The sequence below is a fragment of the Bacillus cereus group sp. N24 genome (assembly GCF_016483345.1).
Taxonomy (GTDB): domain Bacteria; phylum Bacillota; class Bacilli; order Bacillales; family Bacillaceae_G; genus Bacillus_A; species Bacillus_A toyonensis.
In genome coordinates this window covers 1-57,671 of sequence record NZ_JAEHCA010000017.1, presented here as the reverse complement: position 1 = coordinate 57,671, position 57,671 = coordinate 1, and the positions used below count along the sequence as shown (strand labels likewise).

The following is a 57,671-nucleotide window of genomic DNA, read 5'->3' as shown; positions in this document are numbered from 1 at the left end:
AGCGACCATTTGTAAGTTCTATCATAAGTCGATATAATGTACGTCGCAAATTGCGAAACCTCCTAACCAGTCTATAACTTTAGTTTTCCCTTATTTTCTTTCTATATCATATGTAAAACTGGTTCTTATTCCCACATATCATATAGAACTTTTCATTATGCAAATCGAAAACTAAGTTAAGTATGGTATTATTCTTAAATTGTTTAGCACCCTCTAATATTACAGATAGAATCCGCCATTTTCAACAGTGAACATGTATTTCTTCTTAATACAACTCGTTTTCTTTCCTTATTTACAAAAAGAAAAGCAGCCCATTTTAAAATTTGGCTGCTTGCAATGTATATTATTCTTTCGCTTTTTTCTCTTTCTCTGCTCTTACAAATTCATGGAACATTTTCATTAACGCACGCTTTTCAATTCTTGATACGTAGCTCCTTGAAATACCAAGTGCCTTCGCAATCTCCCGCTGCGTTTTCTCCTTATCAAGCCCAAGTCCAAAACGCTTTACGATAACTTCTTTCTCTCGTTCGTCTAAAATATCGATATACTCTTTAATCTTTTCTAACTCCATACTAAGCTGAATCATATCAATTACATCTTCAGACTCAGATTTTAATATATCAATAAGCGATATTTCATTCCCCTCTTTATCTTGCCCGATCGGATCATGAAGTGAAACGTCTTTTTTCGTTTTCTTTAGTACACGTAAATGCATCAAAATTTCGTTTTCAATACAGCGTGCTGCATACGTCGCAAGCTTTGTTCCTTTCCCTGCTGAATAACTCTCAATTGCTTTAATGAGCCCAATTGTACCAATTGAAATTAAATCTTCTGCATCTTCTCCTGTGTTTTCAAATTTTTTAACGATATGAGCTACAAGCCGTAAATTATGTTCAATTAAAAGATTTCTCGCTTGAGCATCACCTTGCTCCATTAACTCTAAGTACTTTCTCTCATCATCTGATGATAACGGCTGCGGGAACGCATTGTTCTTCACATAAGAAACAAAGACAAACACTTCTCGAACCATATATCCAATTGCGGCGAATAGACTCAAACCTTTCACCTCCGCCAAAATAGTGGTCTTTATTATGTGTATGTGGGCGTGAGGTTGTTTGTGTCTGTACGATATCATTCCAATATGTTTTTACGCATAATATTTGTCTCAAAAAGCTTTGCTACGTATACTTAAACAAAAGATTGGAGAGTGGAATATGAAACATTTCATTACCCTCTTGTTCATAAGTAGCTTGTAAGAGATGAACTCCTTGTACGCTCTTGCAAGCTACTTGTACTACAAGGAGAGATTATACAAATATGAAATTTGAAAGAACACGTGCTTATACAAGGCACCAACGTCAGCCTACGATGCGCCGAAAGATGATTATCGTAAAACATGCATGGGGACATACACCTAAAACAGCTGGTATTTTTGCAAAAGGAAAAATTCACTGTTCCTGTGGAATGTGCACAACAAAGTGGAGAACAGAAGGACCACCTGCTAGTGTACAAAAGTGGTTATACAAAATCGATATATACGAAGAATAAATCGTTATTTCTAAAAAAAGGTCTTCTCTCGAAGACCTTTTCCTTATTCACTCCAAATTTTCTCCCCAGTATGCGCATCAATATAACGAATTTCTCGACTACAATCGAAGGATTCTTTATGATTTTCATCCGTTGTTTGTTTATACAGTAGTACGTAGTTCGTTTCCTCTACATCATTTTCTAAAAACCATTCTAAATTAACTCGCATGGCCCCTCTGTATATTTCTAGCGCTTTTTCTTTTGTTATTTTTATTGTTGTTTCATATGTAAGTAATTCTTTTATAAAGTTGCTAGACTCTCCGGAGTAGTGCATCACAGCACCATTTTCTGCATTGATATTGACCCTAAATTGGTTATACTCTGCTGGAATACCATTCACATATACGGAAAAGGTAAACCTTTCAATCCCATCTTCTGCTTCTTCACGTTCTTCCCAAAGACGTAGATATTGTGTGACATCTGGAATAACTTGTTCCAAAAATTGAAGTGCTTTTTGTATGCATTCCTCTCTAGACAGTATTTGTTTTGCTACTTTATCATCTGTCAGTTTTATAAAACCAGTTAATTCATTGGTAGATTTATCAATCATAATGCCAACAAAATTATTATATTTTAACATCGGTAAATGCTTTTTAAAAAATTCGTTCATTAAATATGGATTCTTTTCTTCTTTCTGTTTCTGTAATTCCTCTTTCGGAACAAATTTCATCCTTATTTCATAATCATTTTCCTTCTCAGCTACTTTTGTAAAATTTTCTTTATCCCAATCAAACAAATCGAATATATCATCTTGTCGAATACCTTTTTTCGGGTTTTCAACAGCTACAGTTAGAGGCAATTTATAATGATCTGGTCCAAACAAATCTTTACCTGTACTTGCATCAATAAACGCATGACTAGGTTCTGGTTCATATACGAGATGATACCCTTTTACTTCCTCACCATTTTCATATTTACATGAAGAATGTGTTAAATCTACAAATACAAGTCTCATATCTTGTCTAGCTTTCAGATTTTCTAAAACGACGTTCTCCTCAACAATTTCACTTGGCCATAACGGTTTTTTCTCAATAGCTTTTTGTCCATTATAACGAAAATGTACAACATTGCCTGAAGGATGAACTCGCACAACACACCCTGCATTCGGTAATGGGTAACCATTCACTTCTTGCATATAATTTACTTCTTTCCACCCACGCCTGTCATCCTTAACCGTTATATATGTATAAAACTCATATCCTTCTTTTGTATATTTTTTTAAGAATGCATTTGCAATCTCTCTTGCTTTATTCTCATCTATCGCTTCCTTACCATTCAAAAAATAAATTTCATCATTTATACTAAATTCAATTAAATTACCAGTATGTCTATTCAACGTAATTTGTATCGTTCTCTCCTCATCCTCTTTATGCTCCCACCATACTAGATGATATGGGTCATCCACACCTTCTTGATCATCTACAACAAGCCTATATTCATCTGGAATGTCAATCATATGAGCCACTTGCTCTTTTCTTTCTTTATCTTTTTGATTCATCATACCTCTCCTCACATTACAATTTAAGGTAATTATAACAAACAAAGCCAAAACTTATTAATAAAAAAAGACTAGAGAAATCTCTAGTCTTCTACTTCGTTTCACGATGTAACGTTACTCGCTTTAATCGTGGACAATATTTTTTTAGTTCGATGCGCTCGGGATTGTTTCGTTTATTTTTTTTAGAAATGTAATTACGATCACCGCACTCGGTACAAGCTAATGTAATATTTACACGCATATGTAATTCTCCTCTCTTTCAAAGATTGCAAATAAAACGTAATGATTACGATTTATATGTTATATAACTTTATTCTATTTGTCAATTGCACAACAAAAGGATTCTAAATAGAACCCTTTTGTTTTTAGTAATCTATCATTTTGATTAAAACGATTCGTATGTAACAAACTCGCTAATTGGCTTTCGATATCCTCTAGGACGAATTTTAGTAGTATCACTTTTCCCTATCGTAACCATTAAAACAGGTACTATATGCACTGGCATATTCAACTCATTTTGTACTGCTTTTTCATCAAAACCAATCATTGGACACGTATCATAGCCGTAATATTTAGCAGCGTACATAAAAGTCATTGCGCTTAACGAAGCATTTCTAATCGCTTCCTCTTCCATGAAGCGCGCTCCTTTTCCTTCATATAACCCTTTCGTTTGCCTAATTGTATCTTCATATTCACATTCATCAATCATTTTTAAAACCTTCATACCAAAATAAATATTTTCAACATTTTGATACGCTCTCTTATCACCACAAACAAGCACTACAGCAGATGCACTCGCTACTTTATATTGTCCGAAAGCTAAATCTTTTAATTTTTCTTTTCGCTCTTGATCACGAATTACGACATAATGTGCATGTTGCAAATTATAACAAGAGGGGGAAAGCTTTGTTAACTCAAATATTTTTTTAAAATCCTCATCAGGGATTTCTATGCCTTGTATAAATTTCATTGCGGAACGCCTAGCAATTGCCAATTCTTCAAAGTTCACCATATATCCTCCTTAATAACCGTAAATTTAAATATACATTAATTTATACAAATGAATAAATCAAATTAAAACACTTTAAATTACAAATAATAATTATGATTTACAAAAAAAAGACAAAAAGCTGAAACAATTAGTTCATACGAAATTCACATGAATCTATTACTATAGAAGTTGTACATAGTGAATTTATTAACAATCACGTTTACTCATATAGAATCTCACTCGAAAGGAGTTGAAAGTATGAAAACTAAATATCGTTTTATGATCTCATCATTTGCTGCTTGCGCTTATATGATTTGGTATTTAGTATAAATAACAACCTCACTTGTAAATAGGAAAAGGTGTGTATATAAATGGAATATAATCAATCAACAGTTAACTACTGGAAAGCTTTTGTATTACCGTATACATTTGCTTTAGAAGAGTTAAAAACAAAATTTGAAATTATGAACCGGGAAGCTCAATTTTTAGAGGATTACAACCCGTTTGAACATATAAAAACTAGACTAAAACAACCTGAAAGTATTATAAAAAAGCTAGAGCGAAAAAACTTATTGCCAACAATTGAAAATGCTCAAACAAATTTGCAAGATATCATTGGTATTCGTATTACATGTTGCTTCGTAGAAGACATCTATCATTTAAAAGAAGTAATTCAAAAGCGTGAGGATATGGAAGTCATAGAAGTAAAAGATTATATCGCTAACCCAAAAGGAAACGGATATAAAAGTTTACACATGATTATTAAGTATCCCTTATCACTAAATTCTGGTACAAAAGATGTATTTGCAGAAATTCAGTTACGTACACTTGCAATGGACTTTTGGGCAAGTTTAGAACATAAACTTTATTATAAATATGAAGGAAATATACCTGAATATTTAAAAGATGAACTACATGATGCAGCAATGAAAGCTGAAGATCTTGATAATAAAATGGCAACCATTCGCCAAGATATTGATGACATTGAAGCATGCTCAAATCAAATTCTGTTACCACTATAAAAAGGTTCTCTTCAAGGAGAACCTTTTTATTTTTTCTCTATCGTGCGGACCTCTTCGATCTTCCAGGTCTCATCTTCTTTTCCAAGCGCATACTGTACTTTTTTTTGAATAGCAATTTCCCCATCTAATTCTTTTTCCTTTGTTTCAACAATGATATACCCTGCTTTACTAGCTTTCATATCTATATGTTCCAATTCAATTTTCTTATTTCCCTTTTGAAAAGCTGCTTCTTTTTGTGTTTTTAAGTCTTCGGCACTAGGCAGCTTCTTGGAAAATAACTCCATATGTTCAGCAAGTTTTTGTTCATTCGTCGTCCGTACAAATGCCTCAATAACATCTTGAATAGACTGTTCTTCCTCTTTCGTTATCTGTACTTTTTCTTCAGTTTTTTTCGTAGTAGGTTTTTGTTCTATATTATTCTCTTGAGGTTGACATCCAACTAGCAATAATACAAAGAATAGAAGAAAACTTAAATTCCGTAAAAAAAATCTCATCTGTCCATCTCCTAAAAAGAAAAGTGAGGCATTTTGCCTCACTTTCGTTCATAATTAGCGTCTTCCTTTATTCGGATCGCCACCGCCAACAATATCAAAGACACGTTTCGCTATATTTGTATTCTCTTGAACACCGGAGAATAAGTATTTACCTGGTCCAAATGCATATACGTTTACATCTTCACCTGTATGTCCACCTGTTGTCCACCCTGTAACCGATCGCTTATTGAAGATATCTTCAATCGCATTATCAATCTTCGTTACATCTTTTGATGGAGCTATATCATTTACAGCTTTAATTTCTTCTGGTGTTAATTGTAAATCGATATATTTTTTCAATGTTTCTTCTACATTTGCACCTTTTGCAATCTCATTTGCCATAAAGTCTGGTGTACGTTTTGCAGCTTTAATTGGATCTACTTTAAAGTTGTACTCACCATTCGCACCTAGAGATAATCCACCTGTAGCGTGGTCTGCGGTTGCAACGACTAACGTATTTTTATCTTTTTTCGCAAACTCAATCGCTGCTTTAAATGCTTTTTCAAAGTCTTCCATTTCACTCATTGCACCGACAATATCATTATCATGCCCAGCCCAGTCGATTTGACTTCCTTCAACCATTAAGAAGAAACCATCTTTGTTTTTGTTTAAACGTTCAATTGCTGCATTCGTCATTTCTTCTAGTGAAGGTGTTTTCTCATTGCGATCAATCATTTTATCTAAACCGCCTGGTGCAAATAAACCAAGGATTTGATCATTTTTATCATTTAACAATCGATCTCGATCTGTTACGTAGCTATAACCAGATTTCTTAAACTCTTCTGTAAGATTACGATCTTTTCTAACAAAGTTCTTTACACCGCCGCCAAGCATAACATCAACTTTATGCTTCCCTTTAATTTTTTCATCAAAATAATCATTTGCAATTGCGTCCATATTTTTACGGCTAATATCATGAGCACCGAAAGCAGCTGGTGTTGCATGTGTAATTTCAGAAGTCGCAACAAGTCCCGTTGATTTCCCTTTTTCTTTCGCTTGTTCAAGAACAGTTTTCACTTCTGCTTTATCATTATCAACCGCAATTGCCGCATTATATGTTTTAATCCCTGCTGACATAGCTGTTGCCGCTGATGCAGAGTCTGTAATATTTTCATGTTCATCTTCCGGATATGTTTTTTGTGTTCCTACAAGATGCTTATCAAATTCTGTAGATTCCATCTCGAATGTTTTTGGATTATCCTTCATATAACGATGAGCCGTCATATATGAAGGACCCATGCCATCTCCAATTAACACAATAACATTTTTAATCTTTGCATTGTTTCCGCTCTCATCTGCATTAACCTCACTAGAACGTGTAAAATTCCATGTTGCTACCGAAGTAACTGCTAACGACGCCACAACTGCAAATGGCCATGCTTTTTTCACAAACTTTTTCACTGTCTTGTCCCCCTAATTAGGTTATTCATTTCCCACTATCAAATTTAACAGAAGACTGTTAAGGGAAAATTAGTTATATGTAAATTTTTTGTTAACTTATGTAAATATCAGTTATAATTTGTATAAGTTTGTCTTTTCATATCAAGCATCGTTCCCTTTACAATCTAAATATAAACAAGTTGGATTTCCTTTAACGTAAACCTCTTATTTTACATTTCGAATCTATTTTTATGAAAACAAATAGAAATGTGGTGTACTTTTATGAAAATAGTAAAGCTAGATGAATCTTTCATTTTTGAATTACTCAATCTTTGCAAATCTGTTGGATGGTTACAAGATGAAATCTTTATGAAAAAACAATTCAAAATGTATCTCTCTATTGGCACACTTGTAGGTTATATTCATGAAAATAAACTCATTGCAACTGGAGGTGTATTTCCCTTTACAAGTAGCTTTTCTTCCATTGGCATGTTAATCGTTCATCCTCATTTTCAAGGACGAGGGATTGGACGTATGTTACTAGATAGCTGTTTGAAACACGCTCACTCAAAACAACCAATTGCACTTATTGCAACAAAAGCTGGCGAGCCCTTATACACATCATGCGGATTTCAAACAGTAACGACGATACATCGTTTTGAAAAACAAACTACTAAGACGAATACCGTTCAAACACAACAAGTGAAAGAAAAAGACCTTATCTCTATTACCTCTCTCGATGAAATTGTAACTGGTGCCAATCGCTCTCTACTCTACTCATTATTATTATCAAGAGCTATACACTCTTTTAAAATTGAGAGAAATAACCGTATAGAAGCTTTTTCCTTCTGTATACAGAAAGGGAATATTTTATGTATCAATCCACTTATCGCAAAACAAGAGGAAGATGCTATTCGATTATTAAAAAAGATTTGTGAGTGTTGGCATGGTATCGTACGAATTGATGTCCCGCATTCACAATTTACATTTCGTAAATTTCTTCAAACAGACAATTTCCAAGAAACGCTCCTTTCACCTCTTATGACAAAAAATGGTAGCCAACTTCCTGGAAATCGTAATATGCTATTTGCTGTGATAGATACAGCATTATGCTAGAAAGGAGACAACTAATTGAAGCAGTTTAGCTATTTTATGGTAGGTTGTCTTACTCTTACACTATTAGTAGGATGTAGTGCAGCAGAAAAGCCAGTAGAACAAGTAAAACAAGTTAAAAATACAATTACAGCAAAACTAGCTACCGAGGAAAAAATGGTAGAAATAGACGGTCAAACGATTTACTTTAAAAAAATCGGTAATGAAAAACCACCTTTACTTATGATCCATGGATTTGGAGGATCATCAGATGGTTTCCAAAAGATTTATTCCGATTTAGCAAAAGATCATACGATTATTTCTGTAGATGCTTTAGGATTCGGGCGTTCATCTAAGCCGATGGATTTTTATTATTCTTTCCCAACTCATGCAAATTTGTATTATAAGTTAATGAAAAAACTAGGGTATGATTCATTCGCAATATTAGGGCATTCGATGGGTGGAGAAATTTCTCTTAATTTAACATATTTATACCCTGAAGCGGTTACCCACCTTATTTTAACTGACGCTACAGGTGGCCCTCATACATTCGTTCATAAACAAGGATCACCAAAGCCACAGTTGTCGACTGATTTAAGTACCGTTTCTTCAATTGCAGATTATGATGAGAGCAAAGTGAAATTCAAGCGTAATGATGAAGAGCATTATAATAAAATGAAGTTATGGCCTAGACGACTTAAAATCAATGCAAATGAAATAAAACAACCAACTTTAATTATATGGGGGAAAAATGATAGTAGCGTTTCTTGGAAAGAAGGAGAAACGTATCACCAATTCTTAACAAACAGCACTTTACATATTATTGAAAAAGGTTATCACGCACCATTTCGTCAAGAGCCACAAGAATTTGTAGGGTATGTAAAAGACTTCTTTAAGAACAATCCGATCAAAGTTGAGAAATAACATAAACGGGTATCTCATTTTGAGATACCCGTTTTCATATATTAAGCAGCTTGCTTTTGACGTTTTTGAGTTTTTGATCCTAATACTTTCGGGATAATGAAACCATCCATTCCAAATTTCCCAGCGTTCATACCGGAAACAAGAACAAACATAGATAAGATAACCATCTCAGGGTTCACACCGATTGACCCACTAAACATATAGGAAAAGTTCATTACAAGGCCAAAAAAGACCGCTGTTTTTGTTAAACAGCCTACAATTAAACCAATTCCGACTAAAATTTCTCCCCATGTTACAAGTGTATTAAACAAATCTACATTTGGAATTGCAAATTCTTGTAAAAATGATGCCCACCAAGATTGAACAGCCGGTTGTGCTCCTTTAGATTTTTCAATTGCACCTTGTAAATAACCCGTTGCATCGAATCCTTTTCCTTGTAGTTTACCGATTCCAGCCATTAACCATGTGTAACCAAGATATACTCGAATTACTGCTAATACAAAAGAAACTGCTTTGTTTTCTCTTAAAAATTGAATAACCATATCTTCCTCCTAAAGGTGTAATTAAGTCAGTTACAGATAATATAATAACATTAGTTACTTATTTTTCAAACGTTAATTATGAATAATTTGTGACATACATATTAAACATTAAAAACTAACGTTTATATAGTAACTTTTATTACCTATAAAAACTTGAACATATCATACCACAGGTGATAATCATTTTCATTGAAAAAATTGTAAAAAAAATGTGTGCTAAATGTGAAACGTGTTTATTCTATATTTAAATAAATACGTCTCGCACTACTTATATAATCGAAAAGTATCGGTCTCTTCATCAATTAATCTCGCTTCTTGAAAGGCTTCTTCTAACGTTTTGTCATGGTTAATAACACTGTAAAATAAGCGTATTGTAAACATAAGCGCTGCATTCCCATTTACGTAATCTATCGACCCAATATACGATTTCGCGCCACTATATAAAAATGATTCTGCTAATTTCCCCTCCCCTAACGTGCACCCGCTATTTACAATATGTGTATTATGCAATTTTGCATATTTATAAATTTCTTTCGCTCCAAAGTTCCCTCTCGGTTCATCTTGTTCGTAAATATCTTCACCTAACTCTTCCATGACAAACTTTCCTTCCTCACCATGAAAGCAAAAAATAACATAATTGATATCGTTATATAAGTTCTTTCCAGAAAGAATTTCCACGAAATCATTCGGCCTACCAATCCAATATGTCACAACTCTTGCCCCAAAATATTCAAGCGATGCTCGGATTGATTGTGCCTCTAAATCAGAATTAAAGCCAACTACTAGTGCAACATTCAACATACACCCTCCATCCTATAATTAGATCTACTCAATCAAACTTTTAAGGGATACATCCATTTTATATATACCCGTTTCTTTCAAAAAATCAGATCTAGTTAAAACGACTTTCTGTAAATATTGCCGATACGCTGTAATTGTCCCGTCGTGAGATACAATGCAAATTCTTTCCGCCCCCAGCTCATAACACCAAAGAAGAAATTCATCTACTATTTGCTGAAAACGATTCTCTGAAATAGTATTTATACCTTCCGTCCATAACTGCTTATTTGTACTTTTCGCAATCGAAAAATGTGGAAATAAATTTGTTATTATTCCTTGATCTACTATGTGATCACATGGTAATGTTTTCGCTCCTTCTCGATAAGGAAAAATACGTGGGGATGCATATGGATGAACGATTTTTTGACAAGCTACTTTCTCACTCCATATCGCCGCCGTTTGTAAAGTTCTAAGTGTAGGGCTAGCGATTAATATATCTGTTTTCTGTAATGGTACATTGAATTGAATGAATCCAGCCTGATTCCTTCCCTCATCCGTTAATGATGGATTCAATATTTGTAAACTTGCCGGCAAATCCTTTGTATGTTCTCCTTCACCGTGCCGAACAAAGACGAGTTTCATACCCATCCTCCTCTCTCCATGAAATCCTTCAACATAATTTCTTCCCTATCTCATTCATTATTCCTGCTATAAAAAAACAATATGTAAAAAATATTCGACATAAATAACAGGAAAATATTACAATTTTATGTGTAAAATACTTTTTACAAGGGAGAGGGGAATTATAAATATGAAATGGATAACCATCTTAATTGGAATGATTATATGGGGATATATAAACGGATTTTTTAGTAGTGATAAAACTGCTAATCCTTGGATTACAGATGATGAACGAGAAACAAAAATTAAACAGAAAGCAATTATTGCAAGCTGGTCCGGTGTTTTTATGTTTTGTACCATTAACCTCTTAAACAAATGGTTAGGTGTAGAAACAAACAATACATCACCTTACTTACCATCTTCTATCGCAACTATTTTAAAAGAAAATATAGAGTTACAAATTTTATTTATGCTATTTATTACGTATGGCATCTTTTACATATACTACCGAAGAAAATTAAGCGCTTAACTTTTTATCTCATGATTATCCTCCTAAATGGTTATAGTAATTAGGACGAAATGAAAGGAGCGATAGAAAAATGAGTAACTCGAATGATTTTTTAGATACACTGCATGAAAAACAAGCAAAAGATGAACAAAATAGAAAACGTCAGGGGAACGGAAACCCAGCGAAAAAGAAGCCAAATAAAACACATAAATAACAATAAAAAACCTGCCTAAAATTATCTTTTAGGCAGGTTTTTTATTCTTCTTTCACCGAGATAACATTTTCCCAATTCCATTTCTCGTAATACCACTCTGGTACATCTATATTTTCAATCCACTTCATTTCATGCTTTCCATCTTTATGAGCAAGCCATACATCCGCTTTCTTACGGTCTGAACGTATCCATATTAATTGATTACTTTTATTCATGAAGAGCGGATGATAATCTCCTTGCCTATGAGGTGGCTTTGTGATTCGATGTTGTTCGTCGCTTGTACTATCGATTTCATATAAAGATGGTAGTGGTCTTTTTTCTGGTGGAGTTTCTATCCCCGCCTCTTTTGCTCGTGAAACGATAATTACGTTATCATTCTTCCATATAAAATCCCAATCGACATATCCTTTCGGTGTAAATGTGTTCTGTTGAAGTGCTGGCAATTCTTTTACTTTTAAATGTTTATTCTCTAACGCAACTCTCCCGCTTCCTTCAATATAGGCCAATATATTGTTGGCTGGCGCCCATTTGAACCATTGTGTGTTTAATAACATTTGATCTACCTTTTCAAAACGACTACCATCTGCACGAACTAAGCAAAGCGTATTGCTATCAGCTGACCATGAAGCTGTCGGTACTGCTAAAAATGAAATCCACTTTTGATCTGGCGACCACTGAAAGCCACTTGCAACTAATGCTAGGAAATCATCATGTTCATTTGGTAATGCATACAAATGCTTCATTTTGTGAGGATTCATATGTGCATCTTTTTGTACTTCATATAGCTGGGCTCCTGTCCACCCTGTTGGAAGTAAATGTGCTTCAGAGGATACAAAAAACTTCTTTCCATCAGGATACCATGCATAATCTCCTACACCTGCCGATACATTTTCAAAATCTGTATTCTTTTTTTCTACATCAAATGTATTTAATGTACCTGTAAATATAAATGCAATTATATTTTCTGTTGGTGACCATTGATAATTCGATGCTTCTGAGTGAAACGGCGTAACTTTCTTTCCATCTTTCAGCCGATATAACTCAAGACTACCTTCTTTCTTTCCTTTTACATATGCCAGCCACTCTCCATCATGAGACCACTTTGGCCCTGTTATATACTCTCCTTTTGTAAGTTGTTTCTCTTTCCCCTCAACTTTAATCCAGAGGTCATGATGACGAATAAAAGCAATTTTCGCTTCATTATTTTCTGCGCTACTATTAATGATTGAACATAAAAATAAGACTAACATTGTACCAACGCTTACTATGAACCGTTTCATAATACCCCTCCATTTCCCTCATAGCATTCCTCAATGTCCACCTACAATATGTAAAAAATACCTATTCGACATAATCAGAAAAAATTTCCCAAGAAATTTTAAATTCATAGAGGATTGGTATGAATTATGTCGAAAATATAGTTTATCTAACATCCGATTATGTAATTCGAGATAAATTCGTAAGATTAATTTTCGGAATATTGACACTTTTTATCAAGGGGAGTTTCTACGAAAAAAACTACATCTACACTACTGAGTATGGCGCTCGTCTTTTCCAGTTTTGGAGCTTTAAGCGCCCATGCTGAATCACTGCAAAAAGAGAAGCAATTTAGTCCACAGTTAAAAGCAAACATTACACAATGGGGAGAAAATAAAATTGCGCAAAATGTTGAAACAAAAACATCAAAAGAAATATCTGTCATTGTAGAATTGCAACATGCTCCACTCGCTTCACAAAGTAACATTCAACATGCTCCAGATTTACAAAATAATAATGCCCAGTCTTATCATGCGCAACTAAAAAAGCACAAGAAGATACTACTAAGAAAATAAAAGAAAAAGCACCGAAAGCAACGATAAAAGAAACGTATAGTACGTTATTTTCTAGGTTTTCTATCTCTATCCCAGGGGATCAAATTACCGCTCTAGCTTCTTTACCTGAAGTAAAAGCAATTTATCCAAACTTAACATACAAATTACATGAAACGTCAAAAAGTCCGGCTAATCAAGAAACACCAAATACTGGAGGACCGACAGTTGGTGCGCCTGAAGCTTGGAATTTAAAAGATCCGACTGGCAAACCACTTGATGGAAAAGGAATGAAAGTCGCTATTATCGATTCAGGTGTAGACTATACACACCCTGATTTAAAAGCAAATTATATCGGCGGCTATGATACAGTCGATGAAGATAATGATCCGATGGACGGAAACGTACACGGTACTCATGTTGCTGGAATTATCGCTGGGAATGGAAAAATAAAAGGGATTGCTCCAAATGCCTCTATACTTGCTTACCGTGTCATGAATGATGGGGGTACTGGTACAACCGAAGATATTATTCAAGGTATTGAGCATGCTATTCAAGATGGTGCCGATGTTTTAAATCTATCTCTTGGTCAAGATTTAAATGTACCCGATCAACCTGTAACAATGACGCTAGAACGTGCGGCGAAACTTGGTGTTACTGCGGTCGTATCAAATGGAAATGATGGACCCAAACCTTGGTCTGTAGATGCACCTGGGAATGCAAGTAGTGTCATCTCTGTTGGAGCATCTACAGTTTCTATTCCATTTCCAACATTCCAAGTAGGAAACGATGCCCAGCTTGTATATGTTGGATACGGTAATCCAAGTGATTACGCTAAACAAGATGTAAAAAGTACGTTCGCGCTTGTCTTACAAGGGACTTCGAGCACGTTAGTAAAAGCAGAACAAGCAAAACAAGCTGGCGCTCTCGGCGTGCTACTAATTTCTAACGAAAAAGAAATTAATATTATGCCAGAATATTTTGGACGTGAAGAAGTAGCTTTTCCTGTTATGCAGCTATCCAATACGAATGGCGAAGAGTTGAAAAGTTTAATTACAAAACGAAAGAAAAATATAAAAATTGGACAACCAAAACAAACAGAACTTATTGGTAATTTTAGTTCAAGGGGACCATCACAAGGAAGTTGGCTTATAAAGCCTGATGTTGTTGCACCTGGCGTACAAATTACAAGTACAGTACCAAGAGGTGGCTATGAATCTCACAATGGGACAAGTATGGCTGCGCCGCAAGTAGCTGGAGCCGTTGCTCTATTACGTCAAATGCATCCTGATTGGACGACAGAACAATTAAAATCATCTCTTGCCAATACAGCCGAAACATTAAAAGACGTAAACGAAAACACATATCCTGTTATGACACAAGGATCGGGCTTAATTAATATTCCAAAAGCAGTAAAAGCGGACGCATTAGTTACACCAAACAATGTAAGTTTCGGTCTAATTAAACCAAATAGCGGAAAATTAAAATTAACACAAAATATTACATTACAAAATCTTTCTAGCAAAAAGAAAAACTTTTCAACTCGCATTGAACTATTAGATACAAAAACGAAAGTTCAAACTTCTTTCGCTTCTTCTGTGAGCGTAAAACCGAATAGTAACATAGAAAAACCTTTTACCATTACTGTGGATAGTTCTTTGCCACAAGGTGTATATACAGGGAATGTATATGTAAAAGAACAAGGTAAGACAGAAGAAATACGTATTCCATTTACATTTAGCATTGATCCAAAAGAATACAAACGTATTGATGGCCTTGAAATTGTTAATTCTACTTTCAGTCCAAATAATGACCAAATACTAGATGACAACCTTATCAATTACTATTTAGTTACACCCGTTGAGGATATAACGTTTCACGCTAATTTAATTACGAAAGACCGAGTAACCTATCAAGGTATCGTTTATCAAGGTAAAAATGAAACACCAGGTTATAAATCTTTCAAATGGAATGGTACAAAAGTTGGTGGATCCCCTCTACCTGACGGCTTATACCAAATTGAAGCTGTTGCTTCTAATTCTGGTGGAGAAACGAAACAAACAGGGGCTGTGTTTGTCGACCGCACTGCACCTAAATTAACACACGAAGTTGATCAAGAAAATCTCATAATTAGAGGGAAAGTAACTGATATACTGTTAGATTGGATGACAGAATCCGGATGGGTTGCTCCAGGACATCCTGTCACGATACAGTATGAAATTAACGGGAATGGTACATGGGAAAATGCATTCCTGAACCATTGGGAGAAAAACTACGAAATTTATTTCGATCGTAGTCAATTACAGCAAGGAAAGAATACAATTCACATTGTAGCAACTGATGCCGCTGGAAATACATCTAATTTGAATGTTGATTTAGAAGTGAAATAATTAAATTATTGTTGACAATCTTTTAAAAATAGTTTTATAATACGAAACATAGTTTAGTTGAACAAATTATATATCAGCTTTGAAGGAATACTAGTAGCGACTTATATCCCTGTCTCAGAGAACTGATGGTTGGTGTAAATCAGTACATATACAAGCGTGAATTACAATTCTGGAGCTTCTTTCCCGTAGTGCACATAGTGCATGAAGAGGAAGACGGATCTTTCCGTTATCTTAAAGTGAGTGGTAAACAATTTTTATGTTTACAATTAGGGTGGTACCGCGATTTTTATCGTCCCTATCGGATTTTCCGATAGGGGCTTTTTTGCGTCCTTCCCTTTTATACAACTTCATATATACGCATTGAAAGAATCGCAGTAGTATATTATATCCCTGTTACAGAGAGCTAGTGGTCGGTGGAAATTAGCACATATATAAGTACGAATTACAATTCTGGAGCTTCTTTTTCGTAGTGCTTTTATGCATGAAGGAAAAGACGGAGTTTTTCCGTTATCATGAATTGAGATGTAAGTGTATTTTCACTTACAAATAGGGTGGTACCGCGATTCTTTCGCCCCTATCGGATGTTCCGATAGGGGCTTTTTCTATTTCTCAAAGAAACAAATGTTAAATAATTCCGAATCTTATGATAAAATTTTATAAGCGTTTACAATTTGAAGGGGGTGATATAAGCTATACGAAACTCATATTCAATTTTATAGAAAACAAGGAGGATGTCTAAATGACAAAGAAAACAGAAATCCCATCGCATTTAAAACCATTCGTATCCACACAACATTATGATCAATACACACCGGTGAATCACGCTGTGTGGCGTTACATTATGAGACAAAATCATAGCTTCTTAAAAGACGTTGCCCATCCAGCCTATGTGAATGGACTACAATCATCTGGTATTAATATAGATGCAATTCCAAAGGTAGAAGAAATGAATGAATGCTTGGCACCAAGCGGCTGGGGAGCTGTAACAATTGATGGCCTTATTCCTGGCGTCGCATTTTTCGATTTTCAGGGGCACGGCTTACTACCAATCGCAACAGATATTCGTAAAGTAGAAAATATCGAGTACACACCAGCTCCAGATATTGTACACGAAGCGGCAGGACACGCACCGATTTTACTTGATTCTACATATGCAAAATATGTGAAGCGTTTTGGCCAAATTGGTGCGAAAGCTTTCTCAACAAAAGAAGAACATGATGCATTTGAAGCTGTTCGTACATTAACGATTGTCAAAGAAAGCCCTACTTCTACTCCTGATGAAGTTAAAGCTGCTGAAAATGCTGTAATTGCAAAACAAAACTTAGTTTCTGGTTTATCAGAAGCTGAACAAATTTCACGTCTTTTCTGGTGGACAGTGGAGTACGGATTAATTGGTAATATTGACGATCCAAAAATCTATGGTGCTGGCCTTCTTTCCTCTGTTGGCGAAAGCAAACATTGCTTAACAGATGCTGTAGAAAAAGTTCCTTTCTCAATTGAAGCTTGCACAGGGACAACTTATGATGTGACAAAAATGCAACCACAGCTATTTGTTTGTCAATCATTTGAAGAGTTAACTGAGGCGCTTGAGACGTTCTCTGAAACGATGGCATTCAAAACAGGTGGCACAGAAGGATTAGAAAAAGCAATTCACTCCGAAAATCATGCCACAACTGAGTTAAGTAGCGGATTACAAATTACAGGTACATTTACAGAAACAATTAAAAATGATGCCGGCGAAGTCATTTACATGCGAACAAGCTCTCCAACTGCATTAGCAATTCATAATAAGCAGTTGGCAAATCATTCTACTTCTGTACACAGAGATGGATTCGGGACACCAGTCGGATTACTAAATGGTAATATCGCACTAGAAGATTGTACAGAAGAAAAGTTACAGTCATTAGGCATTACAATTGGAAACGGTGCAGATTTTACTTTTGCAAGTGACATTCATGTAAAAGGAACAGTAACTGATATTGTAAAGAATGATAATAAAATTGCCCTTATCTCGTTTATAGATTGTACAGTTACCTATAAAGATCGTTTACTATTTGATGCTTCATGGGGCGCATTTGATATGGCTGTTGGTTCAACAATTACTTCCGTATTCCCAGGTGCCGCAGATGCCGCAGCATTTTTCCCATTGGATGAAGAAGTACAAGAAATCCCTGCTCCACTTGTACTGAATGAACTTGAACGTATGTATCAAACAGTTCGAGATATTCGAAGCGAAGGTATTTTACACGACGTCCATATCGATCAATTAGTAGCAATTCAAGAAGTATTAAATACATTTTATGCGAAAGAATGGCTGCTTCGCCTTGAAATATTAGAATTACTTTTAGAGCATAACAAAGGGCATGAAACATCTGCAGCATTACTACATCAACTTTCTACTTTCACAACTGACGAAGCTGTAACACGCCTTATTAACAATGGTCTTGCGTTACTGCAGGTAAAGGATGTGAAAAATGATGCTAAGATTAACTGAAGAAGAAGTTCGCGAGGAGTTATTGAAGGTAGATAAATGGATGGTAAAAGATGAGAAATGGATTGAACGAAAATATATGTTTTCCGACTACTTAAAAGGAGTCGAATTTGTCTCTGAAGCCGCCAAACTATCAGAAGAACATAATCACCATCCATTTATCCTTATCCAGTATAAAGCAGTTATTATTACTTTGTCATCTTGGAATGCAAAAGGTTTAACGAAACTAGATTTTGAGCTTGCAAAACAATTTGATGAACTATTTTTACAAAACGAAAATGCAATTATAAGAAAATAAAAAAAGAGAAGCCTTTTTAGGCTTCTCCTTTTATTTTGAAATGGATACAATGTCCAAATGGATCCTCGACTTGTAATATTCCATCTTTGTACGTAGCAATTTTGCCAATATTTTTTAAGCTTTCACATACTTGCTCTTTTTGTTTTTCATCCGCTAGTACAATTGTGAAATATTTCAAACCAACAGAACCCGGCATTTGCGGTGGTACCCCTTCACCTTGCCACGTATTTAAACCGACATGGTGATGATAACCACCTGCTGATACGAACAACGCTCCATTACGAGCTGGGATCGTTACTTCAAAACCAAGACCATCAACATAGAAACGCTTCGCTTCCTCTAAATCAGCTACATGGAAATGAATATGCCCCATCACAGTACCAGCTGGAAATCCATTCCATGTACTTCCTTGCTGTAATAATTCTTCACCAGCTAACGGGTTACTAACAAATGGGAGTTCTCCATTCTCATCACGCCAAACTTCTTTTTGTCGATCATGATAAATTTCAATCCCGTTTCCATCTGGATCAGCTAAATAAAGAGCTTCACTAAAGTAATGATCGGCTCCGCCATGTAGTGGATATACCATCTCTACAAGATGACGAAGAACATTCGCTAAATCCTGCCTACTTGGTAATAAAATTGCGTAATGATATAACCCTGTTCTTGCTCTTTGCTTCGGAAAAGCTTCTTTCTTTTCTTCAATGATAAGAAGTGGTTCATCATTTTCATTCCCAAATGTAACGACTGCTTCTTCTTCTTTTAGCACCTTCATACTTAGTACTTCCGTATAAAACTCTAGTGATTTCTTTACATTAGATACGTATAAATGAACAACATCAAGTGTTGTATCGGGATGAAGTTGAAAACTCATCTTGTTAGCCCCCCCATTTAAATTAGTTCTTCTTTGACATTTTTTCTTTTAAGAAATTATCTACAAAACCATCAGCTTTTGCAACAAATAAGTATGCACCCATTGCTAATAATGCAAGTTCTAATTCGAAACCAGGATTTTTTCCATCTCCCAATAAACCAGCTGACCATTTCACTTTTACGATTGCCCCAACCATAACAAGTGCAAATAATAATCCAATATATCTTACACCTAAACCTAGAATTAATAATAGGCCTCCAACTAATTCAAATGTTGCTACACCGTATGCCAGTCCTCCTGGTAAACCAATGCTTGTAAACCACCCTGCAATATTGTCAATTCCTGATTGGAATTTTGTTAAACCGTGCATAAAGAACGTTACCCCTAACACGATACGAATAATTAAGTTACCAATATGTTGATTCATTTCTTTCTCTCCTTTATAGTTTTCTTATACAAAACTTTTATTTACATTACAAAACATACACTAATTTTTTTTATTCGTCAATTCATTTTCATTGGGAAAAAATATATTTTTTTTGCTATGATACAAATAGTTGTTTACAAAAAGGAGCTTGATTTTATGAATATTGGTTCTGCAATACGTGAAATTCGTCAACGTAGAGGCATAACAATTGCACAAATTTGTGAAGGAACAGGTCTTTCTAAAGGCTTTATGAGTCAGGTTGAAAATAATAAAACATCACCATCTATCTCAACGTTAGAAACGATCTCAAATTTTTTAAACGTTCCCCTTCCCTATTTATTGTTAGAACAAAAAGATCGATTGAAAATTGTCAAAAAAGAAGAACGAAAATACAGTGTATACGGCAAAGATGAGCAAAGAATTGAACATGTTGCGGAGCAAGGTGGCCTTCGCCTGAATCTCGTAGAAATTCCTGCCGGGTTTCCGAAAGAAAACTCACCAAATGCCCATGAAGGTGAAGAGTGTCATCTTGTATTACGCGGAAAGCTAGAAGTTCAACATGGTGAAGATATTGCAATTGTAGAAGAAGGTGATTCTTTCTCTTGGAATGCATGCGTTCCACATATTGTTCGTAATGTAGGAAAAGAATCCGCACTATTACTTATCTCTAGTCATGCGGAGAATCGAAAACGCGTTTACTAATCAATAAAAAAGAAGCCTGCTTCAAACAGGCTTCTTTTTTATTCTCGTATAATCCCGTAACTTGTCCCAACTAGCACCGTCTTTTCATGTTGATTGCGATAAACTGATTCGATTGAAACTTTTTTATACCCTTCCATTTGCTCTATATTTGTTAAAGTTAATTCACAAGTAATCGTATCCCCTGTAAAAACTGGTCTAATAAACTCACTTACTAATTCTCTTGCTATGTAATGTAACTCTTCGCCTACTTTCGTTCCAATGCTAGCAGTCAATAAACCATGAACCATTAATCGGCCATTCTCATCATATTCCATATGATGTCTCCCTTTATCACCTGTAATATTTGCAAATTCGAAAACTTCTTCCTCAGTAAATCTTCTTTCATATTTAAATACTTCCCCAACTTTTATACTCATTTTTATCCCCCTAATAATAAACTGAATTTTCTTTCATTTTATCATGAAATGAGTCTTAATTCATTTTCTATTACAAAAAATAATTAGAAATACTTATAACTGTATTTCTTTACTTTTCACCCATTTACCGATGACCATCTCTTTTTGCGATTTGGTATCCATAATACGCACATGTACCATTTCTGGATAACTCTCTAACTTCAAATCCACAACTTCTATAAAAATCAAAATTGTTCGCAGATGTATGTGCAAACCAATCACCATGGGGAAGCTTTTGTAAACAAAGAGCTACAAGTTTCTTACCCAATCCTTTCCCCCTATACTCACACTTCACAACCAAATTTACTATGTTAGCAACCATCATTTGATCAGAAATCACTCTAACCATCGCAACCATTTCTTCTTCATCCCAAATTGTGAAAGCCCATGTTGAATTTTCAAATGCAAGCGTAAACTTTTCAATTTGCCAAGAAGGGATATTATCATTACTCCAACCGGCATCTTCAAATAAAGTTTTAATTGCATATGCTGGTACTCCATTCGTTCCTTCACGGATAATAAGCCCATTATGGTAAATATACATGTAATCCCCCCTTTATTTTTATATACCATTCTTCAAAAGATGCAATTTACCTTTTTTCATCCAACTCGCTTAATCGAATAAACAAGAACATCCATCCCCTGAAATGAAGTTGTTTTCTCATAACTAAGCCCTGTTTTTCTAGCAACAAATATTGAGGCGGGATGGTTCGGATTAATAAGAGAAATTAATTTATTCATTTGTAATGCTTGGAAACCGTAGTCTCGAAATGCCGCAGCTGCTTCTTTCGCATACCCTTTTCCCCAATACTGAGGAAGTAACCAATAACCAATTTCAATTTCCTCTTTTCCATCTATCTTCTGCTTTACTAGTCCCGCATGACCAATTCGTATTCCCGTTTCCCTTTCAATCATTACAAATAAACCGAGACCATTTTTATAATTAGGAATTACCCACTCCTCCAAGCTTTTTTTGCATTGCATATATGTTTTTAACGTCCCATTTCCAATATAGCGCATTACTTTCTCGTTTCCCCATAGTGAAGCGTAGAACTGTAAATCATCCATTGTATATTTGCGAACTTGTAAACGATCTGTATGAAACATTTCTGCACTCCTTCCCACTAATGTGTTCTTTATTTCACGACCATATTTTACATGTATAATAAGTATTACTACCTATTATAAATGAACGAAACAAAAAATGCAGAATGTTCATTCTTTTACCCGATAAAAAAAGCAGTAGACAAATATTGTCTACTGCATCCATATCATAACTAGCACAAAGAAAACTACAATTGAGGGGGGTGTAGGATTTTCAAATATACTAGATACTTATCCCGTTCTAACGGGCGGTAAACTTTTCAATTATTTGAAAGTGAAAAGTTTACCGCACATAAGAACTTTTGCGATCATTAAGAGAGCACTGTTAAGTAATCAAACACACGCTGTGCTTTTTCTCCACCCATTCGCGCATGTTGAAGAAGGGAAATACCATGTGGGCCAGATGCACGTAATGCTTCTGGTTGTGCTACTAAAATAGCTTGTACAACTTCTAACTCTCCAAGCATAGCTGCAGCAAAAATATCCATGCGAGCACCCTTTTCCAGTAAATAAAGAGCAATATCTTTACGACCTACATGTGCCGATGCTCCTAAGGCACTTTCCCAATCTGATCCGCCCCAATTGTAAGAGGCATGAAGTAAGCTGGGCGATTCAACCAACAGTTCCTGTACTTTTTCTAAATTTCCGTGAGCTGCCATAACAAATTCTCTTACTAACTCAGTGGTAATACGCTCTTCTGTATGCATCGCTCTTCTCCTTTTTTAGAAATTCGTTTCGGTGTAAAAAATGGTTTGTCACTTCCTTGAAAAATATCCACTTCTATACCAAATACATATTGAAACATTTCATGACATAATACTTCTTCTGGTACACCGTCATACTGAATCTTCCCTCGCTTTAATACGAGTAAACGATCACTATATTGAGTAGCTTGGTTAATGTCATGTAAAACCATTACAATTGTCATACCAAACTCCTCATTTAATCGTTTCACAAGTTCCATTACTTCCAACTGATGAACGATATCTAAAAAAGTTGTTGGCTCATCTAATAATAAAACATTCGTGCGTTGTGCTAGCGTCATTGCAATCCAAGCACGCTGCCTTTCTCCTCCTGATAAAGATTGTAAAAGACGATATTCATACCCTTCAAGATTTGTAACAGACAATGCCCAATTAACAATTTCTTCATCTTCTTTATTTAAGCGAACACTCCATGATTTATGGGGGCCTCTTCCAAATTCAATTAATTCTTTCACTGTTAAATCTAATTGATGATCATGCATTTGTGGTAACATCGCTAATTGCTTCGCTACATCGGCACTCTTCATCGTATGAATATTTTTCCCATCTAAAATGATTTCCCCTTCGCTTTGTTTAAGTAGTCTTGCCATTAAACGAAGCAAAGTAGATTTCCCCGATCCATTCGGTCCAATTAAACTAACAACTTCTCCAGCTTTAATATGTACATTCATATTTTGCATTTGAAATCTTTCAGAATGTGCGTAAAACACTTTTTCAACGGAAATCACGTTGTTTTCCTCCTCTATGAATTAAATATAAGAAGAACGGACCACCTAAGAAGGATAATAAAATACCAACAGGCAATTCGATTGGATCGAACCAACTTCGAGCTATCGCATCCGCAAAAACAAGTAATACCCCGCCGCCAAGACATGATAGAGGCAGCAAATATTTATAATCATTTCCAACTAATAAACGTAGCATATGCGGTACAACAAGACCGACAAACCCAATAAGTCCAGAAACACTAACTGCTATTCCAGCTAATAATGTACTTACTACGATTAAATAAAAACGACTTTTTTCCACGTTATGTCCTAATAACTTTGCCATTTCATCTCCAAGTATTAATACTCGAATATGCTTAATACCAAAGAAGGCTAATATAATAGCAAATATCGCATAATAAATAATCATATTTAAATGTGCCCAGCTTACACCACCAATGCCACCAGCTAACCACGGTAAAACAGATTGTACTTTGTCACTATGTAATAACATTAATGCTGACGTTGCTGCACCAATCAATGCATTAATCGACACACCTACTAAGACAATTCTTGAAGGTGGTGCCCCTTTTTGCCATGATAAAGCATAGATGACCATTGCTGTGATGAAAGCTCCTAAAAACGCCCCTAGCGGTAAAAAAGCCATGTGCTGAGGAAATAAAATCATAATTATAATTGCTACAAGACCCGCTCCAGATGAAACCCCGATAATACCAGGGTCTGCAAGAGGGTTTCTCATAACCCCTTGCAATAATGCACCTGATGCCGCTAAACACGTTCCTACTATAAATCCAACGAGCACCCTTGGTATACGAAGATCCCATACAATTCGATGAACTATCGAACCTTCATCTTGCATCCCTGTTAGGATGTCTCGTAAAGAAAAGGATAAACTTCCCGCGAAAAGACCGTAAAAAAGACTTAGAATCGTTAATACGACCAAAATAACTGCTATTCCCCATCTTTTTTTCGCAAAAGGATGTTCCTTTTCTCTTACTACTTCATTACTCTCCATACTTATCATTTCCTTACATCTTGTATACTTTTATACATAAAGTCCATAGCTTCTGTTACTTTTGTTCCAGGATTTGATCCAAATAAGTCTGGTGGTAAAATAACTACACGATTTTGTTTTACTGCATCTAAATTTTTCCACGCTTCATTTTTCATCATTTCGCCTTCAAATGCTTTTTTCACGCTATTCGGGTCTCCGTGTGTAATTAAATAAATTACATCTGGATTCGCCTCAATAATACGTTCTACACTTAGCTGTGCATATTGCGGATATTCTTTCATTTCTGGAAAACCAGCTGCAATATTTTTCCCGCCCGTTTTCTCTAAAATGTCACCTGACAGAGATGTTGGTAATGCTGCTAAATAAGTTCCTGGTGCTCCATACACTAGCAATGCTTTCACATCACTCTTTTTCTCATATTTCTTCATTTGATCATTAATTTTTTGATTCAGTTCTTTTGCTTTCTCTTCTTTCTTCATTACTGCTCCGTATATTTCAATATTCTTTTGAATATCTTGTACAGAATTTACAGTAGAAATGACTACTTTCGTCCCTTGACCTTCAACCGTTGGAACATTCTTTTGGAATCCATTGTTAGCAACAAGTACATCTGGCTTTAAGCTAGCAATTTTCTCAAAATTCGGCTGATGTGCATTCCCAATTACTTGCGCTTTCTTTAACTCCTCCGGAAGAGTTAATTTCGTATCTGGACGACCTATAATCTTTCCGCCTAAAGCATGAATAATATCCATATCACCCATACTTAATGTTGCAAAGCTCTCTGGTGTTTTATCGAATGTTACCTTTCTTCCCGATAGGTCGGTAATTTCGATTTTTTCTTTTCCTTTTTCTGTTTTGGTTGCAGATGCTTTGTCGTTTCCCTTTGCATTGCAACCTATTAATAAGAAAAAAACAGATAAAATCGCTGTAAATAGCGTAATAGACTTTTTCATTCTTCCACCTCTAATTGATAATGATAATCATTAACCACTATTCTACTTTAATTGATAAGGATTATCATTGTCAACAAAAACGCATACATTTTCTTCAAAAAAAACAAAAAGCGCTACAAAAAGATCCTTTCTTTTTGTAGCGCTCTATTTAATACTATTACTCACATTCATTTTCCTCCAACTGGTCACGCATCACTTTTACACGCTGAAAGAAAAAGAACGATAAACTTAAAAATATAACGATGCTCCCCATCATAACAAAAAATTGTATCGTTTCTTTTGCTCCATTCGGAATCAATAAGCCAACCATTAACAATGTGCTTACAGCGAGAAGGATCTGTCCGAACCGAGTATAATCTTCTATTTTCCCTTGTAATTCTTTCATCATATTCTCACTCCTCCATTTCACTGTATCATATTCTATGAAACTGAAAGACAAGTAAATGCAGCCATTCGGGGAGATGTTTTCCAAAAGAAAAAGAGCCGCTTAATTGCGACTCTTTCCTATCTATTCCACACCTTTATATGCTTCCATATAAATTTCTTTCAACTCTGAAATGAGCGGTAATTTCGGATTAGCTGTTGTACATTGGTCTTCAAAAGCCCGTTCTGCTAATACTCCAACAACCTCTTCAAATTTCTCTTTATCGACTCCTTGCCCCATAATACTCATATTAATATTCAAGCTTTTTCCAAGCTCAATAATTGCTTGGACAAGTGATTCCACCCCTTCTGCTGCCGAACTTGCTGGAAGCCCGAGCATTCTCGCTATATGTGCATATCTTTCATCTGCCACAAAGTACTCATATTTTGGGAACAATGCGTGTTTTCTTGGCTTAATAGCATTATAGCGGACTACGTGCGGCATTAGAATGGCATTTGCGCGTCCGTGCGGAATATGGAATTCTGGTCCAATCTTATGTGCTAAGCTGTGATTAATACCGAGGAAAGCATTTGCAAATGCCATCCCTGCAATTGCAGAAGCGTTATGCATTTTTTCTCTTGCTTCTTCATCATTTCCATCTTTATATGCTCTCGGTAAATATTTGAATACGAGATCAATAGCTTTTAATGCTAATCCATCTGTATAGTCATTTGCCATAACAGACACATACGCCTCAATTGCATGTGTTAAAACATCCATACCAGTATCTGCTGTTACATGTGGTGGTACTGTCATTACAAATTGCGGATCAACAATCGCTACATCTGGTGTTAATTCATAATCTGCAAGCGGATACTTTATATTATTTTTCTTATCTGTAATAACCGCAAATGGTGTCACTTCTGACCCTGTTCCTGATGTTGTTGGAATGGCAACAAACTGCGCTTTATTTCCTAATTCCGGATATTTACATGTACGTTTTCTTATATCTAAAAATTTCTGTTTAATGCCATAGAATGATGTTTCTGGATGCTCATAGAATAACCACATCCCTTTTGCCGCATCCATAGCTGAACCGCCACCAAGTGCAATAATTACATCAGGCTTAAAGCTTCTCATCATTTCCGCACCTTTAAAAACAGTTTCATCTGACGGATCTGGCTCGACCTCAAAGAACACTTCAACTTTCACATCATTTGCATGCTTACGTAAATAGTGCGTAACTGTGTCTACATAGCCGTGCTCAACCATTCCTGGATCCGTTACAATAAATGCGCGTGAAATGTTAGGCATATTTGCTAAATACGCCGTAGCATGTTTTTCAAAATAAATTTTTGGTGGCAACTTGAACCACTGCATATTCTTTTTTCTATTTGCCAGCCTTTTTATATTTAATAAATGAGTCGCTGTTACGTTTTGAGAAACTGAGTTTTTCCCATATGAACCACAACCAAGTGTAAGCGATGGAATAAACCCATTATATATATCACCTATTCCGCCTTGAGATGAAGGTGCATTTACAATAAGACGGCAAGCTTTCATACGTAAACCAAATTGTTTTTGTACTTCTTTATTTGTAGAATGAATGACTGCTGAATGCCCTAAACCTCCAAGATTCAACATTTCTTCGCAATATGTAAATCCTTCTTCTAATGAATTCGTTTTTACACAAGCTAATACTGGGCTCAGTTTCTCACGAGATAGTGGATACGCTGCCCCAATTCCTTTAATTTCAGCTACAAGTATTTTTGTATGTTCAGGCACAGTAATCCCAACTAATTCGGCAATATACTGTGCAGATTTCCCTACAATATCACTATTTACTGCACATGTATTTTCATTTATAACGAGCTTTTCTAATTTCTTTCTCTCTTCCTCTGTTACAAAGTAACAATTATTTGCAATCATTTCTGTTTTAACATCATCATAAATTTCTTTATCGATAATGATTGCCTGTTCCGATGCACAAATCATACCGTTATCAAATGTTTTCGATAAAATTAAATCATTAGCAGCTCGTTTTACATGTGCTGATTTCTCTATATAACACGGTACATTACCAGGACCTACACCTAGTGCTGGTTTACCAGTAGAATAAGCCGATTTCACCATACCAGCGCCTCCAGTTGCTAGAACGAGTGCGATACCATCATGGTTCATTAATTGTTTCGTCGCTTCGACAGATGGTCTTTCAATCCATTGAATACAATGCTTTGGCGCACCCGCCTTCACCGCTGCATCATATACTGTTTTGGCCGCTGCAACGGAACAATTTTGTGCAGAAGGATGAAATGCGAAAATAATTGGATTTCTCGTTTTTATCGCGATTAATGCTTTAAACATTGTTGTTGACGTTGGATTCGTTACTGGCGTTACTCCAGCTACTACACCGACTGGTTCCGCAATTTCTATTATTTCTTCATGAGGATCTTCATGAATAACTCCTACCGTTTTATCTTGCTTTATACTATGCCAAATATATTCAGTGGCAAAAATATTTTTTATGCATTTGTCTTCATAGACACCACGGCCTGTTTCTTCAACAGCCAATTTTGCAAGCGACATATGTTGATCAACACCTGCTAGTGCCATTTCATGAACAATGTTGTCAATCTGTTCTTGTGTAAAACTTTCTAATGCTTGTAAAGCTTCTTGACCGTTATTTACTAACGTATCAATCATCTCTTTTACCTCTTGCATTTCATTTACAACTTTCTCTTTGACTACCATGTAAATTTCCTCCTATTCTGTTATCACGGTCTTTATAAGTCCCTATAGGTCATAAGAAGTCCCGATTAGCGAAAAAAAATAGAGTTACCGTCCTACATGAATCCCATTGTTTGTGAAATATTTCACAAGTTTATTCGTGAATAACATTTCATGAATTCAATATACATGAAATCATTTCATTTGTGTATGTATAATTTGTGAAACATTTCACAAATTACATAATAAAAATGCACTGCTCCACATTAGCAGTGCATTTTTATTATGCTAGCGCTTGTGCTAAATCTTCAATTAAATCTTCACCATCTTCAATTCCGACAGAGATACGAATTAATGTATCTGTAATTCCTAATTCTTTACGACGATCTGCTGGGATTGATGCATGTGTCATTTGAGATGGGATAGAAATTAAACTTTCGACTGCTCCTAGGCTTTCAGCAAGTGTAAAGTATTGCAGTTTCTCAAGTACTTTATTTAATGTTTCCTCACTATCTACATCAAATGAGATGATAGCACCAAATCCGTTTGCTTGTTCTGTTGCTAATTCATGGTTTTGATGTGATTCAAGGCCTGGATAATATACTTTATTTACTTTTGGATGATTATTTAAGAATTCAGCAATTGCGCGTGAATTCGTTTCATGTTCTTCCATACGAATTCCTAACGTTTTTAAACCGCGAAGTAGTAAGAAGCTATCTTGTGGTCCAAGAATACCTCCCGTTGAGTTTTGTACAAAGTGAAGGTCTTCTGCTAGTTGTGGGCTATTTACCACTACTAGACCTGCAACTACGTCACTATGACCTCCTAAATATTTCGTTGCACTATGAAGTACAATGTCTGCTCCTAAAGAAATCGGCGACTGCCAATATGGCGTCATGAATGTATTATCAATAATTGTTAATAAATCTTTCTCTTTAGCAAGAGTAGATATTTTCTTAATATCAGTAATTTTTAGTAGTGGATTCGTTGGTGTTTCCACATAGATCGCTTTCGTATTTGGACGAATTGCTTCTACAACTTCCTCTAAGTTTGTTGTATCTACAAATGTATGCTCAATACCGAAGCGGTTTAATACTTTCGTAATAACACGATACGTTCCCCCATAAACATCATCTGTTAAAATAACGTGATCACCTTTTGAGAACAACATAATTGTTGCTGTAATAGCAGCCATTCCCGAACCAAATGCAAATCCAGCATGACCGTTTTCTAATACGGCAATCATTTCTTCTAAAGCTGCTCGTGTTGGGTTGCCTGTACGTGAATATTCATATCCTTGATGCTTACCAACTGCTTCTTGTTTATACGTACTTGTTTGATAAATCGGTACGTTTACAGATCCAGTTGAAGGTTCTCCTATGCGAATACCATGAATTAACTTTGTCTTTGCTCTCATTTTTTATTCCCATCCTTTGTATATGTCTTTACTTAAATAGCGCTCACTACTATCAGGAAAAATCGTTACAATATTTGTACCTGGTGTTGCTTTCTCTGCCTCCAGTAAACTTGCATGAAATGCTGCTCCTGAAGAGCTCCCAACTAAAAGTCCTTCTTTTTGCGCTAATTCTTTTACTCGTAAAAATGCATTTCGATCAGAAATCGTATGAATTTCATCAAAATAAGATGTTTTCAAAAATGGTGGAATGAATTCAAGACCAATTCCTTCTGTTTCATGTGAACCAGCTTTACCACCATTTAAAATAGATCCTTCTGGTTCTACAATAACTGTTTTAATATCTATATTTTTTTCTTTCAAATAAGATGCAGTTCCCATGAATGTACCGCCGGTTCCTGCTCCAGCAACAAATATGTTAATCTCTCCATTCAATGCATTCCAAAGTTCAGGACCTAATGTTTTGAAATAAGCACGTGGGTTTGCTTCATTCGCAAACTGACTTGGAGAGTATGAATTCGGTATTTCATTTACTAACTCTTTTGCTTTTGCAATTGCTCCGGTCATTCCTTGCTCAGTCGGTGTATGCACGACTGTTGCGCCTAGCGCTTTCATTAATTCTTGTTTCTCAATACTAAATTTCTCTGGTACACAAACAATAACGCGTAAATCATGTTGTAACGCTGCAAGTGCCAGTCCAATACCAGTATTCCCAGCAGTCGGTTCAATAATTGTTCCACCCTGCGTGACAAGCCCTTTTTCTAGCGCGTCTTCGATTAATTCTCTTCCTAAACGATCCTTAACGCTTCCACCTGGGTTATAAAATTCAAGCTTCGCAAATAAACGGACCCCTTCTGGAAGTGAAAACCGAGTAATTTCTACAATTGGTGTATGACCAATTAACTCATGAACTCCACGATATACATTCATCGTGTTCTCCCCCTTATTTGCCAATAAAGAAAAGGCAACTGTATGTATTTTCTTTATATGAGACAGTTGCCTTTTTGTTACATTACTTTAACTCTTCTAGTACTTTTACGATAAAGTTTGTAGAATGAAGGGCTGCTTGATCTAAAAATTGATCAAATGAAACATTTGATTCTTTACCAGCAATATCGGAAAGTGCGCGGATGATAACAAACGGAACTTCGTATTGGTGGCACACTTGTGCAACAGCTGCCGCTTCCATTTCTACTGCATAAAGATTTTCAAATTTATCACGAATTGCTGCAACGCGGTTCGGATCACTCATAAATGAATCACCTGTTGCAATCATACCTTTTACAACTTGAATATTCTCTTCAGCTTGCATACATTTCTCAGCTAATGCAACTAATGCCTCATCAGCTTTAAATCCAGGTGGCATTCCTGGTACTTGACCATATTCATAGTTAAATGCTGTTACATCTACGTCATGGTGACGAACTTCTGTTGAAATAACTACATCTCCAACATTTAGAGAATGATGGAATCCACCAGCTGAACCAGTATTAATTACTTTTTCAGGCTTATATTTTTCTAATAAAATTGTCGTTGACATCGCTGCATTTACTTTACCAATACCAGACTTTAACAAGATTACTTCATGTCCTGCTAATAGTCCTTTCGTAAATTCACAACCCGCAACCGTTTCTGTTTCTGCTTGTTCTAATTTGTCACGTAAAATACGTACTTCTTCTTCCATTGCTCCAATTACAGCAATTCTCAATCTAATCCCTCTTTCTATTGCTTAGTTGCCTCCATTACCCAAACGAAATGATTTAATCTCGTAAACGTTACATGGAAGCCATTGTTTTCAAATATAGTCTGCATGATCGGAATACGTGTATAGTATTCCGTTTGCAAATCGTTTGCTAACTGGTGAAAACCTCTTTGTTTTGCTGTTTCAACAGTTTTATCATATGCATCTTGATCTGCAAATATCGTATCAGCAAACACTATTTTACCACCTTTGTTTAGCAATTGACTATACTTCGCAACAGCTACATTTTTTTCATCATCTGTTAAATGATGAAATGCATAGGTGCTTACAATGGTATCAACTGAATTCGGAACTTCAAACGAAAGAAAATCACCTTCTGTAATAGAAAATTCCTTTGGCAATTTCTCTTTTGCAATCATACGCATTTCACGCGACGGTTCTATACCGTAAACTGTACGACCGGCAAGTAATAATTTGTTTGTTAAATTGCCAGTACCAACACCAAATTCTAATACGTTACCAAATGACTTGTTAACTACATCCTCTAAAATGTCCTCATAATGGGCGAAAACTTCTTTATATTGTATATCTTCGCCTTGTACGAATGAGTCGTACGTATGAGCCCACTCATCAAATAAACCATTAAATTCTGTGCCCATAAAAATTCCCCTTTTTCTTATCGGTTTTATCAGTATGATATTCCCTCTTTCTAAAAATGTCAATTGAAATGCACATGGTATTTCCTTCTTTTCTTTGTTACACTGTAGTTGATTACATAGGAGAGGGGGCATCTTCATGTCATTTACCTTTGAAATGTTAGAAGATAAAATAGAATTTTTTGAAGCGGGAGACTTAGCTTCCTTAGAAAGAAAAATTAGTGAACAAATTGATAATAATAAAGCACTTATGCTTGAAGTTCATCACATCTCGCATCAAATGGTTATGGATCCCGAAAGCAAAAGACCGTATTACAGCGCGGTTGTTCATTTTAAATTAAAGAAATTACGCTAACTAAAAAAGAGAAGCTCCTAGGAGCTTCTCTTTTTTAGTTTAGAGTTTGAACAAGCACTGGTTTCCAGCCCTCATTTTCTACCCAATCAATATTTACATAATATTTTTTACCTGATTGCTTATCTTGTACGTTGCCGTAAGCTTTATTCTTACCGTTATTTCCGATTCTATGAATAACTAATTGCTCTACCGGAACGTCAATTGCAGCGGAAATCGCTTGATTCATCTCATTCCAATCTGCTGTACCTTTGTTAAACGTCATCGCAGGTGTTGCACCTTGCTCTGTACCTACTGGCTTCCAAGAAGGTTTCGTATAAGCATCTGTTGCCTTTGGCTGTGTTTTTTCAGCTGCTACTTTCTCATTAGCTTTCGCTTCTTCTTCAGCTTTTTGCTTTTCTTCTTCAGCCTTTTGCTTCTCTTCTTCTTCCTTCTTCTTAGCCTCTGCCTTCTCTTGTTCGTCCTTCTTCGTCTCTTCTTTACCTTTAGCTTTCTCAGCTTTATTTTCTTTTGTTGTTTGCTGAGCTACCTTTTTATCATTAGAAGACGCTTGCTCTTTTGTGTCAGGAACGAACAATTGATATGCTACAATAGCTACTGCCACTAATACAATAGCGATTGCAATATTTAAAACACCGTTTTGACGACGTTTTTGTTGTTTCTGTTGGAATCTAGATCCTCCTGCCATTCTTCAAACCTCCATGCAGTTTTTCATACTTGCTATTGTAACATTAAATCTAGAAAGGTTGAACATTTACAATAATATTTTCATGAAATGAAAACATTTCACTATGAATTGCAAGATTACTTTTCATTCTCTAATCGATGGATTTCTTCTACGATATCTTTGAAAATGGATGTGACTTTATTTACACTGCTATCCGTTTCTATATCAACGACAACTAAAGCATATCTTGGATTTTCATATGGAAAATAACCTGCAAACCAGCGATTGACCTTCATCCCTTTTCCTGTTTGTGCTGTCCCAGATTTTCCAGCGACACTTAGTGGCAACGACCTGAATACTGCTCCTGTTCCTTTCTCTGTTGTTACAACACCTCTTAATAACTCTTGTAATGTTTTTACTGTTTCATAAGAAAGCTGTTTTCCATTTAATTTATGGTTTTCAAATGTAAAAAAGTCACTTCCATTTTTATACACTATTTTTTTAACAGCTTTCACTTCCATTTTTTCTCCATTCCTAGCAATCGTCGCCATCATATTAGCGATTGCTAGAGGTGATATACGTACATCTTTCTGTCCAATTGCTGTTTGCGCTACCGCTTTCTTACTAGTCTTATTTTCCTCACTCCCCCAGATAATAGCACTCTTCTCCTCTGGCATTTGCTCGAAACGCGATGTATGAAATACCGAACCGTTCCAACCAACCTTTCCAACTGCTCCTAAAGCCGCTACGTACGTTTCTAACACCATCTTATCCTTTTGTATTAGCTCGTTACCTAACTGTGAGAATGCCCTGTTACAGCTTCTAGCAAAGCTCCCTTTAAAACTAAGTGTTCCCATCAAAACTTGTGGGTCGTTTTCACCATATAAATCTTTATTACAATTAAATGTGCGATTCAATACATTTATATTTTGATCAATCGCTGCCGCTGCAACTACTGTTTTAAAGACAGAACCAGGAAAATGCGGTGTTAACATTTGATTTTCAAGTGTAGCTTTATATAATCTTTCGTTTTTAACCTGTAAAGATGGTTTGCTAACCATCGCTAGTATTTCATTTGTTTTTACATCAAGTAATACTAATCCCCCTTTCTTTATTTTACTTTTTTCAATTGTCTCTTCTGCTTCTTGCTGCAACTCTTTATGTAAAGTAGTTTGAATTGTAACTGGATAAAATGGATTTCCTGGCGAAGTGTATTTCGCCTGTTTTCCAAAAATCGGTTCTCCTTGCCGGTCCACTTGATACAATACTTTTGCCTCTCCATCAGTTAATAAAAATTCATCAAAAGATTGCTGTAATCCGGAAATACCAATTGGCGTTTGTTTTGAAATTTTTTCTACTTCTCCATATCGCTTTTGGAATTCTCGTTCATTCTCCCCCACTTCACCCACTAAATGATTTGTCCCTCCAGTTTGTTTTAATCGAACTTCAGCCGCTACAATGCCCAATACATTTAATTGATTAATCTTCTCCATCTGCTCTCGTACTAAAGGAAATGGCTCATTTCCTCTTTGGAGTATAAATGCATTTTTTTTATCTTTCATTTGTATTTTGATCTCTTGTCTCGACACACCAATGATATGCGCAATTTTCTTTAACATGTCATTTTTTATTTGTAAAAAAGGAAAAATAATTAAAACTGGGTATTTCTCTTCACCAATTTCTTTATCATTCCGATCTGTAAAATGTCCTCTTCCATTATCTACTGTAAGTGATTGTGTTCGTTGCGTAACGCTTCTTTCGATTAAATTGATATTTCGATCAGTAAAAGATTCAGTATCTATAATCTGTATTTGGAGTAAACGACAAAGTAATAAAAACATCACACATATAAAACAAATTAAAACAACTGTAATTCTCCGTCTTATTTTCATAAAAAAAACACCTCGTCTATTATAGTTTGGACGAGGTGTTTAACCTTTTATACAAATAAAAAAACCACTCGTTTTTACACGAGTGATTTTTATTATTTAACAGAGATAATCTCTACTTGCATTTCTCCGCCTGGCGTTTGAATTGCTACCTTCTCACCAATTTGCTTACCTAATAAGCTCTTTGCGATTGGAGAATCGTTAGAAATTCTTCCTTCGAATGGGTCAGCTTCCGCGCTACCTACGATTGTGTAAGCTTCTTCATCTCCATTTGGTAATTCTTTAAATGTTACTGTTTTACCTAATGTAACGACAGTAGATTCTTCGCCATTATCTTCGATGATAACTGCGTTACGAATCATGTTTTCTAATTGTGTAATACGTCCTTCTACGAACGCTTGCTCATCTTTCGCTGCATCGTACTCAGAGTTCTCAGAAAGATCGCCGAAGCTACGCGCGATTTTAATACGCTCTACTACTTCTTTACGTCTTACTGTTTTTAATTGCTCAACTTCGTTCTCTAATTTTTGCTTACCCTCTTGCGTCATAGGGTATGTTTTTTCTGTTGACATATTTTCCACTCCTTTTATATACCAATCCCCCGAAAAAAGAGGAGTTCCATATGAAAACTCCTCCGCTTCCATTGTTAGCGGAGGTTTCTAGTACCCTTGCACTAGCGGAGTTGTCACATACAACCCCGTATTTCCAATTCTTCTTTTAAAGAAGATATGTATGGAAAGTTGATATAAATATGCCCTCACCTATATATAGATGAGGTTGCATGCTTCATTGTATTCGATAGGAAGGGAAAAAATCCCTTCCTATCGTATATCTTTTACTATGCTATTACAAATTTACTTTTTGTTCAAGAATTGTTGCAATTTTTGTCACCATAATATCAATTGCAACATGGTTTTGTCCACCTTCAGGGATAATAATATCCGCAAATTTCTTAGAAGGCTCAATAAATTGATTGTGCATTGGACGCACAACAGTTACGTATTGATCAATAACTGAATCCATCGTACGACCGCGCTCTTTAATATCACGCTGCATGCGGCGCAGGATACGAAGATCTGCATCTGTATCAACGAATAACTTAATGTCCATCAACTCACAAAGACGTGGGTCTTCTAAAATAAGAATTCCTTCTAAAATGATTACATCTTTCGGCTCAACTGGAATAATTTCTTCTGAACGCGTATGCAATGTATAGTCATATACAGGCTTATCAATTTGCTCATATGCAAGCAACTGCTGCAAATGTTCAATTAACAGATCATTATCAAACGCAAGCGGATGATCATAATTTGTTTTTAAACGCTCTTCCATCGGTAAATGGCTTTGATCTTTGTAATAATAATCTTGCTCCAAGATTAAAATGGAATGACCTTTAAAATGGTCAAAAATCGCTTTCGTTACACTTGTTTTTCCTGATCCTGAACCACCAGCGATTCCAATTACAACAGGCTTATTCGTCCCCATTCGACTACCACTCTTTCTTATTGAAGTATGTTTTTGCGCATCATATTATTCACATACACTGGTTGATCCACTTTGAATTTCACGATTTGCAACGGATGTCTCGCTGCATCTAATTCGTTTCCATCCTCATCCCAAATTTTCTCCACCGTCTGCGTAAAGTTTTCTATTTCTGGTCCAAAGAACTCCACTTCATGTCCTGGTTTGAAGTGATTACGTTGCTCAAGCGTTACGATGCCCGTTTCTTCATTATAATCTAACACTAAACCAGCAAAATCATACGTTGTTTTCTTACTATGATTTCCAAACATTTGCTCTTGATGTCCTGGAACCCCTTCAAAGAATGCAGGAGCTGTATCACGATTTGCACATTTATCAAGCTCATCTAACCATTCTTGTTTAAACTCAAAGTTATCCGGATCCGCACAATACGCATCAATTACTTTGCGATATACAGTTGCTACAGTCGCTACGTAATGGATAGATTTCATACGTCCTTCAACTTTTAAGCTATCAATTCCAATTTCAATCATTTTCGGAATTGACAAGATTAAATTTAAATCTTTTGGACTCATCGCAAAGTGAGCATCTTCTTCTTGGAATAAAGGAAGCTCTTTTGCATCTTTATGTTGTGATACCGTTTGAACTAAGTCATAGTCCCAGCGACAAGATTGACAACAACCACCACGGTTAGAGTCACGCGCTGTCATATGGTTACTTAATGTACATCTTCCTGAATATGCGATACACATTGCACCATGGACGAATGCTTCAATTTCAATGTCCACTTTGTCTTTAATTTCTTTCATTTCTTCATAGCTTGCTTCACGAGCTAATACAAGACGATGTAAACCTTCTTCTTTCCAATACTGTGCTGCTTTCCAGTTGGATAGCGATTGTTGTGTACTTAAATGCACCTCAACAGAAGGCGCTACACGTTTACACGTCTCAATAATAAGCGGATCTGCAACGATAATTCCCGTTACACCAGCTTTTTCAATCCCTTTTAAATATTCCTCTAGCCCGTCCATATTTTCATTATGTGCGAAAATATTTGTTGTTACGTATATTTTCGCTCCATATTTCTTTGCAAATTCAACGCCTTCTGCCATATCTTCTAGCGTAAAGTTACCTGCATTAGAACGAAGACCAAATTCTTGTCCACCTAAATATACAGCATCTGCCCCATAATGGATAGCTACTTTTAATTTTTCTAAGTTACCCGCAGGGATTAACAGTTCAGGTTTCTTCACAATAACGCGCTTGCCATCGATCACTCGTGAAATTTCTTGTACAGTCATTTCCTACACCCTCCTCGTTTAGTAAACCGTTTCTTTAAAGAAGAATCCTGTATCTAATGGACGATTTACTGGTTGCATTTCTTCTATTTCTTTATATAGATCATCTTTCACGTGATAATACGCATCACGATCTTCCACACACAAATCAATCGCTTGACGATATTTCTTCGTTACTTCAATAATGTATTCAGAGCTTTTTAGTACACCATCGATTTTTAAGCTATCAACTTCAGCCTCGATTAGTTCCTCTAATTCATCGATGAAACAAATATCATTCGGACTCATAATGTGAGTACCATTTTCATCTTCATAAATTGGATATTTATTGTTACGCTCTGGGTCATATAAAAACATATTCTCTTCATATTTTTTCTTTTCAATGTCAAGATTACGTCCTTGATACTCAAAGTAGTTTCCTACTAACGAACGCTTCGATTGGAACATACAAGTCATACCGTGAATTTGCACTTCAAGTTCCACTTCAGCATTTTCTTTTAAATCAACAATTTCATCTAAGCTAAGCTCACGAGCTAATACAGCACGCTTCGCTCCTCTTTGACCCCAGTAGTTACAAGTGAACCAATTTGTTGCTGTCGTTTCTGTATTCCAGTGCAGTTGCATATTTGGTGCTACTTCGCGAACAGCCATTAATACCGCTGGATCTCCGAAGACAATTGCATCTACATGTACTTCGTTTAAAAATGCAACGTAATCTGTTAATTCTTCTACTTTATCATTATGGAACATAGCATTCATTGCTACGTATACTTTCACACCATTTTCATGTGCAATTTTAACAGATTTTTTTACATCTTCACGTGAAAATTCCCCTGCTAAACGTAAACCAAACTTTTGTTCACCGATCATTACTGCATCTGCTCCTGCTTTCGCAAGAGGTTCGATATCCGCCACCGCTCTTGGCGTTACTAACAATTCAGGTTTCTTCATACCTTGGTCACCCTCTCTTTTTACTAACAGCTACTCCATCTCCAATTGGGAAAATCGTTGTATCATATCCTTCATGGTTCATAAGCCATTCATTGTACGTCTTAATACGACGGATTAAACCACGTGTACGTCTATTTTCAATTTTCTCTTTTGTCGTTACAAGACCATGGTACATAACATTATCTGAAATAATTACGCCACCAGGGTTTAATAACGGTTCATATAAGTCAAAAAAGCGACGATATTGTCCTTTTGCTGCATCAATAAAAATAACGTCAAATGTTCCGTGTTCTTTTACTTGTTCACCCGTCTCTAACGCATCACCGTATATAACTGAAATACGTTCTTTTACTGGGGAACGTTCTATATATTCAAGTGCTTTTTCATATCGTTCACGATTGCGCTCAACTGTCACAATACGTGAATTTGGAATAGCTTGCATCATACGAATACTAGAATAGCCAATTGCTGTACCAAGCTCTAAAATGCTTTTCGGTCCAATTAAACGTAAAAATTGCAGCATAAATTCCATTCCAAGTCGATCCATAATCGGCACATGATTTTCTGTTGCATATTCTTCCATTTCAAGAATTAATTTATCTTTTGGATCAATAAATGATAATAGGTACTCGTTAACTGCATCCTCCATAAATGGTCCTCCTTATTTACATGGAGAAGTGCCTCTATGACGTCTTTTCACACATAGAATGCAATAAAAATACAAGCCAGCTTTACCCTTAGCTTGTACGTCCCGTTTTGATATTAAAAACGATTCTTCTGCCAGTTTTTAACCCGATACATTTTACCACAAAAAAGAGGGATGTGCGACCTTTTTCGCTATCCCTCCCCATTTCACTGTTTTTTCGTAATATATTTTTGCTTTAATGCATTATGCTCTTCTAATGTTTTCGCATAGTACACTTCACCACTTGGTGCAGCTAAGAAATAATAATAATCTGTTTGCGCAGGTTCTAACGCAGCTTCCACTGAATGTTTACCAGAGTTCGCAATCGGTCCAACTGGTAATCCTTTCACAACATACGTATTATACGGTGAATTCACCTTTAAATCCTCGTATAATACACGTTGCTTATGCTTTCCAAGCGCGTATAATACCGTTGGATCTGTTTGAAGCGGCATACCTTTTGCTAAGCGATTATAAAAGACACTAGAAATTTTTTGGCGATCTGTAAAACCAGTCGCCTCTTCTTCAATCAGTGAAGACAATGTTAAAAGCTGATGAACATCCCAGTTCTTCGCTTTCATTTTCGCCTCGTTTTGAACAATGATTGCATTTGTTTTCTCAAGCATTGGAATTACGATTTCTTCTAGCGTTGTATCTTTCTTATAGAACGAATACGTCGCAGGATATAAATACCCTTCTAATGGGTATTTAATATTACTATCAAAGATTTTATCCGTTAATAACTTCGGATACTTTTGCTGCATTTTTTGAATAAATGCTTTATCGTTTAATTGACGCGTAACATCATCTTTATTCCACTTTAATTCACTCGCAACCGTTTCTGCAATTTCAGTTACTTGCGCTCCTTCTTTTATCGTCACTTTATACAGAGCTGGACGATGTACATTGCCAGATGACATTTGTTCAATGACATCTGAGGCACTCATTGAAGGATTTAATAAATATGTACCAGCTTGTAAGTTTTTTGATTTAGCCTTTGTATAAAAGCTAAAAACTGTACCGTTTTTCACAGCACCCTTTTCTTCTAAAATTTCACCAATTTTACTAGTAGATGATCCTTTCGGAATTTCTACTTCAATCTCTTTTTTATTCCCGCTATCAACTGGTCCTAATGCCGATGAAATATACGCATAGACTGAACCACAAACTAAAAGCAGTGCAATAATCGAAAATAAAAAAATGCGTCTACGCTTCTTTTTCACTTGATTCTCTATCAAAACTCTTCCTCCTTATTCAATTGTAGGCCATATGTACGTCTTTCTATACAACACGATGAAAAATCACAATAAACTTACCTATCATTTTTTGACAGATATTTTATTTTTCTACAATCCGTCTCATTATACTACAAAGGATTACACAGTTTCGACAAAAAATCTTTCATTTTACATATAAAAAAAGATGGACTATATATCGTCCATCTTCTCAGCACTTATTATTCAGCTTCTTGCTCATCAGCTAGAGTGTTGAACATTTCTTGTACCATTTCCCACTCTTCTTCAGATTCGATTGGAAGTAAAGTTCCGCCCTCTTCTTCATTTTGCTCATAAGCCATTGCATCATAAATTTGGTCTCCATCTTCGTCTACTTCACCGATTGGAGAGAAGACTACATATGATTTTTTGCCAAATTTTTCAGCATCAAAAGTGAAAACAATCTCACATAAATGTTCGTTACCTTTTTCGTCTACAATTGTAATTTGATTTTCTTCCATTTTGGTCACCTCTTATTTACTATCTAAAAATCCTTGTAAGATTACGACTGCAGCCATCTTATCGATTACTTGCTTTCGCTTCTTACGGCTTACATCAGCTGAAATGAGTAGACGCTCCGCCGCCATCGTCGACAAACGCTCGTCCCACATTACAACGTCTAATTGTAACAGCTCTCGTAGGTTTTCTGCAAATTGCTGGCACGCTTCACCACGTGGGCCAATTGTACCATTCATATTTTTAGGTAAACCTACTACTATTTTGTCCACATTGTACTGCTTTACTAACTCAGAAATACGGTCAAAACCAAAGTGACCTCGTTCTTCGTTAATCTTGATTGTTTCCAATCCTTGTGCTGTCCAGCCCATTTCGTCGCTCATTGCAACTCCGACTGTTTTTGTACCTACATCTAAACCTAATATCCGCATAAACTACTCCTCACGATGATGTTTCAAGTAAGACTTCACAAGCTCTTCAATTATCTCATCACGTTCAAGTTTGCGAACGATGCTTCGTGCATCTTTATGGCGAGGTATGTATGCTGGATCTCCACTTAATAAATAACCGACGATTTGGTTAATCGGATTATAGCCTTTTTCTTGAAGTGCATCATACACAGTTAAAAGTACATCATTTACATGGACACTCTGTTTTTCATCTTGAATGCTAAACTTCATTGTTTTATCAAAACCGTCCATTTCAAGCACCTCACTTATATAGTAAGTATAGGGAGAAGAACTTCTCCTCTCCCTACCATTGTACACTACTATCTCTTTATTTTGAAACAGATTTAACGTACTCTTGTACAAATGCTAAAGCTTCTTCAACTTGTGCTGGGTTTTTACCGCCCGCTTGAGCCATATCAGGACGGCCACCACCGCCACCGCCGCAACGAGAAGCTACTTCTTTCACAAGTTTACCAGCATGGTAACCTTGGCTAATTAAATCTTTCGTTACGCCAGCTAAAATGTTTACTTTATCGTCATTTACAGACACTAATACAACAACTGCAGACTCTAATTTATTTTTAAGGTCATCCATCATCGTACGTAAGTTGTTCATATCTGCAACATTTACTTTCGCTGCTAATACGTTTACGCCATCAACTGTCATTACTGAATCAGTTAAGTTTCCAGCTTCGATATTGCTTAATTTTGCAGCAAGGGATTCATTTTCTTTTTGAAGTTGTTTCACTTCAGCAAATAAGCCATCAACTCTCGTTAAAATATCTTTCGGATTTGTTTTCATTTTTCCTGCTGCTTCTTTTAATAAACCTACTTGATCGTTCATTAATTCGTATGCAGACTTACCAGTTACCGCCTCAATACGACGAGTTCCTGCACCGATACCAGACTCAGCAACGATTTTGAAAATACCGATAGAAGCTGTGTTATCAACGTGACAACCACCGCAAAGCTCTAAGCTGTAATCGCCTACTTGTACAACGCGTACAACATCACCGTATTTTTCACCGAATAATGCCATTGCACCCATTTCTTTCGCTTCTTCGATTGATTTTTGAGAAATCTCAACGTTAATACTTTCCCAAATTTTCTCGTTTACGATACGCTCAATTTTTTCTAATTCGTCAGCTTGTACTTGACCGAAGTGAGAGAAGTCAAAGCGTAAACGTTCAGAAGTTACAAGAGAACCTGCTTGGTTAACATGCGTTCCAAGTACATCTTTTAACGCTTGGTGTAGTAAGTGAGTTGCTGTATGGTTTTTCACAACGCTACTACGGTTTTTCGTATCGATAACAGCTTTTACAGCCGCACCTTTCGTTAATGTACCTTCTTCCACAACTACTTTGTGTAAGTTTTGACCATTTGGTGCTTTTTGTACATCTTTTACAACAACTTTCACGCCATCAGCAAGAAGGTAACCACGGTCTGCAATTTGTCCGCCGCTCTCAGCATAGAATGGTGTTACATCAAGCATTAACTGTCCTTCTTCACCTGCTTGTAAGCTATCTGTATACTCACCGTTTTTCACAAGTGCAACAATGTTACTTTCTGTTGCAACTGTACCGTAACCAACGAATTCGCTCGCTACTTTAACTTCACCAAGTACACCGCCTTGAACTTGCATAGAATCAACGTCTTGACGAGCAGCACGTGCACGCTCACGTTGTTTTTCCATTTCAGCTTCAAAACCTTTATGGTCAACTGTCATACCAGCTTCTTCTGCATATTCTTCTGTTAATTCAATTGGGAAACCGTACGTGTCGTATAAACGGAACGCATCTACGCCAGAAATAACAGTTGTTTTTTCTTCTTTCGCTTTTGCAATAACTTCAGCTAAAATTGCTTCACCATCATGAAGTGTTTCGTGGAAGCGTTCTTCTTCATTTTTCACAACTTTTGCGATGAAATCTTTCTTTTCCAGTACTTCTGGATAGAAGTCTTTCATTACTTCTCCAACAACCGGTACTAATTCAAACATGAATGGACGGTTGATGTTTAATTTCTTAGAATAACGAACAGCACGACGTAATAAACGACGTAATACATAACCACGGCCTTCGTTAGATGGAAGAGCACCGTCACCAACAGCGAATGTTACTGTACGAATATGGTCAGCAATGACTTTAAACGCCATATCTTTTTCTAAGTCTCCATTACGATACTTCTCACCAGAAATTGATTCTGTTGCACCAATCATTGGCATGAATAGATCCGTATCAAAGTTCGTAGGTACATCTTGAACGATAGATGTCATACGCTCTAGACCCATCCCTGTATCAATGTTCTTCTTAGGAAGTGGTGTATATGAACCGTCTGGATTATGGTTAAATTGAGAGAATACAAGGTTCCATACTTCTAAGTAACGCTCGTTTTCTCCGCCCGGATATAATTCTGGGTCACTAAAGTCATTACCGTAAGCTTCCCCGCGATCATAGAAAATCTCTGTATTCGGTCCACTTGGTCCTTCACCGATATCCCAGAAGTTTTCTTCTAAGCGGATGATGCGCTCTTTTGGAACACCCATTTTCTCATTCCAAATTGTAAATGCTTCTTCATCTTCCGGATGGATTGTAACTGATAGTAATTCTTTATCGAATCCAATCCACTTGTCGCTCGTTAAAAATTCCCAAGCCCAAGTAATTGCTTCTTCTTTGAAGTAATCACCGATTGAGAAGTTCCCTAACATTTCAAAGAATGTATGGTGACGAGCTGTTTTCCCTACGTTTTCAATATCGTTTGTACGAATTGATTTTTGAGCATTTGTAATACGTGGATTTTGCGGGATTACGCGTCCATCAAAATATTTTTTTAATGTTGCTACACCACTGTTAATCCATAGAAGAGATGGATCTTCATGTGGAACTAGTGATGCACTAGGTTCTACTGCATGTCCTTTTTCTTGGAAAAAGTCTAAAAACATTTGACGAATTTGTGCGCCTGTTAGTTGTTTCATTGTATTTTCCTCCTTAAATATAAAAAACTCCCGCCCCTATAAAAGGGACGAGAGTTAACTCGCGATACCACCCTAATTATGAATTGATTATTATAACAATCAATTCATCACCTCATGGTGCCGTAACGTGGCAAGACGGCAGTGATTAGCTGCTCTCAGGATTAGCTTTCTGTTACCCTTCATTTAAAGCTCCTTTCAGCCAGTGGAAGCTTCTCTCTACAAATGGACTGTAACGTACTTGTTCCGTCATTGATTTAATGTATTATATGACTAAATATAATAGAATTCTCTTAAGTTTGTCAATGTAGATAATCATTTATATTGTATCAATTGTTTATTACTCATAGTTACTCTACTATTCATTCTTAACAGCCTTTCAATATATTATGCATTTATTACTAAATAGGAATCTCCTCACAAAAAATACTTTATACAAATTTCTAAATATTACATTATTTGTTATAATTAAATTATTAACAATAAAGGAGCGATTACAATGACAACTTTATTGAATCAAGCTAGAGAAATGTTAACAACTGATGAAAAAATCCTTTTTTATGCAGCATGCTCATTAAATATATTTATATATCATTCCGTCGCAAGGCCAGGACTGTTAATCTTAACGAACAAAAGGCTCTTCTTTTATGGTCCTGACGTAAGCAAAAAACCAATATTTGAAGAGTACTCTTTCGCAAAAATTTCTAATCTAAAAGAACAGAAGCGCCTTTTCAGCAATCAAATTGTATTTATGTATGATACGGAATGGAAAAGAATAAAACATATTCAAACAACTGATGTGAGCTCTTTTGTTCAAAAAATAAAAAATCAACTCCCTAAATAATTATATGATTAGCCCTCTATTTTTTAAATAGAGGGCTTCATTTTAAACATCTTCTCTTTTCCAAAGAGGCCTCACATGAACAATCACTGTACGAATAACTGCTAAAATCGGAACCGATATTAGCAATCCTACAATCCCGGCTACCTCTCCTCCAACTAGTAATGCAAGCATAATAATAACGGGGTGCATACGAAGCGACTTACCAACGATGTAAGGCGATAAAATGTTACTTTCCAAAAATTGCAAAATAGCAATTGTAATCCCCGCCTTAATGAGTAGACTCGTTGATACCGTTGCCGCAATCATCAACGTGGGAATCGCCCCTAAAATAGGACCAAAATATGGGATTATATCCGTTACCCCAATAATAATGCCGAGCAGCAATGGATATTTCATACCGATAAACCAAAAAGAAAGAACAGATACTCCCCCTAATACTAAGCAAACAAATAACTGTCCTCGAATATAACTTCCGAGTGATTTATCAATTTCTTTCGCAAGCATTTGACCCGTACTACGCCACTTACTCGGAACTAGTTTCCAAAAGATATGATAAAACTCACCGTAATCTTTTAATATGTAAAATACAATGAACGGAATCAAGAAAATAATGAGCAATGAATCCAGTACACCACGGGCTGTGCTCATAACTTTATTTAAAAGCGTTTGTATCTTCATTTCTACACCAACGAAAATTTGCTTTACCTTTTCATGAATAAATGATGGGAAATTCGCCGTTTGTTCTGTAACGCCATCCATCCAAGAATCATACATTTTTGTAAACTGCGGAAATTGTTCATTAATTTCTTGTAACTGTTTAATAACAACTGGCGTTCCTTTATAAATCCCATAGCCAATCCCGCCAAAGAACAGGATGTAAATGAGCAAAATAGCGAGTGTGCGCGGCATCCCTTCCTTATGAATTTTTTCAATTAAAGGATGCAATAAATACGCAATAAAACAAGCGATAAGAAACGGTGTAATCGCCACTTTACATACAAAAATAATCGGCGCCCATAGTGGCTTGATCTTTAAGAAAACAAGCAAACAAAGAAATACAAGTAACAATAATCCTAAACGGTATATCCAAATGATTTTAAGATTCTTCACACGAAAAACCTCCTCCACCTTTATTTTGAAAATAAATAGGGTAGGTTATGTGCAAAACTTTTAAAATCTTTTCATACAGACCATACTGTTTTGTAAAGACGTACATATACATAACATAACAAGGACAACCATCCCTGAGAATGCAGCATGAAACAATATAATCAGGAGGACTCATAATGGTTTTATTTATGCTCGTATTATCAGCACTTTTTATGATTCTTGAATGGGTTTGTATCGGATTTGGTATTTGGAAAGGTTTCTTTATTCGTTCCTCACGAAAAGAGAGGGCGAAGCAATTATTTCATTACGGAATGCTTGGTGTTGGGTGTTACGGCCTATCTTATCTCTTCTCTGAAATTGGACTTTTATATTTGCATACGAGCGCATAAAAAAACTCCCTTATCATGAAGGGAGTTTTTTACGTTTATAAATAAGATTTAATCATCTTACGTGCTTTTTTCATATTGCGTTTTGAAAATACATCTTGCTTGCGAGCATATTGATATGCTGCAGCTCCAACACCTAATGCGATTAATGAATTGCGTAGATTCAAAGTAAATCCCCCTTTTCGTTATCCGATCGTTCTTTCGTTCTCATCAAATAAATCATCAAGAGAGCTTAATGAACCATCTTCCTCTACTTGATGCGTATGGATTTTCCCCTTTGAAACCGATAATTCGATATAACAATTCCAGCAATAAAATTGGTTGACACCTATTTTTCCGATGTCTTTCCCTTTGCAATTTGGACAAATAAACATATGGCTTTCATCTCCTTACAGTCTCCCAGATTCTATTCGCCATTATGTCCAAACCGCATTCATTTATACATTGCTGGAGCCTTTCAACGTTATACGTTTGAAAGTTTCACTATATAATTTCACCTCGTTACATGAAATCATACGGTGAAATGTTTTCCACGTCCATTTCCTCGCCATTAACCGTTACCATCTGCACCTCTCCTTGTGATTCTTGCAAACGACCAGCTAAAGTCGTTTGACGCATTGCATCGTCAAGGCGATTTACACCGGATTGAAAAGCCGCTTCCTCCCCACAAATAATAAGGAATTTCTTACTTCTTGTAATGCCCGTGTAAATTAAATTACGACGTAACATACGGTAGTAGCTCTTTACAATCGGCATAATAACTATTGGAAATTCACTACCTTGTGATTTATGAATCGAGCAGCAATATGCATGGGTAATTTGATTTAAATCCGGCTTTGTATACGTTACTTCGATTCCATCAAATGAAACGATAATCATGTCCTGTTGCTCAACATTTTCTTTTGCATAAAACACCGAAACAATTTCTCCAATATCACCATTAAATACTTGGCTTTCCGGCTGATTGACTAATTGAAGTACTTTATCACCTCTTCGATACACAACGTCACCGTAGGCAATTTCTTTACTTTTTTCTTTTTTCGGATTAAACACTTCTTGAAGAGCTTCATTTAACACATTAATACCTGCTGGTCCGCGGTACATAGGTGCCAACACTTGGACATCTCTTGCGCTAAACCCTTTCGTCTTCGCGTTTTCACATACTTTTTTTACAACTTCAACAATTTGAGCCCCTGCACAGCTGATAAATGAACGATCTTTTTTATTTTGCGCTAAATCCGGTGGAAGTGTTCCGTCTTTTATCGCATGGGCAAGCTGAATAACAGACGAACCTTCCGCCTGACGATAAATTTCTGTAAGTTTTACCGTTGGAATGGCTCCTGCATTTAATAAATCTTTTAACACTTGTCCAGGTCCTACAGATGGCAACTGATCTTCATCACCTACAACGATAACTTGAATATTTGTCGGAAGTGACTTGAATAGCTGATTTGCAAGCCAAATATCTACCATCGAAAACTCATCAATAATGAGTAACTTCCCTTGAACTGGATCGGTTTCATTACGCTGGAAAGACCCTTCTGGCGTCCAACCAAGCAGACGATGAATTGTACAAGCAGGGAGCCCGGTAGATTCACTCATTCGCTTCGCTGCTCTTCCTGTTGGAGCCGTTAATAATATTGGAAATGGATTATCATCACTGTATTCATTCGGATTTAATGATACCCCATGCAAGGACGCGTACATTTCAACAATTCCTTTAATAACTGTTGTTTTCCCCGTTCCTGGTCCACCTGTCAATAACATCATCGGCTTATGAAGTGCCGTTTGAATTGCTTCTTGCTGAAACGGTGCATACTGCACCTTCAGCTGTTCTTCAATTTCACCTAATGTTTTTAACATTTCTGCTTCAGGAAATGAAGGGGTTTCCTCTTGATTCATAAGCCTACGAATAGACTTTACAACACCTTTTTCAGAGTAAAATAACGATGCTAAGTACACTCGTTCTTCTTCAATGATGACTTTCCCTTCACTTTGCATCATTTCGACACAGCCTATAATGTCTTCCTCAGTCACTCTACCTTCTTGATTATTTAAAAGTGACATCGTTTCTCTTACAAGTTGATCTTTCCCCATATAAACGTGGCCGAGCTGCAGTGAAACATTCTCTAACGTATAAAAACATCCCGCACGTACACGGTCATCATGATTACCCGATATACCTAACGCACGTCCTATATCATCTGCTCGTCCAAAACCAATCCCGTCCACTTCTTCAATAAGTTGATATGGATTATTACGAATCACTTCTAATGTCATTTCTTTATATTGCTGATAAATTTTAATAGAAAGCTTCGTTCCAAAACCGTAACCATTTAAAAAGCTCATTACTTTCTCTAACCCTTGATGCTCCACAATTGTCTCATATATTTCCTGTGCTTTTTGTTTGTTAACAACACCATTTAACGCATCAGGATCATCCATAATTTTAGAAATGGCATGCTCACCAAGGTGATCTACGATTTTTTCAGCCGTACGCTTTCCAATCCCTTTAAATAAATCGCTCGCTAAATATTGCACCATACCTGCTTTTGTTTGCGGCAATTCTTTCTTAAACGTTTCAACTAAATATTGTTTCCCATACTTCGGGTGGTCTTTAAAATGACCTGTTAATGTAAACACTTCATCTTCATGCATACGGGGAAAATGACCGTTTATCATTACTTTTTTTTCGTCGTATGTTTCATTCGTTTCAATGATTTTCATACTGACAACGGAATAGAGGTTTTCTTCGTTGTGGAAAATGGTATGAAGAACTTGCGCTTTTATAAATTTTTTCTCTTCCTCAAACAAATCCATGGCATGTTGATTTCCCATCTTTCCTCTCCTTCCCGAGTTCTTTTCACCTTAATGAGCAGTACATCCCCCACCTCTTTCACAATCTTTAGATGAGGGGTAACTGCGCATTAAACTATCATTTCACTTTATTCAGCTTCTTGCTCTAATAAACGAATACCATTACCAGCTAAAAAGTGGTCTGGCTGAATTTCAGTTGCTTTCTTAAATAAAGTAAGAGCCTTCTCGTTATTTTCTTCAAATACGTACGCAACACCTAAATTATAATACGCATCTGCATGCTCTTCATCCATTTCTAATACCTTTTCAAAATAAGGTTTTGCCTCTTGAATATGTTCTAGTCGCGCGAAGCAAAGTCCGCATTGGAAAACAGCTTCTACATCGCCTTCATCTAATTCCGTCGCTCTTTGTAAAAACGGTAATGCAAGACGATCATTTCCAAGTTGCACATGTGTAATACCTAACATAAATGTTACATCAGCTGACTGTAAGCCCGATTGCATTGCTTGTTCAAATACAGATTTTGCCTCTGCAAATTGCTCTTGACCGTAATATACGTTTCCTAAGCCATAATAAGCAGCCGCAGATTTATCATCTAACTCTAATGCACGCTTATAAAATAAAATTGCTCGTTCACTATCACCTAATACATCTAATAAATTCGCAAAGTTAATATATCCAAGCGCATCTTTCGGATTTTCTTCGATTGCTTCTGTAAAATTTTTAGCTGCTTCTTCCCAGTTTCCTTCTTGCATATATTGAATACCTGTTTCAAGTTTGTTTGACATGTCCTTCACCTCTACAACAAATTATAACAAAGAATGTATTTTCCAAGCGAACGAAAATTCGCTTTATGTAAAAGAAACCTCTAACCGCTAATCGGCAGAGGCTTCTCGTTTTATCCTAAATAATCTAATTTCTTACCACTATGATATACTTCATCAATTGTAGCGCCGCCTAAGCACTCATCTCCATCATAGAAAACAACTGCTTGGCCTGGCGTAATCGCACGAATTGGCTCATCACAAAGAATACGAACTGTATTTTCATCAACAATTTGAACCGTTACTTTATTATCTGCTTGACGATAGCGGAATTTCGCTGTGCATTTAAATTCTGTTTCTTTTGCTTTGTTACTTACCCATCCTACATTCGTAGCGATAACTTCATCACCATATAGAAGTTCATTATGGAATCCTTGATCAACATATAAAATGTTGTCTTTTAAGTTTTTCCCAACAGCGAACCATGGATCACCGTTACCACCAATACCAAGGCCATGACGTTGTCCAATTGTATAGTACATTAAACCATCATGTTTTCCTTTCACTTCACCAGATAACGTTTGCATCACACCTGGTTGCGCTGGTAAATAGTTACTTAAGAAATCTTTAAAGTTACGCTCGCCAATGAAGCAAATACCAGTACTATCTTTCTTCGCCGCTGTCGCTAAACCAGCTTCTGTCGCCATTTCGCGAATTTGCGGTTTCTTTAATTCACCTAATGGGAACATTGTTTTTGATAATTGCTCTTGGCTTAATTGATTTAAGAAATACGTTTGGTCTTTATTGTCATCAACGCCGCGAAGCATTTTATATTCGCCGTCCATATAAGCAACACGTGCATAATGGCCTGTCGCTACATAATCAGCACCAAGCGCAATTGCATGCTCTAAAAATGCTTTAAATTTAATTTCTTTGTTACACATTACATCTGGGTTTGGTGTACGACCAGCTCGGTACTCATCTAAGAAGTACGTAAATACTTTGTCCCAGTATTGTTTTTCAAAGTTTACTGCATAATACGGAATACCGATTTGGTTACACACTTCAATTACATCATTGTAATCTTCTGTTGCTGTGCAGACACCATTCTCATCTGTATCATCCCAGTTTTTCATAAAAATTCCGATCACATCATAACCTTGCTCTTTTAATAAAAGAGCTGCTACAGATGAATCGACGCCACCGGACATCCCGATGACAACGCGTGTTTCGTGAGGTAGTTTGTTCATCATGTCACCTCCCATGCTAATTTTGTGTTAATCGCTTCACGATTTTCACTGTTTCGTACGCCGCTTTTTCAATTTGCTCTTTCGTATTTCCAAGACCGAAACTAAAGCGTACGGATGAACGTATTTGATCGGAGTCTTTTCCGAACATCGCCACTAATACATGTGATGGATCAATCGAACCAGCTGTACAAGCAGAACCACTTGATACTGCAATGCCAGCTAAATCTAAGTTCACAAGAAATGGTTCAATGTTCATTCCTGTAAAACTGATATTCAACACATGTGGTAAGCGATATTCCAAGTTTCCGTTTACCTCGAAAGTAATGCCTTCATTTTTGAAGACAGATACCATTATATCTTTAAACTCTTCATATTGGGCATTTTTTTGCTCACGAGTTTTTTCAGCTAAAAGAATTGCATGTTGAAGTCCGACAATACTAGGTACATTTTCAGTACCAGCACGGCGTTTTCTTTCTTGCTCTCCGCCTATTAATAACGGTTCAAATTTCAAATTTGCACTAGCGTATAAGAACCCTACGCCTTTTGGCCCGTTAATTTTGTGCGCTGAAATTGATAATAAATCAATCCCAAACTCTTTCACATTTATTTCTACTAAACCGTAAGCTTGTACCGCATCTGTATGGAAATAAGCTTGATGCTCTTTTAGCAGTTTTCCTATTTCCGCAATCGATTGCATCGTCCCTACTTCATTATTCCCAAACATAATAGATACAAGAATTGTCTCTTCTGTTAATGCCTTTTGTATGTCAGAAAGTTGAACACGCCCCGTTTCATCGACAGGTAAATATGTCACTTCAAACCCTTCACGCTCAAGCAATTCACACGTATGCAAAATCGCATGATGTTCAATTTCCGTCGTTATAATGTGGTTACCTTTATGACGGTTTGCGCGTGCTACACCTATAAGCGCTAAATTATCAGCTTCTGTACCACCGCTCGTGAATATAATTTCATTCGGGTTCGCATGGATGCTTTTTGCACACACGCGTCTCGCCTCATCTACTGCATGGCGCGCTTGACGTCCATAAAAGTGAATACTAGACGGGTTTCCGAATGTTTCTGTCATATATGGAATCATCTTTTCGACCACTTCTGGGTGAGTCGGAGATGTCGCAGCATGATCTAAGTAAATGCGTTCCATTAAATCTCCTTCTTTCCAAATCGTTTCACAAGGAATTAAATGTAAAACATATAGCCCCCGTGATTTTCTTCCTCATAACGCACTAAATCTTCTAAAGTTGTACTATCTAACACTTCTTGCACCGCATCTCGAACACGCATCCATAATTGGCGCTGTGCTGGTTCTTCTTCTTCTATCATTTCTACAACACTAATTGGACCCTCTAGTACACGAATTACATCCCCAGCTGTAATGTTAGCCGGTTGATCAGATAATACATATCCGCCATATGCACCACGCGTACTCTTTACAAGACGAGCGTTACGAAGTGGTGAAATTAATTGTTCTAAGTAATGTTCCGATAAGTCATGTGCCTGTGCGATTGATTTTAATGAAATCGGACCTTCACCAAACTTTTTTGCAAGATCGATCATAATTGTTAAGCCGTAGCGGCCTTTTGTTGAAATCTTCATCTATTTTGCACCTCTTTTCAAATTTTCACTTCTATTGGTTATATCTTATTTATAAAAAACACAATTTAAAATCCTATGAAATTATAGCATAATATAGTATTATAAGAAATTTCAACTTGTGTATCAAAATGATAACATAAAATCACATTGAAAAACTCGGAAATTATTACAATTGAAAGAAAAATGAAAATATTCATATTTATCTTTCCCACAAAACAGCATCCTATTTCAAATTCCACTAAAAAAAATGATACGATAGAATGAGATTATATAGTAAGGGAGACGGTAAAAATGAAACAACCACTCGCACATCGAATGCGCCCTACAAATATTCAAGAAATTATTGGACAACAGCATTTAGTTGGTGAAGGAAAGATTTTATGGCGAATGGTCCAAGCAAATCATTTTCAATCTATGATTTTATACGGTCCTCCAGGTACAGGAAAAACATCAATAGCTAGCGCAATTGCGGGAAGTACTGGAACACCGTTTCGCCTATTAAATGCTGTTACCCACAATAAAAAAGATATGGAAGTTGTCGTACAAGAAGCGAAGATGCATCGACACCTCGTTTTAATTTTAGATGAAGTTCACAGGTTAGATAAGGCGAAACAAGACTTTCTATTACCTCATTTAGAAAGTGGACTCCTTACTTTAATCGGTGCAACGACGAGTAATCCATTCCATGCGATAAATTCTGCTATCCGAAGCAGATGTCAAATCTTCGAGTTACACGCACTAACAGAAGATGATATTTTAATTGGTTTAAAACGAGCTCTTGAAGATAAAGAAAAAGGGCTTGGGGAATATGATGTAACTGTTACGGATGAGGCATTACATCACTTTGCAAATGCATCAGGCGGAGATATGCGTTCAGCTTATAATGCACTTGAATTAGCTGTTTTATCTAGCTTTACAACCGACGACAAAGCTGCGGAAATCACGCTAGAAATCGCAGAAGAATGCTTACAAAAAAAGAGTTTCGTTCATGACAAAGGTGGAGATGCTCATTATGACGTATTATCGGCATTTCAAAAATCAGTGCGCGGAAGTGATGTAAATGCAGCACTTCATTATTTAGCACGCCTTATTGAAGCTGGTGATTTACAAAGTATCGGTAGACGCCTTCTTATTATGGCATATGAAGATATCGGACTTGCTAGCCCGCAAGCTGGACCGCGCACACTTGCAGCGATTGAGTCAGCTGAACGAGTTGGATTCCCAGAGGCACGCATACCACTTGCAAATGCCGTTATCGAGCTATGCCTATCACCAAAATCAAATTCAGCTTATAAAGCACTTGATGCTGCATTGCACGATTTACGTAACGGTCAAACAGGTGACATTCCAGGTCATTTAAAAGACAGTCACTATAAAGGCGCTGAATCGTTAGGTCGAGGCATTGGATACTTATATCCACATGACCATCCAAATGGGTGGGTACACCAACAATACTTACCTGATAAAATAAAAAACAAGCAATATTATAAACCGAAAACAACAGGGAAATTTGAGCAAGCACTTTCTACTGTTTATGAAAGATTACAAAGTTCGAATAAAACGAAAAATAAAGGGTAACATAAACGAAAACGTCACCATTACGGAGGCTTCGCTTATGAAAACACGTCAAGATGCATGGACAAGAGAAGACGATCTCCTTTTAGCAGAAACTGTTTTACGACATATTCGTAGCGGCAGTACACAAATCAAAGCATTCGATGAAGTTGGCGATGCTTTGAACCGCACTTCAGCAGCTTGCGGTTTTAGATGGAATGCTGAAGTACGAGCGAATTACGAAGTTGCGGTACAGATTGCAAAAAAACAACGTAAAGAATTAAAACGTTCTGAAGCTAAAATAGAAAAAGAGCAGTTTACACAAACTCGGCAGCTCGTAATCGATGCCGAGTTTTCAGAAAATATCACGCCAAGTCAACAGGAACTTACAATGCAAAATGTCATCTCATTTTTGCAAAACATGGAACATAATAACCCTTCAACCGCAAAGTTGCAAACTGAAAATGAGGTATTACAAGATCAGCTTACTTCCTTACAAAAAACGAATCATGAACTTGAAGCAAAATTAGCGGTACTCACAAAAAAACAACAAGCAATCGAAGAAGATTACGCAATGCTTGTTAGAATTATGGATCGTGCTCGAAAACTTGTTTCGGTTGAAGAACAAGAAGAACAGATTGCTCCCATTTTCAAAACCGATCAAAACGGGAATTTAGATATTATTTATTCTGCAGAGAATTAAAAACAGGGATGTCACTTTTTTGATTAAGTGACATCCTTGTTTGTTTTCGGTGAACCGTATATAGATATATCGGTAAATGAAATTATATCAACGATTTTTCGAATATATCTATCGTAACTTGCAATATATCAACGATTTTTCAAATATATCTATCACAACTTGCAATATATCAACGATTCGACAAAGAATATCGATTTAACGACAAAAATTGACAATAACATTTCTCCCTGTCATACAAGGAAACTCCTAAAATATATTGGATAATTTTTACTGTAATGTCATTATAACCATATCCCTTTGAAGGGATATGGTTGCTATTTCATTAATAATTTTCAAAATAACTCTTGGCCTTCTCGTCCTGACTTTAGCTCTTTTCACCATTAACAGTCTAAAAAATACATCCGCCTATAAATCAGATAAATATGATCATTACTTATTAACCTTACTTACATTTGAACTAGTAGTGATGCAAATATCAATAATTCTTTAAAACATAGAAAAAGCATATATCCGAAATGGATATATGCTTTCCTTTTATTCTTGCCCTACACGCTTCACTTCTACATTTTTAATACGCTCACGTACAACGTGACTTGCCATAATTAAGCCTGCCACAGATGGTACGAATGCATTTGAAGAAGGTGGTAATTTCGCCTTACGAATTTTTGCATTTTCGTCTGGTACGATTTCTTTACGTACTTCTTCACGAATTACGATTGGGTTTTCGTCAGAGAAGACAACTTTTACACCTTTTTTAATACCCTCTTTACGAAGCTTCGTACGAATTACTTTCGCAATCGGATCTGTATGTGTTTTAGAAATGTCCGCAATACGGAAACGAGTTGGGTCCATTTTATTTGCTGCACCCATACATGAGATAATTTTAATTTTACGACGTAAACATTGTTTAATTAAATGGATTTTGAACGTAATCGTATCAGATGCATCCACTACGAAATCTAAATCGTGTTTAAAGAACTCTTCATATGTTTCATCTGTATAAAACATTTCTAATCCAATTACTTCACATTCCGGATTAATGTCTGCAATACGCTCTTTCATTAATTCTACTTTTGAACGCCCTACAGTAGATACTAAAGCGTGAATTTGACGGTTTACGTTTGTAATATCTACAACGTCTTTATCAACTAATACGAGACGTCCTACACCAGAACGCGCTAACGCTTCAGCTGAAAATGATCCTACGCCGCCAATTCCTAAAATACCGACTGTACTATTTTTTAATATTTCAAGTCCTTCTTTACCGAAGGCTAATTCATTACGTGAAAATTGATGTAACATTCAGCTCTACACTCCTATTACAAAAATGGTCTACCATGTATTCTAGCGTTTTTCCGACTATTTGTATAGAAAAAGTTATAGAATTCCTAAAAATACATATTTCAAACAAAAACATAGTATAAACCGGACTTTTATTTCTTCCTACATACACGTTTTAAAAGGAGGATTCAGAGGGCCGAGCAGATCGAGGCGCTGAAGCTAGGAGGAGCGCAGTATAGCTTTACTACTCGAGCACCGGACTGGCGAAGCAACGACGAAATGCGACAGTTATCTAAACCGGACTTTTTAAACT

General features: G+C 36.2%; 61 protein-coding genes, 1 pseudogene and 3 other annotated features (1 of these 65 running past the window's edge). Of the genes and pseudogenes, 15 read left to right on the top strand and 47 right to left on the bottom strand.

What is annotated here, in order from left to right:
* Positions 1–49 carry the 5' end (the start) of a phosphatidylserine decarboxylase gene (locus tag JDS95_RS21470; RefSeq protein ID WP_001254982.1) on the bottom strand. The gene continues 740 nt to the left of window position 1, outside the view, so 49 of the gene's 789 nt are visible here — the first part of the coding sequence; its start codon is at positions 47–49; its stop codon lies off the left edge, out of view.
* 294 nt (positions 50–343) lie between these two features.
* A complete protein-coding gene (sigK, locus tag JDS95_RS21465) occupies positions 344–1,057 on the bottom strand; it encodes an RNA polymerase sporulation sigma factor SigK (RefSeq protein ID WP_000051382.1) in 714 nt (237 codons plus the stop codon).
* 260 nt (positions 1,058–1,317) lie between these two features.
* Here sigK and JDS95_RS21460 point away from each other — a divergent pair, with 260 nt between their 5' ends.
* On the top strand, positions 1,318–1,548 hold the full coding sequence (locus tag JDS95_RS21460; RefSeq protein ID WP_085450586.1) for a hypothetical protein: 231 nt from the start codon (positions 1,318–1,320) through the stop codon (positions 1,546–1,548).
* Positions 1,549–1,591: 43 nt separating this feature from the next.
* Here the strand turns inward: JDS95_RS21460 and JDS95_RS21455 are convergent, their stop codons facing one another.
* The 3 genes from JDS95_RS21455 to JDS95_RS21445 form a co-directional block, all read right to left on the bottom strand.
* Positions 1,592–3,088, bottom strand: a complete 1,497-nt coding sequence (locus tag JDS95_RS21455; RefSeq protein WP_139823517.1) for a YcdB/YcdC domain-containing protein — start codon at positions 3,086–3,088, stop codon at positions 1,592–1,594.
* Between the two features lie 88 nt (positions 3,089–3,176).
* Positions 3,177–3,326 carry a 50S ribosomal protein L33 gene (gene rpmG, locus JDS95_RS21450; RefSeq protein WP_001265617.1) on the bottom strand — a complete coding sequence of 50 codons (150 nt, stop codon included), beginning with the start codon at positions 3,324–3,326 and terminating at the stop codon, positions 3,177–3,179.
* 144 nt (positions 3,327–3,470) lie between these two features.
* Entirely contained in the window at positions 3,471–4,097 is a 627-nt protein-coding gene (locus JDS95_RS21445) for a nitroreductase family protein (protein WP_000245975.1), read from the bottom strand.
* A gap of 350 nt (positions 4,098–4,447) precedes the next feature.
* Between JDS95_RS21445 and JDS95_RS21440 the strand changes: the two genes are divergently transcribed.
* The gene (locus tag JDS95_RS21440) at positions 4,448–5,098 is read left to right on the top strand and encodes a GTP pyrophosphokinase (protein WP_000456209.1); all 651 of its coding nucleotides are present in this window, start codon (positions 4,448–4,450) and stop codon (positions 5,096–5,098) included.
* A gap of 26 nt (positions 5,099–5,124) precedes the next feature.
* On the opposite strand, the gene JDS95_RS21435 is transcribed toward JDS95_RS21440, so the two are convergent.
* Together JDS95_RS21435 and JDS95_RS21430 are read right to left on the bottom strand one after the other, a co-directional pair.
* Positions 5,125–5,592, bottom strand: a complete 468-nt coding sequence (locus JDS95_RS21435; RefSeq protein WP_001210409.1) for a hypothetical protein — start codon at positions 5,590–5,592, stop codon at positions 5,125–5,127.
* A gap of 54 nt (positions 5,593–5,646) precedes the next feature.
* Positions 5,647–7,032: an alkaline phosphatase gene (locus tag JDS95_RS21430; RefSeq protein ID WP_199690776.1), complete on the bottom strand. Its 1,386-nt coding sequence runs from the start codon at positions 7,030–7,032 to the stop codon at positions 5,647–5,649.
* A 261-nt stretch (positions 7,033–7,293) separates the two neighbouring features.
* Between JDS95_RS21430 and JDS95_RS21425 the strand changes: the two genes are divergently transcribed.
* Both JDS95_RS21425 and JDS95_RS21420 read left to right on the top strand, forming a co-directional pair.
* A complete protein-coding gene (locus JDS95_RS21425) occupies positions 7,294–8,127 on the top strand; it encodes a GNAT family N-acetyltransferase (RefSeq protein ID WP_085450584.1) in 834 nt (277 codons plus the stop codon).
* A gap of 15 nt (positions 8,128–8,142) precedes the next feature.
* Positions 8,143–9,027 carry an alpha/beta fold hydrolase gene (locus JDS95_RS21420; protein WP_085450583.1) on the top strand — a complete coding sequence of 295 codons (885 nt, stop codon included), beginning with the start codon at positions 8,143–8,145 and terminating at the stop codon, positions 9,025–9,027.
* 41 nt (positions 9,028–9,068) lie between these two features.
* Here JDS95_RS21420 and JDS95_RS21415 read toward each other — a convergent pair whose 3' ends face one another.
* The 3 genes from JDS95_RS21415 to JDS95_RS21405 form a co-directional block, all read right to left on the bottom strand.
* Positions 9,069–9,569, bottom strand: coding sequence for a DoxX family protein (locus JDS95_RS21415; protein WP_000236610.1), 501 nt, complete (start codon positions 9,567–9,569; stop codon positions 9,069–9,071).
* 264 nt (positions 9,570–9,833) lie between these two features.
* On the bottom strand, positions 9,834–10,370 hold the full coding sequence (locus JDS95_RS21410; protein ID WP_000935635.1) for a hypothetical protein: 537 nt from the start codon (positions 10,368–10,370) through the stop codon (positions 9,834–9,836).
* A gap of 24 nt (positions 10,371–10,394) precedes the next feature.
* Positions 10,395–10,991: a histidine phosphatase family protein gene (locus tag JDS95_RS21405; RefSeq protein WP_000779720.1), complete on the bottom strand. Its 597-nt coding sequence runs from the start codon at positions 10,989–10,991 to the stop codon at positions 10,395–10,397.
* Between the two features lie 169 nt (positions 10,992–11,160).
* Here JDS95_RS21405 and JDS95_RS21400 point away from each other — a divergent pair, with 169 nt between their 5' ends.
* Entirely contained in the window at positions 11,161–11,499 is a 339-nt protein-coding gene (locus tag JDS95_RS21400) for a hypothetical protein (protein WP_000871278.1), read from the top strand.
* A gap of 70 nt (positions 11,500–11,569) precedes the next feature.
* Entirely contained in the window at positions 11,570–11,692 is a 123-nt protein-coding gene (locus JDS95_RS21395) for a DUF4023 domain-containing protein (protein ID WP_000071861.1), read from the top strand.
* Between the two features lie 41 nt (positions 11,693–11,733).
* On the opposite strand, the gene JDS95_RS21390 is transcribed toward JDS95_RS21395, so the two are convergent.
* Positions 11,734–12,972 (bottom strand): eIF2A-related protein, encoded by a 1,239-nt coding sequence (locus JDS95_RS21390; RefSeq protein WP_000819441.1) that lies wholly within the window; start codon positions 12,970–12,972, stop codon positions 11,734–11,736.
* Positions 12,973–13,230: 258 nt separating this feature from the next.
* Here JDS95_RS21390 and JDS95_RS21385 point away from each other — a divergent pair.
* From JDS95_RS21385 to JDS95_RS21375, 3 genes and pseudogenes are all read left to right on the top strand, one after another.
* Positions 13,231–15,890, top strand: a pseudogene (locus JDS95_RS21385) (S8 family serine peptidase).
* 70 nt (positions 15,891–15,960) lie between these two features.
* Positions 15,961–16,190: a binding site (T-box leader), on the top strand.
* 51 nt (positions 16,191–16,241) lie between these two features.
* Positions 16,242–16,469 (top strand) — a binding site (T-box leader).
* 160 nt (positions 16,470–16,629) lie between these two features.
* On the top strand, positions 16,630–18,384 hold the full coding sequence (locus JDS95_RS21380) for an aromatic amino acid hydroxylase (protein WP_000163207.1): 1,755 nt from the start codon (positions 16,630–16,632) through the stop codon (positions 18,382–18,384).
* Complete coding sequence (locus tag JDS95_RS21375; RefSeq protein WP_000979552.1) at positions 18,365–18,679, top strand: 4a-hydroxytetrahydrobiopterin dehydratase; 315 nt, start codon at positions 18,365–18,367, stop codon at positions 18,677–18,679. The genes JDS95_RS21380 and JDS95_RS21375 overlap by 20 nt, the downstream gene beginning before the upstream one ends.
* 16 nt (positions 18,680–18,695) lie before the next feature.
* On the opposite strand, the gene JDS95_RS21370 is transcribed toward JDS95_RS21375, so the two are convergent.
* On the bottom strand, positions 18,696–19,553 hold the full coding sequence (locus JDS95_RS21370; RefSeq protein WP_144467577.1) for a VOC family protein: 858 nt from the start codon (positions 19,551–19,553) through the stop codon (positions 18,696–18,698).
* A gap of 22 nt (positions 19,554–19,575) precedes the next feature.
* Complete coding sequence (locus JDS95_RS21365; RefSeq protein ID WP_001071553.1) at positions 19,576–19,980, bottom strand: DoxX family protein; 405 nt, start codon at positions 19,978–19,980, stop codon at positions 19,576–19,578.
* Between the two features lie 156 nt (positions 19,981–20,136).
* On the opposite strand from JDS95_RS21365, the gene JDS95_RS21360 reads away from it, so the two are divergent.
* Entirely contained in the window at positions 20,137–20,682 is a 546-nt protein-coding gene (locus JDS95_RS21360; protein ID WP_001020691.1) for a helix-turn-helix domain-containing protein, read from the top strand.
* 38 nt (positions 20,683–20,720) lie between these two features.
* Here JDS95_RS21360 and JDS95_RS21355 read toward each other — a convergent pair whose 3' ends face one another.
* The 13 genes from JDS95_RS21355 to JDS95_RS21295 all read right to left on the bottom strand — a co-directional run bounded on the left by JDS95_RS21355 (position 20,721) and on the right by JDS95_RS21295 (position 32,567).
* Entirely contained in the window at positions 20,721–21,098 is a 378-nt protein-coding gene (locus JDS95_RS21355) for a hotdog family protein (RefSeq protein ID WP_000025016.1), read from the bottom strand.
* Positions 21,099–21,222: 124 nt separating this feature from the next.
* Positions 21,223–21,681 (bottom strand): GNAT family N-acetyltransferase, encoded by a 459-nt coding sequence (locus tag JDS95_RS21350; protein WP_000276121.1) that lies wholly within the window; start codon positions 21,679–21,681, stop codon positions 21,223–21,225.
* A 56-nt stretch (positions 21,682–21,737) separates the two neighbouring features.
* On the bottom strand, positions 21,738–22,244 hold the full coding sequence (locus tag JDS95_RS21345; RefSeq protein ID WP_000469138.1) for a GNAT family N-acetyltransferase: 507 nt from the start codon (positions 22,242–22,244) through the stop codon (positions 21,738–21,740).
* 308 nt (positions 22,245–22,552) lie between these two features.
* A complete protein-coding gene (locus JDS95_RS21340) occupies positions 22,553–22,948 on the bottom strand; it encodes an ankyrin repeat domain-containing protein (protein WP_000556701.1) in 396 nt (131 codons plus the stop codon).
* Positions 22,915–23,733, bottom strand: coding sequence for an ABC transporter ATP-binding protein (locus JDS95_RS21335; protein WP_000626362.1), 819 nt, complete (start codon positions 23,731–23,733; stop codon positions 22,915–22,917). The genes JDS95_RS21340 and JDS95_RS21335 overlap by 34 nt, the downstream gene beginning before the upstream one ends.
* On the bottom strand, positions 23,720–24,748 hold the full coding sequence (locus tag JDS95_RS21330; RefSeq protein WP_139823516.1) for a FecCD family ABC transporter permease: 1,029 nt from the start codon (positions 24,746–24,748) through the stop codon (positions 23,720–23,722). Before JDS95_RS21330 ends, JDS95_RS21335 begins: the two co-directional genes overlap by 14 nt.
* Before the next feature lie 5 nt (positions 24,749–24,753).
* Entirely contained in the window at positions 24,754–25,701 is a 948-nt protein-coding gene (locus JDS95_RS21325; RefSeq protein WP_000748484.1) for a helical backbone metal receptor, read from the bottom strand.
* Positions 25,702–25,858: 157 nt separating this feature from the next.
* Positions 25,859–26,086, bottom strand: coding sequence for a YrhC family protein (locus JDS95_RS21320; protein WP_033657341.1), 228 nt, complete (start codon positions 26,084–26,086; stop codon positions 25,859–25,861).
* A 123-nt stretch (positions 26,087–26,209) separates the two neighbouring features.
* Positions 26,210–28,816: a bifunctional acetaldehyde-CoA/alcohol dehydrogenase gene (gene adhE / locus JDS95_RS21315; protein ID WP_199690775.1), complete on the bottom strand. Its 2,607-nt coding sequence runs from the start codon at positions 28,814–28,816 to the stop codon at positions 26,210–26,212.
* Positions 28,817–29,075: 259 nt separating this feature from the next.
* Positions 29,076–30,209 (bottom strand): bifunctional cystathionine gamma-lyase/homocysteine desulfhydrase, encoded by a 1,134-nt coding sequence (locus JDS95_RS21310; RefSeq protein WP_001201921.1) that lies wholly within the window; start codon positions 30,207–30,209, stop codon positions 29,076–29,078.
* Between the two features lie 3 nt (positions 30,210–30,212).
* Positions 30,213–31,136, bottom strand: a complete 924-nt coding sequence (locus JDS95_RS21305) for an O-acetylserine dependent cystathionine beta-synthase (protein WP_001103871.1) — start codon at positions 31,134–31,136, stop codon at positions 30,213–30,215.
* Between the two features lie 82 nt (positions 31,137–31,218).
* Positions 31,219–31,914: a 5'-methylthioadenosine/S-adenosylhomocysteine nucleosidase gene (gene mtnN, locus JDS95_RS21300; protein ID WP_001217025.1), complete on the bottom strand. Its 696-nt coding sequence runs from the start codon at positions 31,912–31,914 to the stop codon at positions 31,219–31,221.
* Positions 31,915–31,928: 14 nt separating this feature from the next.
* On the bottom strand, positions 31,929–32,567 hold the full coding sequence (locus JDS95_RS21295) for a class I SAM-dependent DNA methyltransferase (RefSeq protein WP_000536326.1): 639 nt from the start codon (positions 32,565–32,567) through the stop codon (positions 31,929–31,931).
* Positions 32,568–32,703: 136 nt separating this feature from the next.
* Here JDS95_RS21295 and JDS95_RS21290 point away from each other — a divergent pair, with 136 nt between their 5' ends.
* Positions 32,704–32,919 carry a YrzA family protein gene (locus JDS95_RS21290; protein ID WP_000010979.1) on the top strand — a complete coding sequence of 72 codons (216 nt, stop codon included), beginning with the start codon at positions 32,704–32,706 and terminating at the stop codon, positions 32,917–32,919.
* A 34-nt stretch (positions 32,920–32,953) separates the two neighbouring features.
* Here the strand turns inward: JDS95_RS21290 and JDS95_RS21285 are convergent, their stop codons facing one another.
* The 12 genes from JDS95_RS21285 to alaS form a co-directional block, all read right to left on the bottom strand.
* Positions 32,954–33,604 (bottom strand): YrrS family protein, encoded by a 651-nt coding sequence (locus tag JDS95_RS21285; protein ID WP_000897105.1) that lies wholly within the window; start codon positions 33,602–33,604, stop codon positions 32,954–32,956.
* Positions 33,605–33,720: 116 nt separating this feature from the next.
* A complete protein-coding gene (locus JDS95_RS21280) occupies positions 33,721–35,475 on the bottom strand; it encodes a peptidoglycan D,D-transpeptidase FtsI family protein (protein ID WP_199690774.1) in 1,755 nt (584 codons plus the stop codon).
* Between the two features lie 92 nt (positions 35,476–35,567).
* Entirely contained in the window at positions 35,568–36,044 is a 477-nt protein-coding gene (gene greA / locus JDS95_RS21275) for a transcription elongation factor GreA (protein ID WP_000102593.1), read from the bottom strand.
* Between the two features lie 274 nt (positions 36,045–36,318).
* Entirely contained in the window at positions 36,319–36,957 is a 639-nt protein-coding gene (udk, locus tag JDS95_RS21270; RefSeq protein ID WP_000537080.1) for a uridine kinase, read from the bottom strand.
* Positions 36,958–36,974: 17 nt separating this feature from the next.
* Positions 36,975–38,255 (bottom strand): peptidase U32 family protein, encoded by a 1,281-nt coding sequence (locus tag JDS95_RS21265; protein ID WP_000217960.1) that lies wholly within the window; start codon positions 38,253–38,255, stop codon positions 36,975–36,977.
* Positions 38,256–38,273: 18 nt separating this feature from the next.
* Entirely contained in the window at positions 38,274–39,203 is a 930-nt protein-coding gene (locus JDS95_RS21260) for a peptidase U32 family protein (protein WP_000742798.1), read from the bottom strand.
* Between the two features lie 7 nt (positions 39,204–39,210).
* Positions 39,211–39,852, bottom strand: coding sequence for an O-methyltransferase (locus JDS95_RS21255; protein ID WP_000389100.1), 642 nt, complete (start codon positions 39,850–39,852; stop codon positions 39,211–39,213).
* Between the two features lie 203 nt (positions 39,853–40,055).
* On the bottom strand, positions 40,056–41,126 hold the full coding sequence (gene mltG / locus JDS95_RS21250; RefSeq protein WP_000572128.1) for an endolytic transglycosylase MltG: 1,071 nt from the start codon (positions 41,124–41,126) through the stop codon (positions 40,056–40,058).
* A gap of 218 nt (positions 41,127–41,344) precedes the next feature.
* Positions 41,345–41,623: a DUF1292 domain-containing protein gene (locus JDS95_RS21245; protein ID WP_000392249.1), complete on the bottom strand. Its 279-nt coding sequence runs from the start codon at positions 41,621–41,623 to the stop codon at positions 41,345–41,347.
* Positions 41,624–41,635: 12 nt separating this feature from the next.
* Entirely contained in the window at positions 41,636–42,049 is a 414-nt protein-coding gene (ruvX, locus tag JDS95_RS21240; protein WP_001221202.1) for a Holliday junction resolvase RuvX, read from the bottom strand.
* Between the two features lie 3 nt (positions 42,050–42,052).
* Positions 42,053–42,319: an IreB family regulatory phosphoprotein gene (locus JDS95_RS21235; RefSeq protein ID WP_000348591.1), complete on the bottom strand. Its 267-nt coding sequence runs from the start codon at positions 42,317–42,319 to the stop codon at positions 42,053–42,055.
* A 76-nt stretch (positions 42,320–42,395) separates the two neighbouring features.
* Positions 42,396–45,038, bottom strand: coding sequence for an alanine--tRNA ligase (gene alaS / locus JDS95_RS21230; RefSeq protein ID WP_000811807.1), 2,643 nt, complete (start codon positions 45,036–45,038; stop codon positions 42,396–42,398).
* 40 nt (positions 45,039–45,078) lie between these two features.
* Positions 45,079–45,297, bottom strand: a binding site (T-box leader).
* 237 nt (positions 45,298–45,534) lie between these two features.
* Here alaS and JDS95_RS21225 point away from each other — a divergent pair.
* Positions 45,535–45,879 carry a PH domain-containing protein gene (locus JDS95_RS21225; protein WP_000209541.1) on the top strand — a complete coding sequence of 115 codons (345 nt, stop codon included), beginning with the start codon at positions 45,535–45,537 and terminating at the stop codon, positions 45,877–45,879.
* Between the two features lie 42 nt (positions 45,880–45,921).
* Here JDS95_RS21225 and JDS95_RS21220 read toward each other — a convergent pair whose 3' ends face one another.
* Complete coding sequence (locus JDS95_RS21220) at positions 45,922–46,989, bottom strand: AI-2E family transporter (RefSeq protein WP_000793113.1); 1,068 nt, start codon at positions 46,987–46,989, stop codon at positions 45,922–45,924.
* Between the two features lie 176 nt (positions 46,990–47,165).
* On the opposite strand from JDS95_RS21220, the gene JDS95_RS21215 reads away from it, so the two are divergent.
* Positions 47,166–47,378, top strand: coding sequence for a hypothetical protein (locus tag JDS95_RS21215; protein WP_000242555.1), 213 nt, complete (start codon positions 47,166–47,168; stop codon positions 47,376–47,378).
* Positions 47,379–47,413: 35 nt separating this feature from the next.
* Here JDS95_RS21215 and JDS95_RS21210 read toward each other — a convergent pair whose 3' ends face one another.
* From JDS95_RS21210 to cymR, 7 genes are all read right to left on the bottom strand, one after another.
* Complete coding sequence (locus JDS95_RS21210; protein ID WP_001053553.1) at positions 47,414–47,542, bottom strand: YrzQ family protein; 129 nt, start codon at positions 47,540–47,542, stop codon at positions 47,414–47,416.
* Positions 47,543–47,560: 18 nt separating this feature from the next.
* On the bottom strand, positions 47,561–47,749 hold the full coding sequence (locus JDS95_RS21205; protein ID WP_000469281.1) for a hypothetical protein: 189 nt from the start codon (positions 47,747–47,749) through the stop codon (positions 47,561–47,563).
* A gap of 127 nt (positions 47,750–47,876) precedes the next feature.
* The gene (recD2, locus tag JDS95_RS21200; RefSeq protein WP_000528058.1) at positions 47,877–50,213 is read right to left on the bottom strand and encodes an SF1B family DNA helicase RecD2; all 2,337 of its coding nucleotides are present in this window, start codon (positions 50,211–50,213) and stop codon (positions 47,877–47,879) included.
* Positions 50,214–50,320: 107 nt separating this feature from the next.
* On the bottom strand, positions 50,321–50,980 hold the full coding sequence (locus JDS95_RS21195; RefSeq protein ID WP_199690773.1) for a tetratricopeptide repeat protein: 660 nt from the start codon (positions 50,978–50,980) through the stop codon (positions 50,321–50,323).
* A 110-nt stretch (positions 50,981–51,090) separates the two neighbouring features.
* Positions 51,091–52,206, bottom strand: coding sequence for a tRNA 2-thiouridine(34) synthase MnmA (gene mnmA / locus JDS95_RS21190; RefSeq protein ID WP_001038014.1), 1,116 nt, complete (start codon positions 52,204–52,206; stop codon positions 51,091–51,093).
* 16 nt (positions 52,207–52,222) lie between these two features.
* Positions 52,223–53,368 carry a cysteine desulfurase family protein gene (locus JDS95_RS21185; RefSeq protein WP_000439899.1) on the bottom strand — a complete coding sequence of 382 codons (1,146 nt, stop codon included), beginning with the start codon at positions 53,366–53,368 and terminating at the stop codon, positions 52,223–52,225.
* Positions 53,369–53,403: 35 nt separating this feature from the next.
* A complete protein-coding gene (cymR, locus tag JDS95_RS21180) occupies positions 53,404–53,820 on the bottom strand; it encodes a cysteine metabolism transcriptional regulator CymR (protein WP_000704116.1) in 417 nt (138 codons plus the stop codon).
* 291 nt (positions 53,821–54,111) lie between these two features.
* Here cymR and JDS95_RS21175 point away from each other — a divergent pair, with 291 nt between their 5' ends.
* Both JDS95_RS21175 and JDS95_RS21170 read left to right on the top strand, forming a co-directional pair.
* The gene (locus JDS95_RS21175; RefSeq protein ID WP_000812923.1) at positions 54,112–55,398 is read left to right on the top strand and encodes a replication-associated recombination protein A; all 1,287 of its coding nucleotides are present in this window, start codon (positions 54,112–54,114) and stop codon (positions 55,396–55,398) included.
* A 37-nt stretch (positions 55,399–55,435) separates the two neighbouring features.
* A complete protein-coding gene (locus tag JDS95_RS21170; protein ID WP_199690772.1) occupies positions 55,436–56,077 on the top strand; it encodes an RsfA family transcriptional regulator in 642 nt (213 codons plus the stop codon).
* Positions 56,078–56,611: 534 nt separating this feature from the next.
* On the opposite strand, the gene JDS95_RS21165 is transcribed toward JDS95_RS21170, so the two are convergent.
* Positions 56,612–57,379, bottom strand: coding sequence for a tRNA threonylcarbamoyladenosine dehydratase (locus JDS95_RS21165; protein WP_199690771.1), 768 nt, complete (start codon positions 57,377–57,379; stop codon positions 56,612–56,614).
* Between the last annotated feature and the right edge of the window lie 292 nt (positions 57,380–57,671).

Excerpts from the sequence above, each read along its gene's own strand:
- JDS95_RS21280 (WP_199690774.1), bottom strand. The coding sequence starts at position 35,475 with ATGAAAATAAGACGGAGAATTACAGTTGTTTTAATTTGTTTTATATGT.
- JDS95_RS21295 (WP_000536326.1), bottom strand. The coding sequence starts at position 32,567 with ATGGGCACAGAATTTAATGGTTTATTTGATGAGTGGGCTCATACGTAC.
- JDS95_RS21390 (WP_000819441.1), bottom strand. The coding sequence starts at position 12,972 with ATGAAACGGTTCATAGTAAGCGTTGGTACAATGTTAGTCTTATTTTTA.
- JDS95_RS21345 (WP_000469138.1), bottom strand. The coding sequence starts at position 22,244 with ATGTTTCATACAGATCGTTTACAAGTTCGCAAATATACAATGGATGAT.
- mnmA (WP_001038014.1), bottom strand. The coding sequence starts at position 52,206 with ATGAACAAACTACCTCACGAAACACGCGTTGTCATCGGGATGTCCGGT.
- JDS95_RS21375 (WP_000979552.1), top strand. The coding sequence starts at position 18,365 with ATGATGCTAAGATTAACTGAAGAAGAAGTTCGCGAGGAGTTATTGAAG.
- recD2 (WP_000528058.1), bottom strand. The coding sequence starts at position 50,213 with ATGGGAAATCAACATGCCATGGATTTGTTTGAGGAAGAGAAAAAATTT.
- JDS95_RS21405 (WP_000779720.1), bottom strand. The coding sequence starts at position 10,991 with ATGAAACTCGTCTTTGTTCGGCACGGTGAAGGAGAACATACAAAGGAT.
- udk (WP_000537080.1), bottom strand. The coding sequence starts at position 36,957 with ATGGGGACGAATAAGCCTGTTGTAATTGGAATCGCTGGTGGTTCAGGA.
- JDS95_RS21235 (WP_000348591.1), bottom strand. The coding sequence starts at position 42,319 with ATGGACGGTTTTGATAAAACAATGAAGTTTAGCATTCAAGATGAAAAA.
- JDS95_RS21340 (WP_000556701.1), bottom strand. The coding sequence starts at position 22,948 with ATGCATACAGAAGAGCGTATTACCACTGAGTTAGTAAGAGAATTTGTT.
- JDS95_RS21445 (WP_000245975.1), bottom strand. The coding sequence starts at position 4,097 with ATGGTGAACTTTGAAGAATTGGCAATTGCTAGGCGTTCCGCAATGAAA.
- JDS95_RS21380 (WP_000163207.1), top strand. The coding sequence starts at position 16,630 with ATGACAAAGAAAACAGAAATCCCATCGCATTTAAAACCATTCGTATCC.
- JDS95_RS21365 (WP_001071553.1), bottom strand. The coding sequence starts at position 19,980 with ATGAATCAACATATTGGTAACTTAATTATTCGTATCGTGTTAGGGGTA.
- JDS95_RS21360 (WP_001020691.1), top strand. The coding sequence starts at position 20,137 with ATGAATATTGGTTCTGCAATACGTGAAATTCGTCAACGTAGAGGCATA.
- JDS95_RS21165 (WP_199690771.1), bottom strand. The coding sequence starts at position 57,379 with ATGTTACATCAATTTTCACGTAATGAATTAGCCTTCGGTAAAGAAGGA.
- JDS95_RS21265 (WP_000217960.1), bottom strand. The coding sequence starts at position 38,255 with ATGACTGTACAAGAAATTTCACGAGTGATCGATGGCAAGCGCGTTATT.
- JDS95_RS21175 (WP_000812923.1), top strand. The coding sequence starts at position 54,112 with ATGAAACAACCACTCGCACATCGAATGCGCCCTACAAATATTCAAGAA.
- JDS95_RS21320 (WP_033657341.1), bottom strand. The coding sequence starts at position 26,086 with ATGAAAGAATTACAAGGGAAAATAGAAGATTATACTCGGTTCGGACAG.
- alaS (WP_000811807.1), bottom strand. The coding sequence starts at position 45,038 with ATGAAACAACTAACAGGCGCACAAATTCGTCAAATGTTTTTAGACTTT.
- JDS95_RS21195 (WP_199690773.1), bottom strand. The coding sequence starts at position 50,980 with ATGTCAAACAAACTTGAAACAGGTATTCAATATATGCAAGAAGGAAAC.
- JDS95_RS21370 (WP_144467577.1), bottom strand. The coding sequence starts at position 19,553 with ATGAGTTTTCAACTTCATCCCGATACAACACTTGATGTTGTTCATTTA.
- JDS95_RS21290 (WP_000010979.1), top strand. The coding sequence starts at position 32,704 with ATGTCATTTACCTTTGAAATGTTAGAAGATAAAATAGAATTTTTTGAA.
- ruvX (WP_001221202.1), bottom strand. The coding sequence starts at position 42,049 with ATGCGGATATTAGGTTTAGATGTAGGTACAAAAACAGTCGGAGTTGCA.
- JDS95_RS21415 (WP_000236610.1), bottom strand. The coding sequence starts at position 9,569 with ATGGTTATTCAATTTTTAAGAGAAAACAAAGCAGTTTCTTTTGTATTA.
- JDS95_RS21285 (WP_000897105.1), bottom strand. The coding sequence starts at position 33,604 with ATGGCAGGAGGATCTAGATTCCAACAGAAACAACAAAAACGTCGTCAA.
- cymR (WP_000704116.1), bottom strand. The coding sequence starts at position 53,820 with ATGAAGATTTCAACAAAAGGCCGCTACGGCTTAACAATTATGATCGAT.
- greA (WP_000102593.1), bottom strand. The coding sequence starts at position 36,044 with ATGTCAACAGAAAAAACATACCCTATGACGCAAGAGGGTAAGCAAAAA.
- JDS95_RS21215 (WP_000242555.1), top strand. The coding sequence starts at position 47,166 with ATGGTTTTATTTATGCTCGTATTATCAGCACTTTTTATGATTCTTGAA.
- rpmG (WP_001265617.1), bottom strand. The coding sequence starts at position 3,326 with ATGCGTGTAAATATTACATTAGCTTGTACCGAGTGCGGTGATCGTAAT.
- JDS95_RS21395 (WP_000071861.1), top strand. The coding sequence starts at position 11,570 with ATGAGTAACTCGAATGATTTTTTAGATACACTGCATGAAAAACAAGCA.
- JDS95_RS21205 (WP_000469281.1), bottom strand. The coding sequence starts at position 47,749 with ATGTTTATTTGTCCAAATTGCAAAGGGAAAGACATCGGAAAAATAGGT.
- JDS95_RS21185 (WP_000439899.1), bottom strand. The coding sequence starts at position 53,368 with ATGGAACGCATTTACTTAGATCATGCTGCGACATCTCCGACTCACCCA.
- JDS95_RS21410 (WP_000935635.1), bottom strand. The coding sequence starts at position 10,370 with ATGTTGAATGTTGCACTAGTAGTTGGCTTTAATTCTGATTTAGAGGCA.
- JDS95_RS21255 (WP_000389100.1), bottom strand. The coding sequence starts at position 39,852 with ATGGAGGATGCAGTTAACGAGTACCTATTATCATTTATTGATCCAAAA.
- JDS95_RS21260 (WP_000742798.1), bottom strand. The coding sequence starts at position 39,203 with ATGAAGAAACCTGAATTGTTAGTAACGCCAAGAGCGGTGGCGGATATC.
- JDS95_RS21440 (WP_000456209.1), top strand. The coding sequence starts at position 4,448 with ATGGAATATAATCAATCAACAGTTAACTACTGGAAAGCTTTTGTATTA.
- JDS95_RS21355 (WP_000025016.1), bottom strand. The coding sequence starts at position 21,098 with ATGAGTATAAAAGTTGGGGAAGTATTTAAATATGAAAGAAGATTTACT.
- JDS95_RS21400 (WP_000871278.1), top strand. The coding sequence starts at position 11,161 with ATGAAATGGATAACCATCTTAATTGGAATGATTATATGGGGATATATA.
- JDS95_RS21310 (WP_001201921.1), bottom strand. The coding sequence starts at position 30,209 with ATGAGAGCAAAGACAAAGTTAATTCATGGTATTCGCATAGGAGAACCT.
- JDS95_RS21170 (WP_199690772.1), top strand. The coding sequence starts at position 55,436 with ATGAAAACACGTCAAGATGCATGGACAAGAGAAGACGATCTCCTTTTA.
- JDS95_RS21455 (WP_139823517.1), bottom strand. The coding sequence starts at position 3,088 with ATGATGAATCAAAAAGATAAAGAAAGAAAAGAGCAAGTGGCTCATATG.
- JDS95_RS21330 (WP_139823516.1), bottom strand. The coding sequence starts at position 24,748 with ATGGAGAGTAATGAAGTAGTAAGAGAAAAGGAACATCCTTTTGCGAAA.
- JDS95_RS21350 (WP_000276121.1), bottom strand. The coding sequence starts at position 21,681 with ATGTATATTTACCATAATGGGCTTATTATCCGTGAAGGAACGAATGGA.
- JDS95_RS21245 (WP_000392249.1), bottom strand. The coding sequence starts at position 41,623 with ATGGAAGAAAATCAAATTACAATTGTAGACGAAAAAGGTAACGAACAT.
- JDS95_RS21225 (WP_000209541.1), top strand. The coding sequence starts at position 45,535 with ATGACAACTTTATTGAATCAAGCTAGAGAAATGTTAACAACTGATGAA.
- JDS95_RS21460 (WP_085450586.1), top strand. The coding sequence starts at position 1,318 with ATGAAATTTGAAAGAACACGTGCTTATACAAGGCACCAACGTCAGCCT.
- adhE (WP_199690775.1), bottom strand. The coding sequence starts at position 28,816 with ATGGTAGTCAAAGAGAAAGTTGTAAATGAAATGCAAGAGGTAAAAGAG.
- JDS95_RS21325 (WP_000748484.1), bottom strand. The coding sequence starts at position 25,701 with ATGAAAAAGTCTATTACGCTATTTACAGCGATTTTATCTGTTTTTTTC.
- JDS95_RS21425 (WP_085450584.1), top strand. The coding sequence starts at position 7,294 with ATGAAAATAGTAAAGCTAGATGAATCTTTCATTTTTGAATTACTCAAT.
- JDS95_RS21305 (WP_001103871.1), bottom strand. The coding sequence starts at position 31,136 with ATGAATGTATATCGTGGAGTTCATGAGTTAATTGGTCATACACCAATT.
- JDS95_RS21435 (WP_001210409.1), bottom strand. The coding sequence starts at position 5,592 with ATGAGATTTTTTTTACGGAATTTAAGTTTTCTTCTATTCTTTGTATTA.